Annotated in this window: 48 protein-coding genes, 1 tRNA gene and 1 other RNA gene (1 of these 50 running past the window's edge); 34 read left to right on the forward strand and 16 right to left on the reverse strand. The window is 60.7% G+C overall.

Annotated features, from left to right (window positions below; genetic code table 11):
* Positions 1-73 (forward strand): IS3 family transposase (locus ACTM86_RS05990; protein ID WP_441015707.1); only part of this gene is annotated, 73 nt, incomplete at its 5' end.
* A gap of 260 nt (positions 74-333) precedes the next feature.
* Here ACTM86_RS05990 and ACTM86_RS05995 read toward each other — a convergent pair.
* From ACTM86_RS05995 to serB, 4 genes are all read right to left on the reverse strand, one after another.
* A complete protein-coding gene (locus tag ACTM86_RS05995) occupies positions 334-873 on the reverse strand; it encodes a TetR/AcrR family transcriptional regulator (protein ID WP_441016353.1) in 540 nt (179 codons plus the stop codon).
* A gap of 2 nt (positions 874-875) precedes the next feature.
* Entirely contained in the window at positions 876-1,805 is a 930-nt protein-coding gene (locus tag ACTM86_RS06000) for a LarC family nickel insertion protein (RefSeq protein WP_441016356.1), read from the reverse strand.
* A gap of 10 nt (positions 1,806-1,815) precedes the next feature.
* Entirely contained in the window at positions 1,816-2,598 is a 783-nt protein-coding gene (gene larB, locus ACTM86_RS06005) for a nickel pincer cofactor biosynthesis protein LarB (protein WP_441016359.1), read from the reverse strand.
* A gap of 117 nt (positions 2,599-2,715) precedes the next feature.
* Complete coding sequence (gene serB, locus ACTM86_RS06010; protein ID WP_427747576.1) at positions 2,716-3,351, reverse strand: phosphoserine phosphatase SerB; 636 nt, start codon at positions 3,349-3,351, stop codon at positions 2,716-2,718.
* 257 nt (positions 3,352-3,608) lie between these two features.
* On the opposite strand from serB, the gene aspS reads away from it, so the two are divergent.
* From aspS to ligA, 14 genes are all read left to right on the forward strand, one after another.
* Positions 3,609-5,396: an aspartate--tRNA ligase gene (aspS, locus tag ACTM86_RS06015; protein ID WP_427729277.1), complete on the forward strand. Its 1,788-nt coding sequence runs from the start codon at positions 3,609-3,611 to the stop codon at positions 5,394-5,396.
* A 357-nt stretch (positions 5,397-5,753) separates the two neighbouring features.
* Positions 5,754-6,002 carry an HPr family phosphocarrier protein gene (locus ACTM86_RS06020; RefSeq protein WP_427719814.1) on the forward strand — a complete coding sequence of 83 codons (249 nt, stop codon included), beginning with the start codon at positions 5,754-5,756 and terminating at the stop codon, positions 6,000-6,002.
* A gap of 230 nt (positions 6,003-6,232) precedes the next feature.
* A complete protein-coding gene (locus tag ACTM86_RS06025; protein WP_441016362.1) occupies positions 6,233-6,475 on the forward strand; it encodes a FeoA family protein in 243 nt (80 codons plus the stop codon).
* Between the two features lie 39 nt (positions 6,476-6,514).
* Positions 6,515-6,736 carry a FeoA family protein gene (locus ACTM86_RS06030; protein WP_006234774.1) on the forward strand — a complete coding sequence of 74 codons (222 nt, stop codon included), beginning with the start codon at positions 6,515-6,517 and terminating at the stop codon, positions 6,734-6,736.
* Between the two features lie 123 nt (positions 6,737-6,859).
* Positions 6,860-9,187, forward strand: coding sequence for a ferrous iron transporter B (feoB, locus tag ACTM86_RS06035; protein WP_441016365.1), 2,328 nt, complete (start codon positions 6,860-6,862; stop codon positions 9,185-9,187).
* Between the two features lie 204 nt (positions 9,188-9,391).
* Positions 9,392-9,592 (forward strand): hypothetical protein, encoded by a 201-nt coding sequence (locus tag ACTM86_RS06040; RefSeq protein WP_441016368.1) that lies wholly within the window; start codon positions 9,392-9,394, stop codon positions 9,590-9,592.
* A 102-nt stretch (positions 9,593-9,694) separates the two neighbouring features.
* Entirely contained in the window at positions 9,695-11,644 is a 1,950-nt protein-coding gene (locus ACTM86_RS06045) for an FAD-dependent oxidoreductase (protein ID WP_441016371.1), read from the forward strand.
* Between the two features lie 377 nt (positions 11,645-12,021).
* Positions 12,022-12,549 (forward strand): hypothetical protein, encoded by a 528-nt coding sequence (locus tag ACTM86_RS06050; RefSeq protein WP_441036922.1) that lies wholly within the window; start codon positions 12,022-12,024, stop codon positions 12,547-12,549.
* 330 nt (positions 12,550-12,879) lie between these two features.
* Positions 12,880-13,572 (forward strand): GntR family transcriptional regulator, encoded by a 693-nt coding sequence (locus ACTM86_RS06055; RefSeq protein ID WP_441036923.1) that lies wholly within the window; start codon positions 12,880-12,882, stop codon positions 13,570-13,572.
* Positions 13,573-13,696: 124 nt separating this feature from the next.
* Positions 13,697-14,719: a LacI family DNA-binding transcriptional regulator gene (locus ACTM86_RS06060; protein WP_441016380.1), complete on the forward strand. Its 1,023-nt coding sequence runs from the start codon at positions 13,697-13,699 to the stop codon at positions 14,717-14,719.
* Between the two features lie 134 nt (positions 14,720-14,853).
* The gene (locus ACTM86_RS06065; RefSeq protein ID WP_427747568.1) at positions 14,854-16,191 is read left to right on the forward strand and encodes a glutamine synthetase family protein; all 1,338 of its coding nucleotides are present in this window, start codon (positions 14,854-14,856) and stop codon (positions 16,189-16,191) included.
* A gap of 50 nt (positions 16,192-16,241) precedes the next feature.
* Positions 16,242-16,904 (forward strand): response regulator transcription factor, encoded by a 663-nt coding sequence (locus tag ACTM86_RS06070; RefSeq protein WP_427728642.1) that lies wholly within the window; start codon positions 16,242-16,244, stop codon positions 16,902-16,904.
* A gap of 208 nt (positions 16,905-17,112) precedes the next feature.
* Entirely contained in the window at positions 17,113-18,573 is a 1,461-nt protein-coding gene (locus tag ACTM86_RS06075) for a S1C family serine protease (protein WP_441016383.1), read from the forward strand.
* A gap of 448 nt (positions 18,574-19,021) precedes the next feature.
* A complete protein-coding gene (ligA, locus tag ACTM86_RS06080; protein ID WP_441016386.1) occupies positions 19,022-21,250 on the forward strand; it encodes an NAD-dependent DNA ligase LigA in 2,229 nt (742 codons plus the stop codon).
* A gap of 155 nt (positions 21,251-21,405) precedes the next feature.
* Here ligA and ACTM86_RS06085 read toward each other — a convergent pair whose 3' ends face one another.
* Positions 21,406-22,752 (reverse strand): MATE family efflux transporter, encoded by a 1,347-nt coding sequence (locus ACTM86_RS06085; protein ID WP_441016389.1) that lies wholly within the window; start codon positions 22,750-22,752, stop codon positions 21,406-21,408.
* A 208-nt stretch (positions 22,753-22,960) separates the two neighbouring features.
* Between ACTM86_RS06085 and moaA the strand changes: the two genes are divergently transcribed.
* The 10 genes from moaA (at position 22,961) to ACTM86_RS06135 (ending at position 32,923) form a co-directional block, all read left to right on the forward strand.
* Positions 22,961-24,016: a GTP 3',8-cyclase MoaA gene (gene moaA / locus ACTM86_RS06090; RefSeq protein ID WP_441016392.1), complete on the forward strand. Its 1,056-nt coding sequence runs from the start codon at positions 22,961-22,963 to the stop codon at positions 24,014-24,016.
* 4 nt (positions 24,017-24,020) lie between these two features.
* Complete coding sequence (gene mobB, locus ACTM86_RS06095) at positions 24,021-25,325, forward strand: molybdopterin-guanine dinucleotide biosynthesis protein B (protein WP_441016395.1); 1,305 nt, start codon at positions 24,021-24,023, stop codon at positions 25,323-25,325.
* 265 nt (positions 25,326-25,590) lie between these two features.
* Positions 25,591-26,877, forward strand: a complete 1,287-nt coding sequence (locus tag ACTM86_RS06100; RefSeq protein WP_441016398.1) for an MFS transporter — start codon at positions 25,591-25,593, stop codon at positions 26,875-26,877.
* A gap of 293 nt (positions 26,878-27,170) precedes the next feature.
* Positions 27,171-27,482, forward strand: coding sequence for an Asp-tRNA(Asn)/Glu-tRNA(Gln) amidotransferase subunit GatC (gatC, locus tag ACTM86_RS06105; protein ID WP_035136890.1), 312 nt, complete (start codon positions 27,171-27,173; stop codon positions 27,480-27,482).
* Positions 27,482-28,996, forward strand: a complete 1,515-nt coding sequence (gene gatA / locus ACTM86_RS06110) for an Asp-tRNA(Asn)/Glu-tRNA(Gln) amidotransferase subunit GatA (RefSeq protein WP_441016401.1) — start codon at positions 27,482-27,484, stop codon at positions 28,994-28,996. The genes gatC and gatA overlap by 1 nt, the downstream gene beginning before the upstream one ends.
* Positions 28,996-30,672 (forward strand): Asp-tRNA(Asn)/Glu-tRNA(Gln) amidotransferase subunit GatB, encoded by a 1,677-nt coding sequence (gene gatB / locus ACTM86_RS06115; RefSeq protein WP_427795986.1) that lies wholly within the window; start codon positions 28,996-28,998, stop codon positions 30,670-30,672. Before gatA ends, gatB begins: the two co-directional genes overlap by 1 nt.
* 817 nt (positions 30,673-31,489) lie before the next feature.
* Entirely contained in the window at positions 31,490-31,657 is a 168-nt protein-coding gene (locus ACTM86_RS06120) for a hypothetical protein (protein WP_441016404.1), read from the forward strand.
* A gap of 36 nt (positions 31,658-31,693) precedes the next feature.
* Positions 31,694-31,912, forward strand: a complete 219-nt coding sequence (locus ACTM86_RS06125; protein ID WP_441016407.1) for a hypothetical protein — start codon at positions 31,694-31,696, stop codon at positions 31,910-31,912.
* Between the two features lie 145 nt (positions 31,913-32,057).
* Positions 32,058-32,240, forward strand: a complete 183-nt coding sequence (locus ACTM86_RS06130; protein WP_441016410.1) for a hypothetical protein — start codon at positions 32,058-32,060, stop codon at positions 32,238-32,240.
* Positions 32,241-32,407: 167 nt separating this feature from the next.
* Entirely contained in the window at positions 32,408-32,923 is a 516-nt protein-coding gene (locus ACTM86_RS06135) for a type II toxin-antitoxin system VapC family toxin (RefSeq protein ID WP_441016413.1), read from the forward strand.
* 59 nt (positions 32,924-32,982) lie between these two features.
* Here ACTM86_RS06135 and ACTM86_RS06140 read toward each other — a convergent pair whose 3' ends face one another.
* Complete coding sequence (locus ACTM86_RS06140) at positions 32,983-33,417, reverse strand: hypothetical protein (protein WP_441016416.1); 435 nt, start codon at positions 33,415-33,417, stop codon at positions 32,983-32,985.
* A gap of 239 nt (positions 33,418-33,656) precedes the next feature.
* Here ACTM86_RS06140 and ssrA point away from each other — a divergent pair.
* The 8 genes from ssrA (at position 33,657) to ACTM86_RS06180 (ending at position 43,228) form a co-directional block, all read left to right on the forward strand.
* Positions 33,657-34,020: a transfer-messenger RNA gene (ssrA, locus tag ACTM86_RS06145) on the forward strand.
* A 764-nt stretch (positions 34,021-34,784) separates the two neighbouring features.
* Positions 34,785-35,663, forward strand: a complete 879-nt coding sequence (locus tag ACTM86_RS06150; RefSeq protein WP_441016419.1) for a patatin-like phospholipase family protein — start codon at positions 34,785-34,787, stop codon at positions 35,661-35,663.
* Between the two features lie 157 nt (positions 35,664-35,820).
* The gene (gene rplM / locus ACTM86_RS06155; RefSeq protein ID WP_370450665.1) at positions 35,821-36,264 is read left to right on the forward strand and encodes a 50S ribosomal protein L13; all 444 of its coding nucleotides are present in this window, start codon (positions 35,821-35,823) and stop codon (positions 36,262-36,264) included.
* A gap of 2 nt (positions 36,265-36,266) precedes the next feature.
* A complete protein-coding gene (rpsI, locus tag ACTM86_RS06160; protein WP_022094634.1) occupies positions 36,267-36,662 on the forward strand; it encodes a 30S ribosomal protein S9 in 396 nt (131 codons plus the stop codon).
* Between the two features lie 122 nt (positions 36,663-36,784).
* Complete coding sequence (gene glmM, locus ACTM86_RS06165; RefSeq protein WP_154517985.1) at positions 36,785-38,122, forward strand: phosphoglucosamine mutase; 1,338 nt, start codon at positions 36,785-36,787, stop codon at positions 38,120-38,122.
* Positions 38,123-38,223: 101 nt separating this feature from the next.
* The gene (locus ACTM86_RS06170) at positions 38,224-38,691 is read left to right on the forward strand and encodes a PTS sugar transporter subunit IIA (RefSeq protein WP_427719420.1); all 468 of its coding nucleotides are present in this window, start codon (positions 38,224-38,226) and stop codon (positions 38,689-38,691) included.
* Between the two features lie 272 nt (positions 38,692-38,963).
* A complete protein-coding gene (gene nagB, locus ACTM86_RS06175; RefSeq protein ID WP_441016422.1) occupies positions 38,964-39,692 on the forward strand; it encodes a glucosamine-6-phosphate deaminase in 729 nt (242 codons plus the stop codon).
* Between the two features lie 539 nt (positions 39,693-40,231).
* Entirely contained in the window at positions 40,232-43,228 is a 2,997-nt protein-coding gene (locus tag ACTM86_RS06180) for an AfsR/SARP family transcriptional regulator (RefSeq protein WP_441036924.1), read from the forward strand.
* Between the two features lie 61 nt (positions 43,229-43,289).
* Here the strand turns inward: ACTM86_RS06180 and ACTM86_RS06185 are convergent, their stop codons facing one another.
* From ACTM86_RS06185 to ACTM86_RS06210, 6 genes are all read right to left on the reverse strand, one after another.
* Positions 43,290-43,589: a YhbY family RNA-binding protein gene (locus ACTM86_RS06185; RefSeq protein ID WP_427795027.1), complete on the reverse strand. Its 300-nt coding sequence runs from the start codon at positions 43,587-43,589 to the stop codon at positions 43,290-43,292.
* A gap of 157 nt (positions 43,590-43,746) precedes the next feature.
* The gene (locus tag ACTM86_RS06190; RefSeq protein ID WP_154517973.1) at positions 43,747-44,472 is read right to left on the reverse strand and encodes a methyltransferase domain-containing protein; all 726 of its coding nucleotides are present in this window, start codon (positions 44,470-44,472) and stop codon (positions 43,747-43,749) included.
* A gap of 479 nt (positions 44,473-44,951) precedes the next feature.
* Positions 44,952-46,316 carry a PFL family protein gene (locus ACTM86_RS06195; RefSeq protein WP_427719427.1) on the reverse strand — a complete coding sequence of 455 codons (1,365 nt, stop codon included), beginning with the start codon at positions 46,314-46,316 and terminating at the stop codon, positions 44,952-44,954.
* 108 nt (positions 46,317-46,424) lie between these two features.
* Complete coding sequence (locus ACTM86_RS06200; RefSeq protein WP_441016428.1) at positions 46,425-48,974, reverse strand: homocysteine S-methyltransferase family protein; 2,550 nt, start codon at positions 48,972-48,974, stop codon at positions 46,425-46,427.
* A gap of 9 nt (positions 48,975-48,983) precedes the next feature.
* Complete coding sequence (locus ACTM86_RS06205) at positions 48,984-49,772, reverse strand: hypothetical protein (RefSeq protein WP_441016431.1); 789 nt, start codon at positions 49,770-49,772, stop codon at positions 48,984-48,986.
* Positions 49,772-50,644 (reverse strand): methylenetetrahydrofolate reductase, encoded by an 873-nt coding sequence (locus ACTM86_RS06210; RefSeq protein ID WP_441016434.1) that lies wholly within the window; start codon positions 50,642-50,644, stop codon positions 49,772-49,774. The genes ACTM86_RS06205 and ACTM86_RS06210 overlap by 1 nt, the downstream gene beginning before the upstream one ends.
* 495 nt (positions 50,645-51,139) lie before the next feature.
* Here ACTM86_RS06210 and ACTM86_RS06215 point away from each other — a divergent pair, with 495 nt between their 5' ends.
* Positions 51,140-53,227 carry a glutamine synthetase III family protein gene (locus ACTM86_RS06215; protein ID WP_441016437.1) on the forward strand — a complete coding sequence of 696 codons (2,088 nt, stop codon included), beginning with the start codon at positions 51,140-51,142 and terminating at the stop codon, positions 53,225-53,227.
* Between the two features lie 571 nt (positions 53,228-53,798).
* Here the strand turns inward: ACTM86_RS06215 and ACTM86_RS06220 are convergent.
* The 4 genes from ACTM86_RS06220 to ACTM86_RS06235 form a co-directional block, all read right to left on the reverse strand.
* Positions 53,799-53,875, reverse strand: a tRNA-Glu gene (locus ACTM86_RS06220).
* Between the two features lie 299 nt (positions 53,876-54,174).
* The gene (locus ACTM86_RS06225) at positions 54,175-56,352 is read right to left on the reverse strand and encodes a MurT ligase domain-containing protein (protein WP_441016440.1); all 2,178 of its coding nucleotides are present in this window, start codon (positions 56,350-56,352) and stop codon (positions 54,175-54,177) included.
* Positions 56,353-56,397: 45 nt separating this feature from the next.
* Positions 56,398-57,441 carry a hypothetical protein gene (locus tag ACTM86_RS06230; RefSeq protein WP_441016443.1) on the reverse strand — a complete coding sequence of 348 codons (1,044 nt, stop codon included), beginning with the start codon at positions 57,439-57,441 and terminating at the stop codon, positions 56,398-56,400.
* On the reverse strand, positions 57,441-57,671 hold the final stretch of the coding sequence (locus ACTM86_RS06235) for a hypothetical protein (RefSeq protein WP_154517956.1). The gene runs 846 nt beyond the window's last position; the window shows 231 of its 1,077 coding nt (coding positions 847-1,077); its start codon lies beyond the right edge, outside the window — the gene reads right to left on this strand; its stop codon occupies positions 57,441-57,443. Before ACTM86_RS06235 ends, ACTM86_RS06230 begins: the two co-directional genes overlap by 1 nt.

Raw genomic sequence — 57,671 nt, forward strand, 5'->3', positions numbered from 1 at the left:
CACGAGGAGGCGCCAGGTTAAACTGAAGGGACTGACCCCGGAGGAGTTCCGGAGACAGTCCCTTGCGGCGTAGTTCTTATTTAAGCCGTCCAGGTTTTGGGGTGCAGTTCACACTTCGTGCGGCGGGGGTTCTTTCGTCCTGTGGAATGCGCTGGGAAGTTACCCCATGCGGCCAGCTGCGGGGTCTTTGTTGCGCTCGTACAAGCAACCCAACATATTTCTGAATTTGGATGGGAGGGGCTTGTTGCTGTTGGGGGGCGTTGAAGTGCGAGTGACACGTTGGGATGCGCGGGCGCCTTGGGTTGGGGCAATGCTCTGGGATGAGCCTCTTACTTAGGTGAAGAGGGGTTTTATGGCTGAGAGGTAGTCTTTGGCTACGTCGGCCTTGTCGGCTTGGAAGCTGTGCCAGGCCCACCATTGGACGGTGGCTACGAAGCTTGAGGCTATGTGGTGGAGGAGGAAGTTGCGATCCATGGTGCTGGCGGGGCCTGCGGGGTCGACAGGGACGGTTTCGGCTGCGCGCGACATGATGGTCTTGCGGAGACAGTCGGCGAAGACGCGCGAGCCGGCGCCGGCTACGAGGGCGCGTACGCCCTGACGACGATCCCAGAGGTTGTTGAGGATATGCTCGACCTGTACGAGCGGGTCATTGAGGGGTGCACCGTCATCGTCGAGGGCATGGGTGCAGATATCGCACACGAACTCAGCGAGCAGGTCATCTTTGCTCTTAAAGAGGCCGTAGAACGTTGCCCGACCCACATGGGCGCGAGCGATGATGTCGCCGACGGTAATCTTGCCGTAGTCCTCTTCGCGCAGGAGCTCGGAGAACGCCGCAACGATGGCAGCGCGGCTTTTTGCCTTGCGGGCATCCATGGCTATGCGTCCGCGTGAACGAGCAGACAGCGGAGCGTGCCGGAGCAACCCTCGTAGGGGCGTTTGCCGGCGCCGTAGCCGACGGCTTCGATGTGGTAGCGTGAGGGCAGTTGGTCGGACGTGCGCAGCGCGGTGACGATGGCGGCGCCCGTTGGTGTCACGAGCTCGCCGGCGACCGGTGCAGGCGTGAGGGCGATATTGCCTGCCTGGCACAGGTTGACGACAGCGGGGACGGGAATGGGCATGAGGCCGTGGGCGCAGCGGATGGTGCCGTGACCCTCGGAGAGCGACTCGACCACAACATCCTCAATGCCCAGGTCATCGAGGCAGATGGCGACAGAGCAGACGTCGACGATGGAGTCGATGGCGCCCACCTCGTGAAACAGGACGGTGTCGGGCGTTTTGCCGTGAGCTTTGGCCTCGGCAGCAGCGAGTGCGGTAAAGATGGCGAGGGCACGACGCTTGGCGCCATCGCTTAGCTGTGAGCCGTCGATGATGGCGGTGACGTCCGCCAAAGAACGGTGGTGATGGTGGTGGGCGTGATGGTGATCCTCGTGGCAATGACCGTGGCCCTCATGGTCATGCTCGTGCGTATGCTCGTGGCAGTGTTCGTGTTCATGCCCGCCATGGTCATGATGGTGGTGCTCATGCTCGTGCGTGTGCTCGGCAGCTGTTTCGTTGCCGTAGAGCCAGGCCATATCGTGATCATGGTTCTCGAGCTCCTCTGCCAAATGAACGTCAAAGTCGCAGGCGTCGATGCCATGCTTGTTTGCACGCGTGACGGCGATCGTAAAGCCGCCGACCGGCAGCGTGGCGAGCTGTTCGCGCAGGTGCTCCTCGCTGGCACCCAGGTCGAGCAGGGCCGCGACGGTCATATCGCCGCTGATGCCCGAGGTGCCGTCGATGATAAGCGTATGCTGATGGTTGGACATGGAATGCTCCTTAACGGGCACAGGGTGTTCCGGTGCACAGATGATTGATAAGACTTGCCTGGTAGGCGGCACCAAAGCCATTGTCGATATTGACGACCGAAACGCCGCTGGCGCAGGAGTTGAGCATGGCGAGCAGCGCGGCTACGCCACCAAAGCTCGCGCCGTAGCCCACGCTGGTGGGAACGGCAATGACCGGACAGCTTACCAGACCGCCGATAACGCTCGCCAGCGCGCCCTCCATGCCGGCGATGGCGATGACCACCTGTGCCTGGGCAAGTTCCTCGGCATGCGCGAGCAGACGGTGCAGGCCGGCGACACCTACGTCGTAGAGGCGGTCGACCTCGTTGCCGTAGAACTCGGCCGTCAACGCGGCTTCTTCGGCGACGGGCAAGTCGCTCGTGCCGGCGCAGGCGACAACGATGCGTCCGTTACCGGTAGGGGAGGGCTTACCGCCCACGAGGGCGAGCTGGGCGTTCGGGACATATCCCAGGTCGATACCGTTGTCGAGGAGCTCCGAGGTACGGGTTGCCTTCTCGGCGTCCAGGCGCGTGACTAGGATGCGCTCCTGACCGGCATCGCGCAGCGCTTTGATAATGGCGGCAATCTGCTCGGCGGTTTTACCGGCGCCGTAGACAACCTCACCGGCCCCCTGGCGCACCCCGCGCGAAAGATCGAGCTGCGCAAAACCCAGATCGGCGGTTGGCGCCGTTTGGATGCGCGTAAGGGCGACTGCCGGGGTGACTGCTCCGTCGGCAACATCGCTCAGTAACTGCTCAAGATCTCGCTTATCCATATATCTTCCCTTCGACGGCGCAAAGTCTAGCACTCAAAGGGTATGTTTCCGAACACTAAGACAAAATTGTTCGGAAACTAGATATAGGGGATTTGATTCTGTTGTTAGATGGATCGGCTAGTCACGCAGGATGATATCCATGGCGAGCATCAGGTTGCGCTCGTCGATGGCAAACGGAGCGGCCTCGCGCGTCTTGGGCTTGGCGCAAAATGCGATGCCCGTGCCCGCGGCCTGAATCATGGGGATGTCGTTGGCGCCGTCGCCGATCGCCACGGTATGGGCCATATCGACACCGCACTCAACCGCCCAATCCAGCAGCTGGATGAGCTTGGATTCCTTGGTCACAATGTCTGCCGCCAGCTTGCCCGTGAGCTTGCCGTCTACGACCTCCAGGCGGTTGGCCAGGCAAAAATCGATGCCCGCGGCAGCTACGATCTTGTCGGCGACCTCGTGGAAGCCGCCGCTTACCACGCCGACCTTCCAGCCTTTGCTGTGCGCCGAGCGCACAAGCTCCAGTGCGCCGGGGGTAAACGTCACGCGCTCAAAGGTGCGCTCGAAAACGCTCTCGTCCAGGCCGGCAAGCAGCCCCACGCGCTCCTCGAGCGCCTGCTTAAAGTCGAGCTCGCCGCGCATGGCGCGTTCGGTGATCCGCGCAACTTGCCCGCCCACGCCTGCTTCCTCGCCCAACAGGTCGATGACCTCCTGGTTGATGAGCGTGGAATCGATATCCATAACGATGAGGCGTGCAGTCATGGTGGGCCTTTCCGAGTGCGGTTGTATTGTAGGCACATTGTCGCACGTGACAAGCGCGGGCGGGCAGTGCGGTGCGTCAATTGTTTCGTCTCCGTCAAGTCTTTGAGCGGGAGCCACTTTTTCGCGGTACATCGGCGCGGGTGCGATAAGATAGAACGCCATGTCCGGCTGCGCGGTTTACGCAGGCTGGGCAAATCTGTACGACGCCGCCCGGAACGACACGGGGCGGCACAGATCCATAAAGGAGGATCACTGGTATGAGCCAGACCCGTCCCATCGACGAGCATTCCATGCACACCCGTACCTGCGGCGAGCTTCGCCGCGAGAACGTGGGCGAAGAGGTTACCCTCACCGGTTGGGTGAGCCGTCGCCGCGACCACGGCGGCCTTATTTTCTGCGACCTTCGCGACCGCGAGGGCATCACGCAGCTTACCTTCGACCCCGAGCACTCCGACGGCGATGCCTTTAAGATCGCCGAGACCATGCGTCCCGAGTGGCCCATCAAGATTCACGGCGTCGTGCGTGCCCGTGGCGAGGAAACCACCAACGCCAAGCTCGCGACCGGCGAGATCGAGGTCCTGACCGACCACGCCGAGGTGCTCAACACCTCCGTCACCCCGCCGTTCCAGATCGAGGACGGCATCGAGACCAGCGAGGACACCCGTCTGCGCTATCGCTATCTGGACCTCCGTCGTCCCGAGATGATGGCCAACCTCAAGCTGCGCTCCGACTTCACCTTTGCCATTCGCGAGGCGCTTCACAACCGTGAGTTCATGGAGGTCGAGACGCCCTCCCTGTTCAAGTCTACGCCCGAGGGCGCTCGAGACTTCATCGTTCCCAGCCGTATTCAGCCGGGTAACTTCTACGCCCTGCCGCAGTCCCCGCAGCTCCTAAAGCAGCTGCTCATGGTCGGTGGCGTCGAGCGCTACTACCAGGTTGCCAAGTGCTTCCGCGACGAGGACTTGCGTGCCGACCGTCAGCCCGAGTTCACCCAGGTCGATATCGAGATGTCCTTCGTGGACCAGAACGACGTCATGAGCGCACTCGAAGAGGTCCTGGCCGACGCCTTCGGTCGCATGGGTGTCGAGATGCCCACGCCGCTGCGTCGCATGGACTACTGGGAGGCCATGGACACCTATGGCTCCGACAAGCCCGATACCCGCTATGGCATGCATCTGGTCGATCTGACCGACATCTTTGCCAACTCCAAGTTCAAGGTCTTTGCGACTGCCGCAAACGAGGAGGGCTCTGTCGTCAAGGCCATCAACGCCAAGGGCGCCGGTGCCTGGGCACGTGCCAAGATCGATAAGCTCGCCGGCGTGGCCTCCACGTTTGGCGCCAAGGGTCTGGCCTGGATCGCTTTCCGCGAGGACGGCTCCATCAACAGCCCCATCGTCAAGTTCTTCTCGGACGAGGAGATGGCGGCTCTGCGCGAGCGCATGAACGTCGAGCCTGGCGACCTCGTGATGTTCGCCGCCGGCCCGCGCCTGCTTTCTGACGAGATCCTGGGCGGCATGCGCTCTCACATGGCCAACGCACTCGAGATCAAACGCGAGGGGCACGACTTCCTGTGGGTCGTCAACTTCCCGCTGTTCCACTGGGATGAGGACCGCAAGGCCTATGCAGCCGAGCACCAGCCGTTCACTCTGCCGACCGAGACCGACATCGCCAAGATCGAGGCCGACCCGTTGGCTGCCGGTTCCTGCACCTACGACTTTGTCATGGACGGTTTTGAGGCTGGCGGCGGTGGCATGCGCATCCATAACGCCGAGATGCAGATGTCCATGCTCAAGCTCCTGGGCTTTACCGAGGAGCGCGCCGAGTCGCAGTTTGGCTTCCTCATGGAGGCGCTCAAGTTTGGTGCGCCCCCGATGGGCGGTTTTGCCCTGGGTCTGGACCGCGTGTGCATGCTGCTTACCGGCTCCGATTCTATCCGCGACGTCATGGCGTTCCCCAAGACGGCCAGCGGCTCCGACCTCATGTCGGGCGCCCCGAGTGCCGTTTCCGGCGCCCAGCTCAAGGACGTCAGCCTGCGCTTGATGTAGGCGAGCGGCTACATATTGTCTCTAACGGGGGAAGGACGCGTGCCTTCCCTCGTTTTTTATGCGCGGGCGTTGCGAGGGCATAGGGTGACCGGACGTCGCGGAAAGTGCGTCCCGGAATCTGCGTCCAGAATGGGCCGCGCTTTCCCAAAGGGGGCCCTCTGGGAAAGCGCGGCCCAGAATTCGGCAAAATAATGGGGCACAGTTTCCGGTTGAGCCTTCTGGCGGAAACTGTGTCCCATCGTTGACACTCGAAGTGGGATGTGGTTTCCGTCCCGCTCTCGACAAGCATCTAACGCTACAATAACTACCACGTGGCTGGGTTTGGCCGGCCAAATGTGCGATGCTGCGGGAGGGGACATGGTCGAGTTTACAAAGACGATTAAAGATCCGTTGGGACTACATGCCCGCCCGGTTGCGCTTCTCTATGACATTATCGCCAAGCATCGTAGTGACGTGTCGGTCAGCATCGGCGATCGCCACACGGATGGCCGCGATATCATGGGACTCATGGCTCTCTATGGTGAGTGCGGCGAGAGCGTTGTCTTTCGTGTTTCGGGCGTGGATGAGGCCTCCTGCGTCACATCGATCAGAAATCTCTCACTCTAAGCGGAACAATGTAAAAAGGGAGTCCCCTCTGTTTCATACATTGGTATGACAAGGCACCGCAAAGAGACCGTCTTTGCGGTGCCTTTGTTTAATATGGGAAACTTTTTCGAAAACTGAATAGAGATCCTTTCCAAAAAGTTAACCGAGTGTTAGTTTACTATATCGAACATAGACGTGGTTAACTTTTATCGCGTCGATGTTGAGGACGAACCGATGTTAGGAGCTCACTCATGTCTTGCGGACCGCAGATGCCGGCCATGCCGCTTTCGATGGTTAAAGCGGGCGAAACCGTGCACGTGTCTCGTGTAAAGGGCAATGAGGACATAAAGCACCACCTCAAGGACCTCGGCTTTGTCGAGGGCAGCGAGATCCACGTGGTGAGCTCGAGTGGCGCCAATATCATTGTCACGGTGCTGGGCGCACGCTTTGGCATCGATTCCAAGGTTGCCATGCACATCATGACCGTCGGTTAATCCGCAGCATTTCATAAAAACCGAAAGGGGGACAAGAGGATGAAGACGTTGGGTGACGTTAAGGTGGGCGAGAGCTCTACCATCGTCAAGCTTCACGGTGAGGGCGCACTTCGCCGCCACCTTATGGACCTGGGGCTCATCAAGGGCACTTCGTTCAAGGTCGTGAAGGTTGCACCGCTCGGTGATCCGGTCGAGATCAACGTGCGCGGCTACGAGCTTTCCATCCGCAAGGAGGAGGCGGCCGTCGTCGAGGTCCAGTAAGGGCCCACGGCGTATATTTCTGCAGATTAAGTTAGGCTTTTCTAACTTAATGCAGCAACTTTGAAGCACATTATCCAGCCCGCGCGGAGAAAGCAGCGCGGGCGCACAAGGAAGAAGGATTGAATGGCGGATTCTCAGATCCATGTCGCGCTGGCGGGTAACCCCAACTGCGGCAAGACCACGCTTTTCAACCTGATCACCGGCGCCAACGGCTACGTTGGCAACTGGCCCGGCGTCACGGTTGAGAAAAAGGAGGCCAAGCTCCTAAGCGACAAGAACGTTACCATCACGGACCTCCCCGGCATCTACTCGCTTTCCCCCTACAGCCCCGAGGAGCAATGCTCACGCGATTACCTCATGAGCGGCGAGCCCGATGTCGTCGTTCAGGTGGTCGACGCCACCAACCTCGAGCGCAACCTGTACCTGGCGCTTCAGGTTATCGAGACCGGCCTACCCGTGGTCGTTGCCCTTAACATGGCCGACTTGGTCGAGAAGAACGGCGACAAGATCGACACGGACAAGCTCTCCAAGAAGCTCGGCTGTCCGGTCATGATGATTTCGGCCCTTAAGAACAAGGGTATTAAGGAGCTGTTCGAGCAGGTTAAGAAGTCCGCTGCTTCCAAGGGCCAGGTGCCGGAGCACAAGTTCGATTCCTCCATCGAGGACGTTCTGGACCACATCGAAAACAACCTGCCGGCGAGCGTTCCCGCCAACAAGCGTCGCTACTACGCGGTCAAGCTGTTCGAGCGTGATGCGGACGCCTGCAAGCTCATCAACCTCACCAAGGAGAAGGCCGCTCGCGTGGAAGAGCTGGTCGCCCAGTGCGAGCAGGACTGCGATGACGACGCCGAGTCCATCATCACCGGTGAGCGATATGGCGTCATCGCGCACATCATCGACGAGTGCCTCACCAAGGCTCCGGCCAAGATGAGCACCTCCGAGAAGATCGACCGTGTGGTTACCAACCGTATCCTGGGCCTGCCGATCTTTGTGGTCATCATGTTCTGCGTGTACTACATCGCCGTTTCCACCTTAGGCGGCACGGTGACCGACTTCACCAACGACCAGCTCTTCGGTACCGACGGTTGGTATGTGCTCGGTCAGGGCCGCGACGCCTACGATGCAGCCGTCGAGGCTGCGGGCGACGACGCCGACTCGGTTGACCCGGCGCAGTACGGCCCCTTTGTCCCGGGTATCACCACCGTGGTGCACGATGCCCTTGTGGCGGGTGGCACCGAAGACGGCGGCCTGGTCGATTCGCTGGTTTGTGACGGCATCGTCGGCGGTTTGGGCGCTATCTTCGGCTTCGTCCCGCAGATGTTCCTGCTCTTTGTGATGCTGTCCTTCCTGGAGGACTGCGGCTATATGGCCCGCGTTGCCTTTATCATGGACCGCGTGTTCCGCCGCTTTGGCCTGTCCGGTAAGTCGTTCATCCCCATGCTCGTGTCCTCGGGCTGTGGCGTCCCCGGCGTCATGGCCACCAAGACCATCGAGAACGAGAAGGACCGCCGCATGACGGTCATGACCACCACGTTTATTCCCTGTGGCGCCAAGCTGCCGATCATCGCCCTGCTCATGGGTTCCATCATCGGCGATTCTTCCACCACCGCCGCGTGGATCAGCCCGCTCTTCTACTTCCTGGGCGTCTTCGCCGTCATCGCCTCGGGCCTTATGCTCAAGAAGACCAAGCTCTTCGCCGGTCGCCCGACGCCGTTCGTTATGGAGCTTCCCGCCTACCACTTCCCGGCGATCCGCTCTTGGGCACTGCACGTGTGGGAGCGCTGCTGGGCCTTTATCAAGAAGGCCGGCACGGTCATCTTCGCATCCACCGTCGTGGTTTGGTTCCTCTCCAACTTTGGAAGCTACAACGGTTCCTTTGGCTTCCTGCCTGCAATGGACGGCATCCCCGAGGAGTTCATGGACTACTCCGTGCTTGCCATGCTCGGTAACCTGGTCGCTTGGATCTTCGCTCCGCTCGGCTTTAGCACCTGGCAGGCAACTGCGCTGACCGTCTCGGGCCTTGTGGCTAAGGAGAACGTCGTCGCCACCGCCGGCTCGCTGCTGTCCGTGGCTGACGCCGCCGAGACCGACCCGAGCCTGTGGACTGCGTTTGCCGGTATGTTCCCCACCATGGGCGCTTGCGTTGCCTTTGGCGCGTTCAACCTGCTGTGCGCTCCGTGTTTTGCCGCCATGGGCACTATCCGCAACCAGATGGATTCCGGCAAGTGGACCGCGATCGCCATCGGTTACGAGTGCGCCTTCGCTTGGGTGATCGGCCTGTTCATCAACCAGTTCTACAACCTGTTTGTGTTGGGACAGTTTGGTATCTGGACGATTGTGGCCATCGTTCTGCTGGTTGCGATGCTCTTCCAGATCTTTCGCCCTATCCCTGCGCATGCATGGACCGACGAGGACGAGACCAACACTGCTTCCGCCGCAGTTTCCGCTTAAGTCCGAATAAGGATTGGCCCCTTTCCACGAGCCCGGGTGTCCCAGCGACACTCGGGCTTTTTGGCGTAATGGGGGACAGATTGCTTTGCTCCAGAAGTAAGATGTGGCGTTTCCGCAGATAAAACCGACCAAAATAAACCTGTCCCTTTTTGGCAGGTGGAAAATGGGGTAAAGTAAGTGATGGTTAACTAGAGGAGGCTTGCTATGGCACCTATCGATTTTGTTGTGCTGGCTGTTATCGGTATTGCGTTTGTCGCGGTATGCGTGCGCATCTACCGCAAGGGCACCTGCGCCGACTGTGCTCAGGGTGGCGTTTGCACGGGGCATTGCTCCAACAAAAAGACGTGTGCCGCACTTAAGGGCGTGGACAAAATCGCCGAAGACCTGGGCCGCGGTATTCATTAGTCGAACGGCGCTTGGGCATGTATGACTGCAGATACGGCAGCTGCTGATACGATAGGTGTGTTAGCAACTGCCGCCGAGCGGCTCAAACGAAAGGAACCCTGTATGGAGTCCTGTGCCTACCCGATGCTCTTTAGCCCGATCAAGGTCGGTACGACCGAGGTCAAGAACCGCGTCTTTATGCCGCCGGTATCTACCAACCTAGCCGATCACGGCTATGTGACCGACGACTTGGTCGATCATTACCGTGCCCGCGCCAAGGGCGGCGTGGGCCTCATCATTACCGAGGTCGTGACGGTTGAGCCTACCTATACCTATCTGCCGGGTGACATGTGCTGCTACGACGACACGTTTATCCCCGGCTGGGAAAAGCTCGCCGCGGCCGTCCACGAGTATGGCTGCAAGATCATGCCGCAGCTCTTCCACCCCGCCTACATGGCCTTTAACGTTCCGGGCACGCCGCGCCTGATCGCTCCGTCCTTTGTGGGCCCGTCCTATGCCCGCGAGGCACCGCGTCCTATCACGGTCGATGAGATTCACGAGCTCACGCATCAGTTTGGCGACGCTGCCGTACGTATGCAGAAGGCCGGTGTCGATGGCGTCGAGGTCCATGCGGCACACGCCCACGGCATGCTCGGCGGCTTTTTGACTCCGCTCTACAACAAGCGTACCGACGAGTACGGCGGCTCGCTCGACGCCCGTATGCGTTTCTTGCTCGAGGTCATCGCCGAGATTCGCGAGCGCTGCGGCAAGGACTTTATCATCGACGTCCGCATTTCGGGCGATGAGTACACCGATGGCGGCCTGACCCTCAACGACATGATCTACGTCTCGCGTCGCCTGGAAAAGGCCGGCGTCGACATGATTCACGTGTCGGGCGGTACCACCATCAAGCGCGGCTCCGCGATTCCCGCCGCCGGTACCCAGCAGGCCTCGCACGCCGCCTGCTCGCGCGAGATCAAAAAGCACGTCAACATTCCCGTCGCCACCGTCGGACGCATTAACGAGGCCTGGATCGCCGAGGAGCTGATCGAGGACGGCGCGGCCGACATCTGTATGATGGGCCGCGCCAATCTGTGCGATGCCGAGTTCTGCAACAAGGCAGCCGCTGGCAACGCCGACGAGATCCGTCCCTGCATCGGTTGCCTGCGTTGCCTGAACGGCATTATGTTTGGCAAGCGCATCTCCTGCACCGTCAACCCGGACGTGGAGCGCGACGAGGCTGGCTACGAGCCTGCCGCCGAGGCCAAGAACGTACTGGTTGTGGGCGCCGGTCCCGCGGGTATGGAGGCAGCCTACATTGCCGCCAAACGCGGTCATAACGTGGTGCTCGTGGATAAGCAGGACGAGCCGGGCGGCGAGATGCGCATCGCAGCCGTTCCGCCGGCAAAGCAGGAACTCACCCGCGTGATCAAGTATCAGTACCGTCGCCTGGCCGAGGCCGGCGTAAAGTGCGTCTTTGGCACCGAGCTTACTGCCGAGGACATTCAGCGTGACTACGCCGACTACGAGGTCGTCCTGGCCTATGGCGCCGATCCTATCGCCCCGGCCTTCATGCAGGGCTTTAAGCAGGTTATGACGGCTGACGACCTGTTGGGCGGCAAGGCTTTCCCGGGCAAGAAGATCGTCATCGTGGGTGGCGGCACCGTTGGCTGCGAGACGGCCGATTACCTGGCCCCGTTGGTCAACGACCTGTCGCCGGCCAACCGCGACGTCACCGTCATCGAGATGACCAAGACGCTCGCCGCCAACGAGGGTGGTGCCGGTCGCGCGGTGCTCATCACGCGCATGCTCTCAAAGGGCGTTCACGTGCTGACCGAGGCCAAGGTGACCGAGATTACCGAGGATACTATCAGCTACGAGAAGGACGGCGAGGTCCACACCATCGCCGGTGCCGATACGCTGGTGCTTGCTATGGGCTATCGTCCCAATACCAAGCTGGCCGACGACCTGGCGGCAGCCGGCGTTACCACTCACGTGCTGGGCGATGCCAACAAGTGCGGCAACATTCGCGACGCCATCGGCGATGGCTACAAGGTCGCCTGCGAGCTCTAGTCAACCCCCTGTTGCATGGGGACAGGTTGCTTTGCACCAACTTGGTGCATGTGAACCTGACCCCATTGCACCATTTGATAAAACGCAAGCGGCGGCCGTCCCGTGTTTGGGCGGCCGCCGCTTGCGTTTTATCAAAGAAAGATCATTGCCGAGCCTTAAGTGCCTTTTGTCTGTGTGCCTTCCACAATCATGTTGCGGTTGTAGGCCAGGTGCAGATACATCGCATCGTGATCGATTGAGCCATACGAGAGCGAAATTATGCGTCTTAATTCCGTACGCAAATCAAGACGAAAACCGTTTGCGTCTCGGATAAATCAGTACGCAAACGATTTTCGTCTTATATCTTGAAGGCCTACAGGCGAAACGATTCGGCAACGGTGGAGGTCGACCGGTTTGAGTATGGCAGGCTGACGCTCGAAGGCGGCAACGTAACGTTCGACGCGCTCACGTCGGCTCGCCAGGACTTGAGTTTTCACACGCTCGGGCATAAGTGTGTTGAACATCTCGGCATTTCTGAGCTAACGCCGGATATTATGCGCACGCTTCGCTTGCTCGGCAAAGATGGCTATACCAACGCTGCGGCGATTTTGGCGGATAAGAATGATTTTCCGGGCATCGACTGCGTCCGTTTTGGTGATACCGAGGATGTGATCTTGGATTGCGAGGCGGCGACAAATATATCCGCAATTGAGCAGGTGGACAGGGCGGTTGCTATGTTTGCACGCTACTACCGTTATGAGCGTATCGAAGGGATGGAGCGCGTCCAAACCGATCGAATTCCTCTCGAGGCGTTTCGCGAAGCTGTCGCAAACGCTTTGGTGCATCGGACGTGGGACGTTCGAGCTATAGCAACCCGCATAGCGCGCCTTGATTATCAACCGTCCGTATTTCACAGCAACTTATAACAGGCTCGGGGTGCCAATTTGGGGTGCAGTAGTGCTGCGCCACGAAAAGGGCCTATCTACTACGTTTAAGCCGAAGGGGTCAACCATAGTCGGCTTTTTCGAAAATCGACGAGCTGCCTACCTGCGGTTTTGTTTTCACGGTTTTTGGTATGGCCGAGGCTATCCGTGTTAACGTAGTAGATGGGCCACTTTTGTGGCAAGGGGCCGATCTGCGGGCTAGGGTAGCTAAAAGAGCCCCGTCCCAAAAAGACTGATTGGGAGCTGGGGCGTGTCGATGCGATAGTATTGCATGGTGGTATTCGACTAACCGAGGGTTTATCCGAGGGCTTTATGGAACAGCACCAGCATAATCAAAGCTTGCAAGATCAGGCATACAATGCACTGCGCTCCAAGATCATCTATGCCGAGCTCAAGCCCGGCACGCGCCTTTCGGCGATTGGTCTGGAAAAGGAGACGGGAATCGGGCGTACGCCCATTCGCGAGTCCTTTGTGCGCCTGCGTGAGCAGGAGCTGGTGGAAACGCGTCCCAAAAGCGGCACCTACGTCTCTAAGATCAGCATGGAGCGCGCCGAGAACGCCTGTTTCTTGCGCGAGAAACTCGAGCGAAGCGTACTCATTAAATGCTGCTCGGCCGCCTCGCCCGAGCAAAAGCATCGGCTCGATCAGATTCTTGCCGAGTCCGAGTCGCTCGACCATGGCGAAACGCGTCGTTTCTTTGACCTGGACAACCTGTTCCATGAGACGTGTTTTGAGATTGCCGGCCGTCACATGTTGTGGGATTGGATGAAGAGCGTCAATACGCATTTTGAGCGATACAACTGGTTGCGTATGGTGTCGCAGGATCTAGATTGGGAGCCGATTCGTCGGCAGCATCGCCGGATTCTCGAGGCCATTAAGAGGGGCGATACCGACGCGGCGAGCTACCTGGCAGAGACACACCTGCACCTGATGCCCGAAGAGCAAGGTCCGGTTATCGCCTTACATCCCGATTATTTTGAGCTGTCCAAAGACTCGGCTATCTAGCCCATTATCGCATCTGCTCGAGACGCAAAAACGATGCTGTTCACCTACAGCGTTTTGCAACCGAGATTTTTAAAAAATGCCTAAAATGGCTCAGACTGCCGACAATGGGGAAACGGGGTGCGCTATGGCGCAGATGAGAATCAAGGACATTGCCGTCGAGGCGGGTGTGAGCCCGGCCACGGTCTCGCGCTATCTCAATAACCGCCCCGGGCAAATGACCGAGGAAACCCGTGCTCGCATTGCGGAGGTTATCGAGCGTACCGGCTATCGCCCACGTGCCGCCGCGCGCAATCTGCGCAGCTCGCGTACCAACCTCATCGGCGTGATCTTGGCCGACATCGCCAACCCGTTCTCCAGCGCCATGCTCGAGGGCCTTTCCGTCAGCGCCGCCGCGCGCGGCTGCTCGCTCATGACAGCCATTAGCGGCAACGATCCCGCCAAGGAGGCCGAGTCGCTCACCAGGCTTATCGACGCTGGCGTGGACGGCCTGGTCGTCAATACCTGCGGTGGTAACGACGAGGCGATCGTCGCGGCAGCGGGACGCCTGCCCGTTGTGCTGCTCGACCGCGACGTTGCCGACGGCGGTGTCGATCTGGTGACATCTAACAACCGTGAGCTGGTCGCCGGCTTGGTAGACGCCTTAATCGCCGCTGGCAGCGAGCACCTGTGCCTGCTCACCGAGGCAAGCGACGACAGCCCCGTCCGTCGCGAGCGCGCCGAGGCCTTTACCGACGAGCTTTCGCGCCGCGGCCTTGCCGGCGAGGTTATCACCTTGGCCGATGGCGGCGCCACGGGCGTCGGCCGCCTGGACGAGACCATCCGCGGCTATGCAGGAAAAGAGCTCGGCCTCATTGCCGTCAACGGCCTGGTTTTCCTGAGCCTGACCGAGGCGCTGGCGCAGCTTGGTCCCTCGCTGCCGGCGGGGCTCAAGATCGCGACGTTTGACGACTGTCCCTGGAACCATGTGCTCTTTGGCGGAGTCACCACGGCCGCGCAGGACACCCTCACCATCGCCGAGCGCGTGGTCGATCGCCTCTCCGAGCGTATCGACGTTGTTACCACCACCGTGGGCGATGCCGCAAAGCTGGCGCCCGAACGCATCGAGGTTCCCGGCCACATCGAACACCGCGCTTCGACCTCGCGCTAGCCGCTCGTTCGTAACTGCCTGTTCGCGCGCGTTTTTTGGGCGCTTGATACGCTTTAACCCTGAGGAAACATTTTTCTGCGATAGTATCTGCGATATAGACCAGTCGAAACCCGCCCGAAAGAAAGGGGAGCGACATGAACCAGCAGAACATCGATTACGTACTCCGTTCCGTAGAGCAGCGTGACATCCGCTTTGTGCGTCTGTGGTTTGTCGACATTCTCGGCCGCCTCAAGAACTTTGCCATTAGCCCCGAAGACCTCGAGGTCGCTTTTGAGGAGGGTATTGGCTTTGACGGCTCCGCCATCGAGGGCTTTGCCACGCCCGAGGAAGCCGACATGCTCGCGTTCCCTGACGCCTCGACCTTCCAGATCCTGCCGTGGCGCCCGAGCCATAACGGCGTCGCCCGCGTGTTCTGCGATGTGTGCACTCCCGATCGCAAGCCGTTTGCCGGCGACCCGCGCGACGCCCTGCGCCGCATGTTTTATAAGGCCGAGAAGGCCGGCTACCTGCTCAACGTGGGTGCCGCGCTGGAGTATTACTACTTCCCCGACGAGCACACCCCCGAGCCGCTCGACAACGTGGGCTACTTCGACCTTTCGGTGAGCGATGCCGCTCGCGACCTGCGCCGCAATACGGTGCTCACGCTCGAGAAGATGTCCGTGCCCGTGGAGTACACTTTCCACGCCGCCGGCCGCTCGCAGCACGGCATGAGCTTGCGTCACGCCGAGGCCCTGAGCATGTCCGACGCCATCACCACGGCCAAACTCATCATTAAGCAGCAGGCCTACGAGAGCGGTTGCCACGCCTCCTTTATGCCCAAGCCGCTGGCGGGCGAGGACGGCAGCGCCATGTTTTTGCATCAGTCGCTGTTCGACCACGACGGCAACAACGTCTTTTGGGGCGAGGACGACGAGAAGTACCACCTCTCCGATATCGCCAAGCACTATATGGCCGGCATTCTGGCACACGCGCGCGAGATCAGCGCCATCACCAACCCCACGGTCAACTCGTACAAGCGCATCACCACGGGCGGCGACTCCGTGCCACAGTACGCTACGTGGGGCCTGCGCAACCGCGCGAGCATGGTCCGCATCCCGGTCTACAAGCCCGGCAAGCAGCTGTCCACGCGCATCGAGCTTCGCAGCCCCGATCCCATGGCCAATCCGTACCTGGTCAACGCCGTCACGCTGGCGGCTGGTCTGGACGGCATCGAGCGCAAGCTGGAACTCCCGCCCGAGGCAACGGCCGAGACGCTCAAGCTTACCGACCGTCAGATGGTCGAGGCCGGCTATACGCCGCTGCCGCGCTCGCTCAAAGAGGCGCTCGACGTGTTTGAGGACTCGCAGTTTATGAAGGATGCCCTCGGCGAGCACATCCACAGCTTCTTCCTCAAAAAGAAGCGCGACGAGTGGCATAAGTTTGAGTCCACGATTACCGAGTGGGAGATCAAGCATTATCTGGCGAACTCCTAATCGCGCTGGTTCGTTCCAGTACGATTGAGCTCATTTCCTTGGAGGTCGATATGTCCGAAAAGAGTGCCCTGTTCATGGCGCGCACGACGCGCTTCCACGAGTTTGCCCGCAGCTTGACGACCACCCTGGGTGTCGAGGTGAGCCTGGCAACCCCCGATTCGCCGACTGCGGCGCACGACTTTGACCTGCTGATCCTCGATTCCGATGGCATCCGCAGCGACCGCATCGATCAGATTGCCAAATGGCTCGACGACCGCGGCGGCGTTCCCATGTTGGTAATCGTCGACGACGAGGCGCTCGGCACCCTGCGCCTGCCCAATCACGCGCATGCCGACTTTGTATGCCCCACGGCGACACCCAACGAGCTTAAGGCTCGTGCGCAGCGCCTGATGGGCGAGGAGGAGACCATCACCGCCGACGATGTGCTCAACATCGATAACCTCGAGATTAACCTGGCTACCTACCAGGTGACACTCGACGACGAGCCCATCGACCTGACGCTGATGGAGTACTCGCTGCTGAGCTTTTTGGCGACGCACCCCAACCGCGCCTACAGCCGCGAGGTGCTGCTGCACCGCGTGTGGGGTTTTGAGTACTGCGGCGGCACGCGCACCGTCGACGTGCACATTCGACGCATCCGCTCTAAGGTGGGCCCGCAGATCGCGGCGCACATTACCACCGTCCGCGGCGTGGGCTATCTGTTTAAGGACTAGCTTTTCACCGCAAAGGGGGCAGGCGCCTTCGTGGTGGTTTTGCCGCATGCGTGGATCCCTTTCGAGTTTGCAGCAGAACTTAAGCATTCCTTAAAGATTGCGTTCTCATACACGTTCGCCCGCATATTGGGGTACAACTCAACGTGAACAATGATGGCCCGCCACATGTTTGGCGGGCCTTTGGTTATTAGACGAAAGGATCGCAGCTATGAGCGAGAACGATTCCCAGCGACCCCAGGATGCGGGCAACGCTGGCGAGACCCAGCAGCAGCCGCGCGTGCAGGTGGAGTCGACGCCTGCCGACGGCAACATTCCCTACGTACAGGCCTACGACACACAGACCGGCCAGCCGCTGGGCGGTCAGCAGGTTGTAAACAAGCACACGGTGGTCAAGACCAGGACCAAAAAGCTGCCGATCTTTATTACGGCGCTCGCCGGCTGCGCCTGCGGCGCCCTGCTGGTCATCGCGCTCATTATGAGTGGCACGCTCAACATTGGCGGCGGAAAGAATGTCGTGACGGCGGGTGCTTCGGGTTCATCGACGCAAAAGATTACGATCGACTCCGAGGACACCACGCTTGCCGAGGCCGTTTCTGCCAAGGCCCTGCCCTCCGTCGTTTCCATCACCGCCACTTCGAGCGGTAGCCAGAATGGCTCGCTTTCGCAGTCTGCCGACGAGTCGGATGGTTCGGGCAGCGTCGGTTCGGGCGTGGTGCTCGATACCGAGGGCCACATCCTCACCAACAACCACGTGGTCGATGGTTACGATCAGTACGTTGTAACCATGGACGACGGTACCACCTACGAGGCCGAGTTCGTGGGCAACGACGCCTCGAGCGACCTGGCCGTCATCAAGCTCAAGGATGCTGACGCCTCCAAGCTCACGCCGATCGAGATCGGTGATTCCTCCAAGCTTAACGTGGGCGAGTGGGTCATGGCGATCGGCTCGCCGTTCGGCAACGAGCAATCTGTCTCCACGGGCATTGTGTCGGCGCTGTATCGCTCCACGGCCATGAGTTCTACCAGCGGCAACACCATCTACGCCAACATGATCCAGACCGATGCCGCCATCAACCCGGGCAACTCCGGCGGCGCGCTCGTTAACGACAATGGCGAACTCGTGGGTATTAACTCTCTTATCGAGAGCTACTCGGGCTCCAGCTCGGGCGTGGGCTTTGCCATTCCGGTCAACTATGCCAAGAACATCGCCGACCAGATTATCGACGGCAAGACGCCGGTTCACCCGTACCTGGGCGCCACGCTTTCGAGCGTCAACGCGCTCAACGCCCGCACTAACAATCTCGGCACCGATAGCGGCGCGTATGTGGCAAGTGTCGTCGAGGACGGTCCTGCCGCCAAGGCTGGCATCCAAGAGGGCGATGTCATCACCAAGCTGGGTGACGATGAGATTACGAGCGCCGATGGCCTGATTATCGCGCTGCGCAGCCACGAGGTGGGCGAGAAGGTCGAGATCACGCTCGTGCGCGGCAAGGAAGAGAAGAAGGTCACGGTCGAGCTGGGCTCCGACGAGGAGCTGCAGAACCAGCAGCAGAACGACAGCGCGACCGACACCGGCAACGGCGGCATTACCGACGAGCAACTGCGCCAGTACCTGGAAGAACTGCTGGGCCAACAGGGTCAGGGGCAAGGCTACGGTCAGGGTTTCTAACGAGCTGTATCGCACATATCGAAGCCAGAGGGGCTGTTCCGCCAGCGCGGGACAGCCCCTCTTCTCTTATTGATCCGTTGGGGACGGAGGAAAACGGATCATTTAGAAATGGCAAGGGCATGGTTCGGAAGGGCTTGGACAGTTAGTTCAGATTTGTATAAAACGGGTGCGGTCTGAGGCGCGTTTTGAGCGGTTTTGAAATGAAAGACGGGCCGAGATGGGTGTCTCGAAGACGGAAGCAAACCTAATTTGCCGTTCAGAACGATTGATTGGGGCGAAAAGCCGATATTTCAGCTCGATTCGGCGCGCGTAATTATACAAATCTGAACTAACTGTCCAACCCTGGTCCGGTCGCTGCCAATTCGGTGCGGTTTGAGACTGCTATTCGGCCCCATCGCGACCGGTGGTACTCTTGTATCCGTTTGAAATCGAGCGAAGGAGTGCCGCTATGGAGCAATCGAGCCTGTTTGGTGACGGCGTGGACATCGATACCGAAACGCCAGCGAGCACGGATACCGCTGCGCCGGCCGATACCCGTGCCCAGGCGGCAGCGCGCGCGGCTGAGTTGCGCCACGAGCTCGACTACCACGCCTACCGCTACTACATGCTCGATGCGCCCGAGATCACGGACGTCGCCTTCGACAAAATGCTCGTTGAGCTGCAGGAAATCGAGGCTACCTACCCTGACCTGGTGACGCCCGACAGCTATACCCAGCGCGTGGGCGGCTACGTGAGCGAGCAGTTTACGCCGGTCAAGCACATGGCGCGCATGTATTCCATGGACGATGCCATGGATCTGGACGAGCTCGACGCTTGGCTCCAGCGCACCGAGGATGCGCTCGGCGCCGGTAGCGTCACCTATACCTGTGAGCTCAAGATCGACGGTCTGGGCGTCGCGCTTACCTACCAAAACGGCACCTTTGTGCGCGCCGCCACGCGCGGCGACGGCACCACGGGCGAGGACGTGTCGCTCAATGTCCGTACCATCAAGGATGTGCCCATGCACCTGTCCGAGCCGGCGCTCGCTCACATGGGCGCCGACCGCGAGCGCACCATCGAGGTACGCGGCGAGGTCTATATGCCCAAGGGCAGCTTTGTTCGCCTGAATGAAGAGGCCGATGCCGAGGGCCGCGACCCCTTCGCCAACCCGCGCAACGCCGCTGCCGGATCCTTGCGTCAGAAGGATCCCAAGGTCACGGCGCGCCGCGACCTGGCCACCTTTATCTATGCCATCGCCGATACCGATCCGCTGCACGTCCACAGCCAGCGCGAGTTTCTGGACTGGTTGCGTAGCGCCGGCTTTAGCGTCAACCCTAACGTGGCTCGTTGTGCCACGCCGTCCGAGGTCCACGAGTTCTGTGCCCAGGCGCTCGAGCACCGCGGCGACCTGGATTACGACATCGACGGCGTGGTCGTAAAGGTTGACAGTTTCCAGCAGCAGCTCGACCTAGGCTTTACCGCCCGCGCGCCGCGCTGGGCCATTGCCTTTAAGTTTCCGCCCGAGGAAAAGCAGACCATCCTGCGCGAAATACGCATCCAGGTGGGCCGCACCGGTGTGCTCACGCCGGTCGCCGAGTTCGACCCGGTGACGGTTGCCGGCTCCACCATCGCGCGCGCCACGCTGCACAATATCGACGAGATCCGCCGCAAAAACGTGCGCGAGGGCGATACCATCATCGTGCACAAGGCGGGTGACGTGATCCCGGAGATCGTGGGCCCGGTGCTCGACAAGCGTCCGGCCGATTCGGTCGACTGGCATATGCCCGAGGTCTGCCCCGTGTGCGGTAGCCCCGTGGTCCACGAGGATGGCGAGGTGGCTTACCGCTGCGTGTCCATCGACTGCCCCGCACAGCTCAAGGAGCGCCTGCTCCACTGGGTGAGCCGCGGTTGCATGGACGTCGATGGCCTAGGCGACGAGATCGTCGACAAGATGATCGCCGCCGGGCTGATTCACGACGTCGCAGACTTCTACCAGCTCACGGTCGACGACATCGCAGGTCTGGACACGGGGCGCACCTATGCCAGCTCCAACAGCAAAAAGGGCGTTAAGAAGGGCGACCCCATTCCGGTAGGCCTCAAGACGGCCGAGAAAATCATCGCCGAGCTCAACAAGTCCAAGAGTCAGCCGCTCGGTCGCGTGCTGTTTGCCCTGGGCATCCGTCACGTGGGCAAGAGCGTGGGCGAGGTCATCGCCGAGCGATTTCTGTCGATTGACAAGCTTATCTTGGCGAGCGAAGAGGATATTGCCGAGTGCGAGGGCATCGGCCCCAAGATTGCGGCGAGCGTCAAGCAGTTCCTGGCCGTGCCCGAGAACCTTGCCGTCCTGGAACGTCTGCGCCAGGCGGGCCTGTCGCTCGAGGTCGATTTGGGCGCCGCGCACGCGCAAGCCGCAGCCGACGCTGGCGTGGCAGGCGAGCTCGCCGACGCACAGCCGCTCGCGGGTCTGACCTTCGTGCTGACAGGCACGCTCGTCAACCGCACGCGCGACGAGGCGGGCGCGGCGCTCAAGGTGCTCGGCGCCAAGGTTTCGGGCAGCGTATCAAAGAAGACGAGCTATCTGGTTGCCGGTCCCAAAGCGGGTTCCAAGCTTACCAAGGCCGAGCAGCTGGGCGTACCCGTGCTGGACGAGGACGCACTCGAGCAGATCTTGGCTACCGGTGAGGTGCCCCAGGCTTAAGGCATCAATAGTCAAATTGAAGAACCGCCCGAAAGCGCGATGCCTTCCGGGCGGATCTTACTTTGTTGGGGCAACCGGCACCGTGATCTGCGTCACGTAGGTCGCGGGGTCGTCGCTGATGATGTCGTCAATGAGGGCGATTTCGCGTGGCCCCGCTACGCTGCTAACTTGTCAAAAGCCCCGCGCCGGTTGAGCACGGTAAACGCGACAACACAGATGACTGCCGACAGAATCGACCCGCACGGCGAGGCGATGCCCATGGGAAACAGCGTGTCGGAATAGGCGTTCGACAGCAGCCACGCGCCCGGCACGCGAATGAGTGCCACGGCCAGCACGTTGTGCGCAAAGCCGATGTAGCTCTTGCCGTATGCAGCGAAAAAGCCGCTAAAGCAAATGTGGATGCCGGCAAAAATCGCGTCGAAAATATAGCTGCGCATATAGCCGGTGCCGGCAGTGACTACTGCAGCGTCCTTGGCAAAAAAGCCAATAAACGCCGGCGCCACCAGCCACATCAGCACCGTGATCAGGCAGCCGTACACCACCGAGATGGTCATGGCGTCTTTGAGCACCTGACGCGCACGGTCGCCCTTGCCCGCGCCGGCGTTTTGCGCCGTGAGTGCGCTGACGGTGGCGCCCATGGAACTCGGTACAATGAACAAAAAGCTGATCATCTTTTCGACCAGGCCCACGGCGGCGGCGTCGACCAGGCCGCGATGGTTGGCGATGACGGTGATAAACATAAACGCCACCTGGATGCAGCCGTCCTGCACGGCCACGGGCACGCCGATCTTAAGGATGCTGCCGAGCACCTCGGGCTGGGGACGCAGGTCGCTACGCTTAACGTGGATGTTCGTACGGCGGCTCTTAAGCCACACGAGCGCGAGGGCAACGCTTGCCGTCTGGGCGGTTACCGTGCCGAGTGCCGCACCCACGGGGCCGAGCCCCAAGTGGCCGATAAACAGAAAATCGAGCGCGATGTTGATGATGCACGCCACGCCGATCACGTACATGGGCGAGCGCGAATCGCCTAGGCCGCGAAAGATGGCCGAGAGGATGTTGTATGCGGCGATAAACGGAATGCCGACAAAGCAGATGCGCAGGTAGGCGGCGGTTCCTTCGACTGCCTCGGCCGGCGTCCCAATAAGTGCCACGATCTGCGGGCACAGTGCGAGCAGGATGGCTGCCAGCACTACCGAGACACCCATAAACAGCGTGATAGTGTTGCCGATGACGGTCTCGGCGCGATCGAAGCGGCGCGAGCCCACGGCGTGGCCGACGATAACCGTCGTTCCCATGGCCAGACCCACGAGCGTCACGGTAATGATATAGAGCGTCTGTGCGCCATTGCCCACGGCGGTGATGCCGGCGGCACCGCTAAACTGCCCCATCATGTACAGGTCGGCCATGCCGTAGAGCATCTGCAAAAAGTACGAGAGCATATAGGGCAGGGCAAAGACCGCGATGGTCTTAAGGACATTGCCGCGTGTGAGGTCGTGTTCCATAGGTGGGGCTTTCTGGCTGGGTCTGTTTCCGTACCAGTGTAGTGAAAACCCTACAACGATTGTAGAGTCAAGGTTTGTGTGTTGAGGATGGGCTTGGAAAGCCGGTCTTGTTCGAAGCGACCTGTCCTGTCGTACGGGTGTCGGCATGATTCTCTCGTGGGGTATTATGTTTTTCGAAGAATAAAACGCCGCGTGAGGGGAGGGCTGCGTGGACGGGCACGTGCAGCATGACGGTTTTGGCCGCGATATCAACTACCTGCGCATTGCCGTTACCGACAAGTGCAATTTCCGCTGCATTTACTGCATGCCGGCCGATGGCGTGGCGCCCCGTGCACACGACGAGTTACTCAGCGCCGAGGAAATCGCCCGCTTTGTGCGCTTGGTGGCGGGGGAGGGCATTCGCCGCGTGCGCCTGACGGGCGGCGAGCCGCTGGTCAGCCGCCGTATTATTCCGCTTATTCGCGACATCCGCGCGATCCCTCAGATCGAGGACATCTCGCTCACCACCAACGGCGCCCTGCTGCCCAAGCTGGCGCCGCAGCTCAAAGATGCCGGGCTTAACCGCGTCAACATCTCGCTCGACACGCTCGACCCTACGCTCTTTGGAAAGATCACGCGCCTGGGTCGGCTCGAGCAGACCATGGCCGGCATCGACGCGGCGCTGGCTTGGGGCTTTGAGCCTGTTAAGGTCAACTGCGTTGTTGTGCGCCGGCTCAACCAGGATGTGGCGGCCCTCGCGCGGCTCACGCTCGACCGTCCCATCCACCTGCGCTTTATCGAATATATGCCCATCGGCGACGAGCACACGAGCTCGCATTGCGCTGTGGACCCGCATGCGCCTGCGCTCAATCCCGAGCTGTGGGACGCGAGCGATACCGTGCCGAGTGACGAGCTGCGGGCGCGCATCAATGCCGGGGCCACCGCGACGGGACTGGGCGAGCTCGAGCCGCTCGACATCAACGATGCTCCTGCCGGCGCGGGCCCTGCGCGCTATTGGCGCTTTCCGGGCGCGGCGGGAACGGTTGGCTTCATTAGCGCCATGTCCAACCATTTTTGTGAGAATTGCAACCGTCTGCGCCTGACGGCCGATGGCAACGTGCGTCCGTGCCTGTTTAGCGATGCCGAGTATTCGGTGCGCGACGCCCTGCGCCGTGGTGATGATATGCAGGTACTTTCGATTTGGCGCGATGCCGTGGCCCACAAACCGCAGGAACACGCGATAATTGAGGGCACGCAACGATTTATGTCCCAAATCGGAGGATGATCATATGGCCAAGAGCAGGTACGCCGACGCCACCAAGGCCGCTCGCAGGGCCGCGATGTCTGCCCACAAAGTCACGGCCGCGGCGAATGCCGGCAACGCCGACGCGTCCGCGCAGCCGACTTCCAGCGCGGCCACCGAACCCGCCCGTGACGCACGTCGCAACGAGCTGACGCACGTGGATGCCAAGGGCGAGGTGCGCATGGTCGATGTGTCCGACAAGGCCGAGACCCATCGCATCGCCAACGCCGAGGGCACCATCCTCATGCATCCCGAGACACAGGCCATGGTGCTGAAGGACCGCGCCAAAAAGGGCGACGTGCTTGCCTGCGCGCGCGTGGCGGGCATCATGGCCATCAAACGCACGAGCGACATCATTCCCATGTGCCATCCGTTGCTCATTACCAAGAGCAAGTGCGACATTGCGCCCATCGCTCCGGCGGGGACGCCGGCCGAGGACGTGCCCGAGGGCTGGGCACCGGCGCGCGCGGACGGGCAGGTTGGCTTTCACGTACTGGTCACGGCCGGCGTGACGGGCAAGACGGGTATCGAGATGGAGGCCCTGACCGGCGCGAGTGCCGCGTGCCTAACGATCTATGACATGTGCAAGGCGGTTGATCGCGGTATGGAGATCGTCGACGTGCGCCTGCTGCACAAGGAGGGCGGCCGCTCGGGCGTGTGGGACCGCGCAGAGCGTCAGGCTGCTGCTGTTGAGGCCGTGGCCACTGACGGTGCCGCACCCGCGAGCGTACCCGTCGCCGTCGCGCCCGCAGCTCCGACACCGGCCGTCCCCGCGATCGCGTTTATCGGCTACCAAAACTCGGGCAAGACCACGCTCGTCGAGAAGGTTATCGCCGAGCTCACCCGCCGTGGTCTGCGCGTGGGTTCGCTCAAGCATCACGGGCACCACGGCTTTGATATCGACGTGCCCGCTAAGGATACCTGGCGCCATCACCAGGCCGGATCCAAGCACGTGGGCCTCATCTGCGCCACGCGCTGGGCGGAGTACGCCGACACGCGCGAGGGGGACGAGATGCCCGCGCGCGAGCTGCTGTCGCGCTACAACGATGTCGACGTGGTGATCATCGAGGGCTACAAGACCGAGGGCTTCGACAACATCGTGGTCGCGCGCTCCGGTGTCGACCGTCTGCGTGGCAAGAGCTCGCTCGACCTGGTCGACGGCCGCACGCTGGCCCTTGCCTGCAACGAAGCCCTGGCACGCCAGGCCTTCGACGCAGGCTTTGCGACCCGAGCCATCAACATCAACGACGCCCGCGCCATCTGCGACCTTATCCAAGACCATCTGGCCTAAAACCTGCCAAAAAGGGACAGGTTTATTTTGGCAGGTTCTATCTGGGCAAACGTCATTTCCACCACAAAGGGGCCAGGCACCTTTGTGGTGGTTTTTGCTTTGGTAGATTTTTGTGACTTGCCTTACAATCTACCAAGTAGTTCATGACGGGCGAAAAACGGAGAGAAGGGTCCTGATGCGTCCTTAATGTTTCATGCGGATAGATTGATTTGACAGACGGCGACGAATGTCCACCGCCCGTATTCGTATGAAACGAGGAGTCTCCGTGCTCGTATCTCTTCTCTCAAAACCTCACCCTTCGTTGTCCGCGCAGGCTAAGCACCTGGTGGCAATGCGCTTCCTCATATATACCGGCTTTCAGACCAGCTACTTCATCGGCGTCATCGGAACACTCACCTATGCAGACGATGCCTCGGTCGTGGCGACATCGCTGGCCGTCCTGTTTATGAACGTCTTCGTGATCCTGGGATCCTTTGCGGGTGGAGCGGCGCTTGACGCTTGGGGTCCGTGCCGGCATTTCCGGGCGAGTATCTTCGGCACGTTGGCAACCGGCGCGGCAATCCTCGCCTTTGGCAGCGCGACCGGAACAGTCCTTGCCGGCGCGGTGCTCCTGGGCTTTGTGATAGGATTCGCCCAGCCCGTCGCCACGTCCTATCCGGCGTATCTCACCGACGACCCCGTCGAGCTCAAAGGCATCAACTCCGCCATCGCCATGCTCTCCAACGTGAGCATTATCGTCGGCCCCACGCTGGGCGGCTTTGTCGCGGCGGCCGCATCGTCACGCGCGGTGTTTTTGCTCATGATGATCTTTACCGTACTGGCGCTCGTCGCCGGTTGGGGCTTTAGGCCGCAAGCAGGTCGCGTCGCCGCGCGCGAAAGTGCTCCCGCGGATAGCAGCACAACGGCAAGTACTGCCATTCAAAGCTCCGACTCCAATAAATCCACCCGCGTCACCTTCGTGACCAGCATCAAGACAGTCTTTACCAACAGCGTCCTCGCCCTGCTGTTCTGCATTATTTTCCTTTCGAACTTTGGCTATGGCGCCTTCGATCCGCTGGAGTCATTCTTCTACCGTGATGTTCTGCATGTCGGTGTCGAGTGGATGGGCTGGCTCTCGTCTGCCTGCGGCGTGGGCGCGGTGCTGGGCGCCGTGGTCGCGCTCCGCTTGCCGCCGCACCTGGTCAACCTTAAGACGCTGCTTGTGGCGCTTCTGTCCGTGGGCCTGGGAAGTTTGCTCTATGTGGGGACACCGTACGTGGGCGTAGCCCTCGTCGGCCAGATTGCCCTGGGCGTGGCCTGGGGCATCGTCAACCCGCTCCACAACACGATCGTGCAAACGACGGCCCCGCTCGAGCAGCTCGGTCGCGTCAACTCGGTCATGGGCTTTGGCAACATGTTCGCCGGCGTGGCGCCGCTGGCGATTGCCCCGTGGCTGGCGGCGACGTTTGGCGTGCAGCAGACGCTCATCGGGGCGGGTATGGTCGTGACGGCGGTTCCCGCGGCACTGCTGCTGTTTGGACGCCGGCATTTGGATCGTGCCGCAAAGCAGTAAATACCATCACAACATTCGATGAAAATCGCGATTTTGCCGAATAACGTCGAATGTTGTGATGGTTTGCGCCCCGGGTCACGCCATCCTGCGGATCCGGCCGCCACAAAGGGGCCAGGCACCTTTGTGGTGGTTTTCGCTATGGACGGTGCGGTTTCGCTGCAGAACCGCCGGCCCGCCGCCTGCCAACCGCCACCCTCGTTACGTTTTCGCTGCATTTGGGTAAAGCGCCTGCTCCAAGCCGGCGTTGCCTTGTATACTAGAGCGGTTTAACTGTTATGCGGAAGGGAGCGCCTATGGCACTCAGCGAGAAAGACGTGCGCGGTATCGCCGAGTACGCAAAGATCGCACTGACCGATGACGAGCTCGCCCAGATGACGTCCTACATGAACGATGCCGTCCAGATGCTCGAGCCCGTCTTGCAATATGACTTGCCCGACGTGGAGCCCACGTTCCATCCCATCGGAAGCCTGTCCAACGTGATGGGTGATGACCTGCGCGAGCCCGAGCGCGACCTGCCGCTCGACGTCGCGCTCGAAAACGCCGGCAGCGCGCGCGACCGCTACTTCCGCGTGCCGTCCATTTTGGGAGAGGGGGAGAGCGAGTAATGGCGCAGAGCTTCGATTCCCTTACCGCTGTCCAGATTGCCACGGGCGTTGCCGCTGGCGACTTTACCGCTACCGAGGTGGCCCAGGCCTCCCTTGCCGCCATCGAGGCGCGCGAGGGCGGGGTCCAGGCATTCCTGCAGGTGGCGCCCGAGCTTGCGCTCGAGGCCGCCGCGCGCGTGGATGCCGATCGTGCCGCAGGCAAGCCGCTGCCCCCGCTCGCGGGCGTGCCGCTGGCCATCAAGGACAACATGAACCTTGTGGGCACGCGCACCACCTGCGCTTCCCGCATGCTCGAGAACTACGAGAGCGTCTACACCGCCACCTGCGTCCAGCGCATGCTCGATGCCGGCTGCCTGCCCATGGGCAAGGCCAACATGGACGAGTTTGCCTTTGGCAGCTCCACCGAGAGCTCGGCGTTCCACCGCACCAACAACCCCTGGGATACCGAGCGCGTGCCCGGCGGCTCCTCGGGCGGCTCCGCTGCCGCCGTCGCCGCGGGCGAGGTCGCGCTCTCGCTGGGCTCGGATACCGGCGGCTCCATTCGCCAGCCGGCGTCGCTGTGCGGCGTGGTGGGCTTTAAGCCCACATATGGCGCCGTGAGCCGTTACGGCGTGGTCGCCTTTGGCTCGTCGCTCGACCAGGTGGGCCCCTTCGGCCGCACGGTCGAGGATGTCGCGCTGGCCATGAACGCGCTTACCGGCGCGGGCCACGATCCCTACGACTGCACCAGCCAGGATTGCGCCGTCGATTTTACCGAGCATCTCAACGATAGCATCGAGGGTAAGCGCGTGGGCATCATCCCCGCGTTTATGGAGGCCGAGGGCCTGACGTCCGAGGTCAAGGCCGCTGTTCAGCGCGCCGCCCAGGAGCTGCAGAACCAGGGCGCCGAGCTGGTCGAGGTCGACCTGCCGCACCTGGATGCCGCCATCGCCGCCTACTACGTCATCGGCCCGGCCGAGGCGTTCTCCAACCTGGCCCGCTTCGACGGTATTCGCTACGGCTATCAGGAGGAGGGCTGCGCCAACCTGTCCGACCAGAGCTCGCTGTCGCGCGCCCACGGCTTTGGCGCCGAGGCCAAGCGCCGTCAGATGCTCGGCGCCTACCTGCTGAGCTCGGGCGTGTACGACAAGTATTACTACGCTGCGCAAAAGGCCCGCACGCTCATCACGCAGGACTACGACACCGCGTATGCCAAGGTGGACACCATCCTCATGCCCGCCTCGCCGCGCACGGCCTTTAAGTTTGGCGAGATCAGCGACCCCACGCAGATGTACCTCTCCGACCTGTACACCATCTCGCTCAACATTTGCGGCAACGGTGGTATCTCGGTGCCGCTGGGCTTGGGCGAGGATACTCAGCTGCCCGTTTCTGCCCAGCTGGTGGGTCCGGCGTTTAAGGACCGTCAGCTGCTCACGTTTGCCCGCGCCCTGGAGCGCGGCTTTGCCGATGCCGCCACGGGTGCGCCCGCGCTTTCCGTCGCACCCGATTTTGCCGGGAAGGGAGGCGAGCTGTAATGAAGGAGCTTTCCGAGGTCCTGCAGGATTGGGAGGCCGTGATCGGCCTGGAGATTCATACCGAGCTCACCGCACTCGATACCAAGATGTTCTGCAACTGCAAGCTCAGCCACGATGACGAGCCCAACGCCAACGTGTGTCCGGTGTGCTTGGGCCTGCCCGGCGCCCTGCCGGTGCCCAACAAGCGCGCCATCGAGAGCATCGTTAAGGCCGGCCTCGCCACCAACTGCGAGATCCAGCGCCACTCGATGTTCTACCGCAAGCACTACTTCTATCCCGATATGGCCAAGAACTTCCAGACCACGCAGGGTCCGGTCGCCTTTGCCATGTACGGTCACCTGGACCTGGACGTGACTGGTCGCGGCGCTGCAGAGCGCCCCGATTGTGCGTTTGGCGAGGCCGAGGCCCAGAGCCTGGCGAGCGCCTCGGCCAACGCCGAGGGCCTGTCCACGTCCATGACGTCGACCATGCGCGAGGGCAATCAGCGTGCCGGCCATCTGGCCAGCTATGACGCGTCCAACCTGCAGATGCCCGAGCGTCGCGAGGACGGTTCCTACACGGTGCCCATCCGCATTCTGCGCATCCACATGGAGGAGGACGCTGCCAAGATGGTGCACGTGGGCGGTGCCGAGGGCCGCATTACCGCCGCCGCCGAGTCGCTCGTCGACTACAACCGCTGCGGCACGCCTTTGATCGAGCTCGTCACCGAGCCCGACTTGCGTACGCCTGAGGAGGCTCGCCTGTTTATGGAAAAGCTCCGTCGCATCTTTGTGACGCTGGGCATTTCGGACTGCTCCATGGAGAAGGGTTCTATGCGCTGCGACGGCAACGTGTCGCTGCGCCGTCGCGGCGAGACCAAGCTGGGTACCAAAACCGAGCTTAAGAACCTCAACTCGTTTAAGAGCCTGCACGACGGCCTTGCCTACGAGATTTGCCGCCAGGCCGAGGTGCTCGAGGAGGGCGGCATTATCTATCAGGAGACCCGCCACTGGGAGCCCAGCCGCAAGCGCACCGTGGTCATGCGTGTGAAGGAGACGGCCGACGACTATCGTCTGTTCCCCGACCCCGACTTGGCGCCGTTCGATCTGGACGACGAGTTCATCGATCGCTGCCGAGGTGAGATTCCCGAGCTGCCCGATGCCAAGCGCGCCCGTTTTGAGGCCGATTTTGGCATTAAGGCGGCCGATGCCGAGCAAATCGCCGGTGACCCGGAGTTTGCCGAGTTCTTTGAGGCCTCCGCTGCCGGTATGGCTGGCAAGGAGGCCCAGACGGTTGCAAACTTGCTGGTGAACGAGATGATCGCCTACCTTAAGGGCGCGGGCGTGTCGCTCGTCGAGTCCGGCATCGCGCCGGCTCAGGTGGCAGCGCTTGCCAAGCTGCTGGCGACCGATGCCATCAGCTCCAACCAGGCTCACGAGGTCTTTGAGGCCATGGCCCAGACCGGCGACGACCCCAACAAGATCGTCGACGAGCGCGGTATGCGTCAGGTGAGCGATGCCGGCGCGCTGCAGCCGATTGTGGACGAGGTACTGGCAAACTGTGCCGAGCAGGCACAGCAGTATCGTGACGGCAACCAGAAGGTCATCGGCTTTTTGGTGGGCCAGTGCATGAAGGCGAGCCGCGGCAAGGGCAACCCGAAGCTCTTCAACGAGTTGCTGAGAACGTCGCTCTCGTAAACGGGAACCGAGAGGCCGGGCGCAGGGCCTTGCCTCTCAATTTCGGACAGTCCTGACTCACGACGGAGGCGCCACTGGCGCCTCCTGTTCGTGCGGAACTCATTGAGAGGCAAGGCCCTGCGCCCGGCCCCTCGGTTCCGTGGCGACTCGGCCGTTCTGGTCAGTCGGGCTGAATGGAAATAGAGTGAATGGGCGCGCCGTTGGCGCGCCCATTGTTTTTGAAGGTAACTCATTTTGAGCAAGCGCCCGCCCTGCCGGGCTCCCGGGTTCCGTGGCGACTCGGCCGTTCTGGTCAGTCGGGGCTAAATGGAATTTGGTGAATGAGGGTGCCGTTGGCACCCTCATTTTTTTGTGGATGTGGCGCAGGGACGGTCCCTTGGTCACATTTTTGGGCTGTGGAAAGCGAAGCTTAATACTTTTCCCGAGAAGTGAACGACCTTATTTGGACCTCTGAAGCATCGACACTATTTGGACGCTGTTTCCTGCGGTTTTGCCGAGTTTTCCCTGCGGTTTTGTTACTAAAAAATGCGGATGCTTCAGGGGTCCGATTTTGCTCGTTCACTTCTCGGGAAAAGTATTAGACCTCGATTTGCTGGGACGGGGGAGAGTCTTTCTTGGATGCCGGAGATGTACGTTGCGGCAGACGGATTGTCGAAAGTCGGCCGGTCTGCACCCTAAGATTTCCAGAAAGTTAACCATTTTTGACCTTAATAGTTAGTCACACTTAACTTTTATCCAAAAGTGTGCTCATGCAAACTTATTCACTTGGGTGCTGAGGCACCGTGCCGTGTCCAATGCGGCAAAAGGGAGAAGCAACATGAAGAAGCCGACGTTTAACACCCTGCTTGTCGGTGGCGGTTTTCTGCTTGGTACGGCTGGCATCAAGCTGCTCGCCAGCGCTCCGGTAAAGAATGCCTGCGTGCAGGGCATTGCGTGCGGCATGCTGCCGTCGAGTACATCGTGGCGCACGGCATCACTTCGTTAATCGAAGGGCGTCGCGCCATCATCGGTTCCGCGCACTTTGACCGATACGGATCTTGCTGCGATCGTGCGCCTGCGCCGTATGAGCCAGGGCCTCGTTGATCGTCTGACGAGCTCCTACTCTAAGGTGATGCTCACCAACTCGGCGCTCTTGGCACTGGGCAGTACCGGCGCGATTGCCTCGCAGGCATCGTCGCTGCTGCACAACGGCTCGACGATCGCCTACAGCCCGAGCAACGCGAAGGCTTACCTGCGTTAGCAGACGTGTTTGCCCACGTTATCTGGCCTGCGCCCAGACGGCATCGGTGTCGTCCGGGCGCAGGCCTTTTGCATCTGACCTCAATTGATAGCGTCTCTATATAGTGTTGCTATCGAGGATAGCAATTGAAGGGAGCGAGAGCGCCGTGGGTGCTGCTAGCGGCATGGCGCAGGTGAACGTTTGCGTGGATCGCCAGGTCAAGAACCGTGCCGAGGAGGCGCTGCGGCTTTCGGGCGGGTCACTGACCGAGCTCATCAAAAAGGTGGTGGCCAAGGTAGCGCAGGGTGGCGGTTCGTGCGAAGAGGTGTTGTCGGCCGTTGAAGACTAACTGCCTAGTGCTGGTGCCACCTCGCCGCTTGTCGCATCATGGGCGGCGGCGGATCAGCTTTACGCGGACCTGGGCATCGATACATCATCTGCGTCTGATGACCGCAGCTGGGACATAGTCTATCCCGAAGCCATGGATGAGCATTATCGCCAAAAGGGGATGATCCTGTGAGCGGAGGCCCTCTTAAGATCATGGTGGACGCCAACGTATGGGTCGATTCGTTTTGCGCCGACCATAGCGAGTCGCTTGCCGCGCGTGCGTTTATTGGGCAGGCGACGGAGGCGGGGGCATTGCTGTTCTTTCCGGTGCATATCGCCAAGGACGTGCTGTACGTTGTCCAACACGAGCTGAAGCGTAGCGTTCTTGCCGGCGGGGGAGCGCTCGACGAGGCATCTGTCCGTGCAATTGGCGATGCGGCGTTGGCGTTTGTTCGGAACGTGACCGAAAACGCCACGGCCGTGGGTGCAGATGCATCGGACCTTTGGCTGGCCGACAAATACTTAGCGCTCCATCGCGATTACGAGGACAACTTGGTGCTCGCCGCGTGCAAGCGCGCGCAGATCGATTACTTGGTGACCAACAATCGCAAGCTGCTCGAACATGCCGATCTTGCAGCAAAGACCCCGCGCCAAATGATGCCGATTCTAGCTTTGGCCGAACGTGGTGGCGCGGCTATCGGTTAGCGCGAACTGTTTGCGTGGCCTTCGGAACGTCGGCGCTCAGAAGGCCACGCATCCTTTAATTACAAAAGCGCTGCCTTGATGACGGGAGCTTCGACGAGCTTCTCGGCGGCCTTTTCGTCGGAATCGTTTAGTGCTGCTAGACTGCGGTAGACCCACTCGTTGACCTGGGTGTTCTTGACGCCTGCGGTCTGCATAAGGGCGCCTACCTCGCGGATTGCTGCAAGCAGATCGGCTTTGGGACCCGCGAGCTCGACCTCGATGCCGTGGTAGGCGGCCACGCCGCGGTTCTCGCTCACGTGGTCGATAAAGCCCGCGACGGTCTCAAACTGCTGGGCGAGAGCTGCATCATCGTCAGCGTCCAGCGCAACAAGGGCGTTCGATACCGTGAGGGCGGGATGTCCACAGGGGACAAAGCCTTCGATGACATCCATGGCTTCGGTAATGGTTGAGCCCAGGCCTGCGAGGGCATTGATGAGTTGCTGCTTGGTATCCATAACGGTCCTTTCGACGGGTCAATTTTGCTTGGCGAAAATATACGTGACGCGTTCAGTGGCAAAAATGCGAAGTATGGCGCACATTAGGGTCTTCACAGCTCGTGCATAGAGCAGGTGTCTGCCTTTAGAACGTGGTAAGATAGCTATCCACGAGCGGGGTTTACCCCGCGTGTTCCTTGAAAAGTCGACGGTTATCGGGTGTTTGCAGGCCCGATACCATCCAGACTTTCCCAACATTCGGGGGCGACTGGTTTCGACACGATAGCTCTGAGAGAGGAAGCAAGCCGAGGTCTCCTCGCCTCGTTAAACAGGGGTACCGTCAAATTGAATTGACAACAACTCTTCTTTTGAGCCTATGGCTCTCGCTGCTTAGTTTATAGCGGCGCGTCAACCCGGTGATTTCCCCGACACCGGCGCGACGTCATGTTAGGGGAATGCTCCCGCGCACGTAATCGGTATGGCGCGGGCTAAGACCGAACCGGTTGGGATGCCGCGAGCGTGTCGCTGCGCGCAAAGCGTCCGAGACTAAACCAGCGACTGAGCTTGGAGATGCCAATCAGGGGGCTTTCGTGGACCGGAGTTCGATTCTCCGCGCCTCCACCAATAGCTACAGGCAGGTAGGTAAACGCACCTACCTGCTTTTTTATTACTTATAGATACCGCGGAGAATCGAACTCTATGCAGGGCGCGGGCGTAAAGAAAACGCGTAAGCGTTTTTAGCCCGCGGGCGAGGACGCCGGCAGGCGGCCGAAGCCGGTGCGGATTTGCGAAGCAAATACGCGGATTCTCCGCGCAAAGCCTCGACTTCATATGGATGCGATGTTATCGAATCTCAGCCTGCCATGCGCCGCATCAACGGAACCCCAAACCCGCGGAGAATCGAACTCTATGCAGGGCGCGGGCGTAAAGAAAACGCGTAAGCGTTTTTAGCCCGCGGGCGAGGACACCGGCAGGCGGCCGAAGCCGGTGCTGATTTGCGAAGCAAATACGCGGATTCTCCGCGCAAAGCCTCTACAAGGTGGAGTAGTCAATTTGGGACGGGGCTATTTTAGCTACTCCTATAAGCCAGTCGATATTAGTTCCGGTCCCCAATAATTCGTCGACAGTCAAAGGGCAGCTAAAATAGCCCCGTCCCAAATTGACTACTCACGTTGACGCCTCAAGCGGAAGTTGCATCCCAGAATCTACGCTCAGAATGGGATGCATTTTCCGGATGGGTTGTTGGCGGAAAGTCCATCCCGGAATCGCCCCCCAGAACGGGACGCGCTTTCCGCCAGCCGCCCCGTCCTACTCAACTCCAAAACCCATGCGCTCGCCATCTCAAAACTGGGTAGAAGAAGGCCAAAACGAAACAGTAGGAGGTCAACATGACGGCAGAAGATAAGGCAAAGAACGCCGGCAAGGTCGCGCTCGTCTTGGAGGGCGGCAGTTTTCGCGGGCAGTTTACCGCGGGTGTGCTCGACGTCCTCATGGAAGCCGGCGTCGAGATTCCGGCAGTATATGGCGTATCGGCCGGCGCCCTCAACGGCGTGAACTACAAGTCGCACCAGATCGGCCGTGCCAACCGCATCAACCTGACTTTCTGCAACGACAACCGCTTCATGGGTGCCGCATCGTTTGCGTCCACGGGCTCCATCGTGGGTTACGACTTCATCTTCAACGATGTCCAGGACCGCTTGGATCCCTTTGATAACGAGGCATTCGACGCGAGCCCCATCGAGATGTACGCCGTCGCGACGGACATGCTCTTTGGAACCGCTGCATACCTGCCGGTCAAAAGCGCCGTGCTCGACCTCGATGCCGTGCGCGCCTCGACGTCGCTGCCGCTGGTGACGCCGCCGGTCGAGATCGACGGGCACAAATACGTCGACGGCGGCGTAGCCGATTCGGTCCCCATCGAGCACGTGCTGGAGGAGGCCGGCTTCGATCGCGCGGTTGTCATTGTCACGCAGGACCGCTCGTACGAGAAAAAGCCCTACGAGTTTATGCCTGCCGCACGCGCCCGCTATGCCGACTACCCCTATCTGCTCGAGGCTATTGAGACGCGCCACGACCGCTATAACATCCAGCGCATGCATCTGTGGAAGTATGAGCGCGAGGGCCGCGCGCTGGTCGTTGCCCCGCAAAAGCCTGTCGAGGTCGGTCACGTCGAGCACGATCCGACAAAGCTTCTCGACCTGTATATTCAGGGTCGTCAGGAGGCAAAGCGTCTGCTAAGTGATATCGAGGCATTTGTCGAGCGCTAGCGTCGCGACATCATTACCGATGGACGACATGTGCAGAAAGTCTGGTCAGAGCCAAAATACCTGTTGACTCGGGCGACGGGCGGGGTAATATAGACGGGTTACTTGCAGAGCCCCGTGAATCTCTGTAACAACACGTACTGTACATGGAGGAGTCTAAGTGATTTCGAAATCGACTCACTACGCCAAGCAGGGCGAGGTCCAGCGCAACTGGGTTCTCGTCGACGCCGATGGTGCTGTCCTGGGCCGTCTTGCCACCCAGATCGCAATGATCCTGCGCGGTAAGAACAAGCCCCAGTTCACGCCCAACAGCGACTGCGGCGACTTCGTTGTCGTCATCAACGCCGATAAGGTCCAGCTTACCGGTAACAAGGCCGACACGAAGACCTATTATCGCCACAGCGGCTACAACGGCGGCCTCAAGGCTGAGAGCTTCCACCAGGCTATGGAGAAGCACCCGGAGAAGGTCATCGAGCGCGCCGTTCGCGGCATGCTGCCCAAGACCACCCTCGGCCGTGCCCAGATGACCAAGCTTAAGGTCTACGCTGGTGCCGAGCATCCGCATGCTGCCCAGAACCCCACGAAGATTGAGCTGGAGGCTTAAAGATGGCTGAGAACACCGTTGTCTACCAGGGTACCGGCCGTCGTAAGAACGCCGTCGCCCGCGTCCGTCTCGTCCCCGGCACCGGCAAGGTGACCATCAACAAGCGTGACGCCGAGCAGTATTTCGGCCGTCATCAGCTCGTTGAGAACGCCCTTGCTCCCTTCAAGGTGACCGATACCGCCGGTCAGTTCGACGTTATCGCTCTGTGCGATGGCGGCGGCATCTCCGGTCAGTCCGGCGCTCTGCGCCTGGGCATCGCTCGCGCTCTTCTGAACGCTGGCGACTACCGTGCTGACCTCAAGAAGGCCGGTTTCCTTACGCGCGATGCTCGCGTGGTCGAGCGCAAGAAGTACGGCCTCAAGAAGGCCCGCCGCGCTCCCCAGTTCTCCAAGCGTTAAGGTTTTTCTCCTTACGAGATACAATGTACAAGCGGGGCCTGCCGATTGCTCGGCGGGTCCCGCTTTTCTTTTTCGACTAGGGTGGGCGAGTGCGTTTTGCCCACTTGGGAAGGAGCGATCCTATGCCCCAGAACATCTTTGGCACCGACGGCGTCCGTGGCGTCGCCAACGCCGACCTCTCGTGCGACCTCGCGTTTCGCCTTGGCCGTGCGGCGACCAAGTTCCTTGGTCCGGACATTTGCGTTGGCCGCGACACGCGACTTTCGGGCACCATGCTCGAGAGCGCTCTGACCGCTGGCATTATGGCCGAGGGCGGTCGCCCGCACTGCTGCGGCGTTATCCCTACGCCGGCCGTGGCGCTGCTCACCGTCCAAAACGACCTCGACGGCGGCATCGTCATCTCCGCTTCGCACAATCCGCCGGAGTTTAACGGCATCAAGTTCTTTAGCCGCAAGGGCATGAAGCTTCCCGATGCCGTTGAAGAAGAGATCAGCGCCTGGGTCATGTCCGAGGAGGCCATGGCTGCCGACACGCTGCCGACCGGCGCCGGTGTGGGCCACATCATCAAGATGAAGGACGCTCGCAAGGCATACGTCGACCACGCTATCAGCACCCTCGACGGCCTTAGGCTCGACGGCCTGGTCGTTGCCGTTGACTGCGGTCACGGTGCTTCCTGCCAGACCACGCCTGCCGCGCTTCAGCGTCTGGGCGCTACGGTCCACGCCATCAATACCGACTACTGTGGCACCGACATCAATGTCGAGTGCGGCTCCACTCATCTTGAGCCCCTGCGCGAGCTCGTGCTGCGCACCCACGCCGACATCGGCCTGGCCCACGACGGTGACGCCGATCGCGTGCTGTTCGTGGACAGCGAGGGCAACGAGATCGATGGTGATTACATCCTGGCCATCTGCGGCTCTGACCTCGCCGCTCGCGGCAAGCTCGCCAACTCCGAGATCGTCTCGACCGTTATGTGCAACTTGGGCTTTTCCATCGCTATGAAGGAACAGGGCTTTGAGATGGTGCAGACCGCCGTGGGCGACCGCTACGTGCTGGAGCGCATGCTCGCGGACGGCGCCGTTATCGGTGGAGAGCAGTCCGGCCACATCATCTTCCTGGAGCACAACACCACCGGCGATGGCCTGGTGACGGCGCTGCAGCTGCTGGCCGTGCTCAAGCGCACTGGCCGCACCCTCACCGACCTTGCCGGCATCATGAAGAAGTACCCGCAGGTGCTCGTCAACGTGCATTCCGACAACAAGGCCGGTCTGGACGATTGCCAGCCCATTTGGGACGCTGTCGCTGCCGCCGAGAAGGAGCTTAACGGTCGCGGCCGCATCCTGGTGCGCCCGAGCGGTACCGAGCCGCTGGTTCGCGTGATGGCCGAGGCCGAGACGCACGAGCTGACTCAGCGTGTCGTTGACGACATCGTCGAGGTTGTCAAGCGCGAACTTCCCTAATGGTCAAAAACCAATGCCAAGTGGTAAACTACTAAAACTGGTTTTGATTATTGGTATGTCCAAGGGGGAGCATGTTCACTAAAGTCCTAAGGTCTTTTGGTATGCGTGGTCGGGTCCTTACGCTGGATGCTCCCATCTCGGGCGATGTCATTCCGCTTTCCGAGGTTAACGACCAGACGTTTGCCACGGGCCTTTTGGGCCAAGGCGTTGCCATTCGGCCTACGGGCACGCGCGTGATTGCACCTGCGGATGCCAAGATCGAGGCGATTTTTCCAACGGGACACGCCGTTGCGCTCAACACGGTCGATGGCTTGGATGTTTTAATCCACGTTGGACTCGATACCGTTCAGCTCGAGGGCAAACACTTTACCGTGCATGCACAGGTGGGCGATATCGTCCATAAGGGCGATGTGCTTATCGAGTTTGAACGCGAGGCAATCGAGGCCGAGGGCTACGATGTGACGGTTCCCATTTTGGTGTGCAACTCTGTTGAGTTCTCGAGCATCAAGGGCTCCGTCGGCGAGCATGTCGAGGAGATGGATCAGCTCATCGTCGCTCGCGAGCGCTAACTCGTTCGCTTGCCCTTTGGCCTACAATTCAAACACGTTTACGGAGGGCGCCCTTGAAAGAGGGCGCCCTTCGTGGCAAGATGAAAAATGTCCGAGGCTAAAAGGCTTCGGGTCACCGTGGACGGGCAGGGGCCTCGACGCGGCTAGACACGAGATACATACATTACGCGACCTCGCCCTGGTGGCCGCACACGTTGGTTGCGGCCGACGCAGGCCGCGGGCAAGTGCTTGTAAGGGGAGCCTTGCCTCTCTTCTACGAGAAAGGATGCGTAATGAAGATCATTAAAGCTAAAGACTACGAGGATATGAGCCGCAAGGCCGCCAATATCATCTCGGCGCAGGTTATCCTTAAGCCCGATTGCGTGCTCGGTCTTGCCACCGGCTCCACTCCGATTGGCGCCTACAAGCAGCTCGCCGATTGGTACAAGAAGGGCGATATTGACTTCTCCGAGGTCAGCACCTATAACCTGGACGAGTATCGCGGCCTTTCGCACGATGATCCCCAGAGCTATCACTACTTCATGCGCGAGAACTTCTTCGATCACATCAACGTCGATCTGAATAACACGCACGTGCCCGATGGCTCCAACCCCGATGCCGCCGCTGCCTGCTCCGAGTACGATAAGCTCGTCGCTGCCGCCGGTTACCCGGATCTGCAGCTGCTCGGCATTGGTAATAACGGTCATATTGGCTTCAACGAGCCCGATGACCACTTCTCCAAGGGTACGCACTGCGTCGACCTCACCGAGAGCACCATTCAGGCCAACAGCCGCCTGTTCGATAGCATCGACGACGTTCCCCGCCAGGCTTACACCATGGGTACCCAGACCATCATGTATGCCCGCATGATCCTGGTCGTCGCCAACGGCGAGGCCAAGGCTCAGGCTGTGCACGATATGTGCTATGGCCCGGTTACGCCCGAGTGCCCGGCTTCGATCCTGCAGCTGCACACCAACTGCGTCGTCGTTGCTGACGAGGCTGCCCTTTCGCTCTGCGAGTAGTACAATCCGAGCGATTTGTTATTGCTTTGTTACAGGCTCCCGTTCTGCGGGGGCCTTTTTTATTATGCATATGCGGGACGGCGGCTAGCTTATAGACTCATGGGCCCTTATGCTGCGTCCGTCCGCAATATCTGCCAGCGGAATCAGAATGAGCGCGGGCTTTATGGTGTGCATAACATTAGCTTGCCAAAAGCTTGACGGTGGTGCCTCGTATAGTGTGATGCATTCTCTAGCATATTCTATTCAAATATGCTACTAATGAGTCGCAAACGGTAGCAGCGCGTAGGCGAGTTGCGCAACAAAATATTACAAGCCCCATTGCGTTACACTGCCAAATGAGTGGGACATGCTGGCAAGCGCATTGACCTGCGCAAAGACCGGTTGGTTGGGGGAAAAGTTTCAATCGGCGCTCGCTGAACAAAAACTTGCCAAATGCGAACCGAAAGACAACCTAAAATTCTGCGTCGTTCGATTTACGGGATGGCTTGGGCTGTCTTGCGATTACGGTGTCCATGTGGCCGAGGTAAGGAGCGAGCATGATGAACGGGCTGAACGATACGGACGATCTCGAATTGGCGCCATTGGGCACAGGTTATATGGTCCGACGTGATCGCCTGATGAGCGAGTTGATTGTCAAGGGCCGCAAGGCGGGCATTGTGTTGCTCTATGCACCAGATGGGTTTGGGAAAACATCGATATTGCTTCAGTACACTCAGGAAGTCAAAAGCGACCCGACGCGCGGTCTGGTACGAATCATCGAGGCTGACCGCGCGATTGCCCGCGAGGTGTTTATGCAGCTCGAAGTGGTCACAGATGAACTTGAGGACAAACCGCGATCGTTGATTGCGATTGATAACGTCCCCAACCTCGATCAGCAAGATACCGAGGAGCTTATCGATCGAATTCGAGGCCTGCGCACTATGGGGATCGGGGTCTTTGTCACCTGCCGCCCCTCAAATCGCCAGTTGATTCGCGGGCTGGGTGACTCGGTCAAGATCAATGCGCAGATGCTCAAGGTGCATGCCTATGAGTATTCGGCTTGGGCATCGGCGTTCTCGATTAGCACGTCGCTCGATTTTTACCAGCTCACACAGGGTGTTCCCGAGTTGGTCTCGGCTATGCAGACGGGGCTGTACGGAGAGGGCGACGTTGCCAGCTTGCTCGAAAACGAGATTGTCAACGTATACGGTGCGGCACTTGCCGATATGGCATCAATCGATAACGGCGCCCTATTTAACGTGGCGTGCGTGATGGCCCTGATGGGCGAGGGCAAGATTGCGGAACTTGAGGCATGCGGTGTCAGGCTCTCCATGATCGATCAGTCCTATCTTGTTCGTGATTATCCGATTTTTGGTGTCGATCCGGTCGACCGAAGCTTTACGTGTATGGGCACCGAGGATAACGCGCGCCTGAGATTACGAAAAATGGTTGCGGAAATTCGTCCAGAGCTCGTTATGCGCGCGGCACGCATTCTGCTCAAGGCGGGCCGATGCGATGCTGCCATGGATTTGGCAGATGCCTTTTTGGATCGTGACGCCGTCCTTGAGCTTGCTGGACAGTATGGTGTCGATTTGGCTCTGACTGGGCATGGAGGGGATGTCTGTCGCGCGGTACTGAGGACGACGGATGCCGACAAGCCCGCGTTGGAGCCGACGCCCACCGAGGCACTTGGTGTCTATTTGGCGGCGGTAAGCGTTTCGAATACTAAACTGGCCCGGTATATGGCCTCGATTGTCGAACATGCGAGCGCACAGTCGGTCCGCGAGATTGATTTGGTTTCTTGGAAAGTCGCCCAGGTGCTTACGGTCGTCTGTTATGGAGATTGCGAGCTTGGGCTTCCAGCCAATCCTGCTCTTCCAAAAAATGAGGCATCTTGTGCTGCGCTCGATATGCTGTCGGCGCATATCGAGGTTAAGAGCCGGCTGACCGAACAGGCGAAAGACGGCGCAGCACTTTCGGGACTCAAGGCGAACAAGGTATATGATTGCGAACTCGATATTGCAGAGATTCTCATACGGTCAGATCGGATGTTGATGGAGCTCTTCGATGGGTCCTTTATGGGAATCGATGAGCGTGACGACGAGATGTCTCGAACACGGGAGGCACTCGATGCTCGTGGGCTTAAGGCACCGGCTGTCTGGGTGCGTATGGTGCTGGCGGCACGGCGTCTGCTTGCAGGCCTGCCAATGACTGACGATACGGCGTTTAATGAGCTCGATCGCTTTGCCGTGCGCGTGCGTGACAATCAAATCCAGCTGTTTGGCCTGCTACTTGAAGGCTGGCAGGCGCTCGCCGAGGGGCGCCCGGTCAACGCGAAGTTCCGCGCGGTCCAGGTGCTCAAGCTTGCTGACGAGTCGATCGCATATATGCGCGACAACGCGTTGCTGTTGGAGCGTGCATCAAGCCTTCGCAATACGTCGATGGTGTCGGTACGAGAAGAGGCAGAGCTGCTCGACCTAAGTCGGACACAAGTCGGCGGCGCGGAGGCTTGGGTCGTAGCACTGCATTTGGCGTCTGCGGGCCGTGACAGCGATCTTGCCGCCTGGATGTCTATGAATCGTTCTGGGATTCTGGAGCCAGCGTATCGGCTGTTTGCACGCCTTGCGATGCATTGCTTGGGCGAGCCTGCTGCCAAGATTCGAAAGAAGCTCCCGGTGCGTGAGCTATCGCGATATTCGCTGCGCGACGATTTGGAGGGAGAGAGCGAGCGGCTGTTCCAGGTCGGCGAGGTCGAACCCGTCGACGCTATCGATCATATCGAGATTCGCATGTTTGGCGCGTTTCGTGCCGAGCGCGACGGATTTCCCATCACAGACAAGATGTGGCGTCGTAAGAAAGCGGCAACGCTTGCCGAGCGGCTTGCGTTGGGTATCGATTCGTTTGTCGATCGCGAGACCTTGGCTATGGAACTGTGGCCACATGCCGAGTACAGTAGCGCCCGTAACAACTTGTATTCGACTGTGTCACGCTTACGATCCGCTTTGGGACCCACGCCAGATGGCAAGTCGTGCGTCCTGATCCAAAACGACTGCCTTGGCCTCAACAGGGATTACGTTAAGACCGATGTGAAGCTATTTGAGCAGATAAGCCGCGAAATTCTGGGTAATCGCACAAGAGTGCGTGGGCCTCACCTGGTCGAGCTGTGTCTTAAGATCGAACAGCTCTATACCGGACCGCTGTATATCCCCAACGGTTGCAATCCGACGTACTTTTTGCGCATGCGCCGCATCATGCAGTCGAAGTTTATCGACTGCATGATAGTGGGAGCAAGCGCTGCGTTGGAAGAAAACGACCTGCAGTCGGCAATCTGGCTGGTAGAAGCGGGGCTACGTCAGGAGACCGCACGCGAGGACATGGTGCGATGCGCCATGCGCGTGTACGGAGCGGCGGGGAGACGCCGCGATATCGTCGAGCTCTATAGCGGGCATATCCATCATCTTAAGGAACAGGTCGCAGGCGTTCCCGAGCCCGAGACCAAGCGTCTCTACGAGCGTCTGGTCGAAAGCAGGGTCAACCGACCGTTCATTGAGCGATAAAAAACGGGCGCCCGCATCATTCGGGCGCCCGCAGGCTTGCTCTGTGTGAACCGATCGGCCCTTAGACGAGCTTGATCTTCTCGATATCCTTGCGCGAGGACTCTCGATACAGCGAGAACTTGCGACCGATAACCTGAACGACGTCGGCGTGGCAGCGCTCGGCGAGTTCCTCGGCGGCCTCGCGGGCAGAAAGGCTAGAGCCGTCCAGCACGGAGCACTTAACGAGCTCGTGCTTTTCCAGGTAGGCGGCCGTCTGCTCGACGGTACCCTCGTTGACATCGGACTTACCGATGATGATGGCGGGGTTGAGGTGATGGGCCATGCTGCGAAGCTGCTTGACCTGGGCTCCTGTCAGTGCCATGGGATCTCGCTTTCTATGTATGGGGCGCCCCGCGATGGGGCCTTAATCTACGTGAGCTGTCCCACGATAGCGCAGGAACGGCGCGGTGTGGAGCGCGTTTGCCAGTTCGCAAAGAATGCGGATGCCGGGCGGGTAGACGATGCATACTTTAGATGGGCTACGGTCGGGGCGCAGAGACCGGCTCCCAGGCGATGAACGCCCATCGGACCTTGCGGATGTGGTCGAGCATGTAACGTCCCTGCGGCACGCCCTTGGATCCCGGCTCGCCGGCATGGGGGTTCTCGATCATATGTTGGGCGATATAGTCGCGCAGACGATCGATCTTATCCTCGTTGCCATGCTCGAGCATACGGGAGAGGTCCGCCACGCCGGCCTCGAGGCTATCGAAGGTGTCACGACGGGGCGATTCAAAATACGTGACCTGCGGTAGTGCGCCCATCTGAATAAGGATGTTAAAGGCGTACACAAAACCATTGCTACGGGTAACCGAGGCGCCGATGGCATTCATCACGTGCAGGTCATAGCGCGGGCTGGAGTTGGCGACCATCGTGACAGCACAACGCCGCCGAGCCGTACGGTCGAGCTTGGCAAGCGCGCCTTTTAGGTCGTTCGTAGTAACCGAGCGACTCGCAAAGGCAACATCTACCGCTTTCGCGACCGGTCCAACCAAATCCCAGTCATCATCCCAAGCAAGCTCAAGCGGTGTAATGCGATCCTCGAGCCCATAGTACTCAATGCCAGCATCAAGCGTGCCCAACATAGCAGGGGAAAAATCAGCGGCAATCACGGGATGTCCAGCCTGAGCAAGCGGAATAGCAATCGACCCAGCCCCACACCCCATATCCAGCACGGATTCACCAGGCTTTAACGCCAACAGCTTCATAAAGTCCCGGGCATACGGAGCAGTCTCAAGCGGCCGAAAATGCCGAGCCCGCTTATCCCATTCAAAAGAATCATCAGCCCGCCGCCGACCAGCCTGCAAGCGCATCCATTCGCCATTCCAATCCGCAGAAAGAAGCTCAGATTGAATTACACCATCAGCCACGGGCCATCCCCCTTACAACAAAAAAGCGGCCCCTCCCAAAAGAAGAGCCGCAACAAGCATATATCAGAAAAAGAACCGTTCCAACGCCAAACCGCCGCACCAGCCAAGTGGTGCAGGAGCGAAGCAACTGCAACCGGGATAGAACCCAACTGAGGTCCCGTTGTGCGGGAGCCCCGGGGAGGGCAAATATATAAGGTCGATCGCGAGTTCTGCACGAGCCGGAGAGCACTTAATGTGCTCTCCGTGCGAGTCAGGACTGTCCGAGCAGGCGACCTTATATATTTGCCCTCCCCGGGGCTCCTCGCCAGTCCCCTCAGCTAGTTCTTGAGCGAGTTCAGCGGCGCCGGGAAGCGTCCACCGCGGTGGGCAAGCACGGTGCCGGCGTTGGGGTTCACCGGCATGATGGGCGCACGGCCAAACAGACCGCCATACTCGACGCAGTCGCCCACGCCCTTGCCGATGGCGGGAATCACGCGCACGGCCGTGGTCTTATTGTTGATGACGCCGATGGCCATCTCGTCGGCGATAATGCCGGCGATAGTCTCGACCGGGGTGTCGCCGGGAATGGCGATCATGTCCAGGCCAACGGAGCACACGCAGGTCATGGCCTCGAGCTTCTCGAGCGAAAGCGCGCCGGCCTCGACGGCGGCGATCATGCCGGCGTCCTCGGACACGGGGATAAAGGCGCCCGAGAGGCCGCCCACGCTGGAGCTGGCCATGACGCCGCCTTTCTTGACGGCATCGTTGAGCATGGCGAGAGCGCAGGTCGTGCCGGGGCCACCGCAGGTGCCCACGCCGATGATCTCGAGGATGCGCGCGACGGAGTCGCCGACGGCAGGCGTAGGCGCCAGCGACAGGTCGACAATGCCTTTCTCGACACCTAGGCGACGGGCGGCCTCGCGACTCATGAGCTCGCCGGCACGGGTGATCTTAAAGGCGGTCTGCTTAATCTTTTCGGCGACTTCCATCATCGATGCGGAATCGGGCAGCTTCTCCAGGGCTGCGGCCATAACGCCGGGGCCCGAGACGCCTACGTTGATGACGGCGTCGGCCTCGCCACCGCCGTGAACGGCGCCCGCCATAAACGGGGAGTCCTCGACCATGTTGGCAAAGCAGACAAACTTGGAAGCACCGACGGAATCCTCATCTGCCGTAAGCTTGGCGGCATCGATGATGGTCTGAGCCGCCATGAGCACGGCGTCCATGTTGATGCCGGCGCGCAGGCTGGCGACGTTGACGCTGGAGCAGACGCGGCTGGTGGTAGCGAGCGCCTGGGGGATGGACTGGATGACGCGGCGGTCGGCGTCGCCGATGCCCTTCTGGACGAGTGCGGAGAAGCCGCCCAGGTAATCGATGCCGAGCGTCTCGGCCGCGCGGTCGAGGGCATGCGCGATGGGGGTGAGGTCCTCATCCTTGCAGCACGCGGCGATCTGCGCCACCGGGGTGACGGAAACGCGCTTGTTGACAATGGGGATACCGTACTCGCGCTCGAGGTTCTCGGCGGTCTCGACCAGATGCTCAGCCGTGTGCGTCACGTGGTCGTAGATCTTCGTGCACATGCGGTCGAGGTTCTCGTCGCCGCAACCCATGAGCGAAACACCCATGGTGATGGTCCTGATGTCGAGGTTCTGCTCCTCAACCATGCCGCGGGTTTCCGCGATTTCTGCGGGCGTGATCGCCATCCTTGCACTCCTATCTGCCAAAACGAGCATAGTCTTGTCTATTCTAACGTGCCGCACGTGCCAAGTGGCGCATGCGGCACGTTTTGGTGCTCGGTTGTTTCCGTTGTGTTACTGCCCAAAGACCTCTTCGGCGATACGAGCGCTTTCGGCGGCGTCCTTGGCGTAGTAGTCCGCGCCGATCTGCTTGGCGTATTCGGGGGTGAGTACGGCGCCGCCTACGATGATCTTGACGTCCGGCACCTCGGCATGAAGCAGTTTGATGGTCTCCTCCATAGCGACGACCGTGGTGGTCATAAGCGCCGAGAGGCCGACGAGATTGATGTCGCGCTCCCGTACGGTCTTGAGCACCTCCTGCGGGTCGACGTCGCGGCCTAGGTCAAAGACGGTATAGCCGTAGTTATCGAGCAGCATCTTGACGATGTTCTTACCGATGTCGTGGATGTCGCCTTTGACGGTGGCCACGCAGATTTTGCCCTTGTCGGCAATCTCGCCGGCGGGCATCCGGCGCTTGATGGTGTCAAAACCCACGCGCGCGGCCTCGGCCGAGGCCATGAGCTGCGGCAAGAAGAACTTTCCCTGGTCAAAGAGGACGCCAACCTCGTCGAGGGCGGGGATAAAGTGGTTGTTGATGAGGTCCATGGCGTCGTGGTCTGCCAGCAGACGCTCGGTCTCGGCCGCAATCTCGCCTTTGCGGCCCGAGACGACCATGCGACGAATCGGGTCGTCGTTGCCGTCGGTGCCAGCGGCGGGCACAGTGTCGGTCGATACTGTCTGAGCCGCCGCCGGGTTCGAGGCGATCTTGTACGGATCGGTCCAGCCGGCGTAGCGCTCGATGTATCCGGTCGAGCCCTCGTCCTCAACGCTCAAGACGCGATAACTGTAGACGGTATCCATAAAGCGCTTGGAGCCCGGGTTCATGATGGGGGCGTCCAGGCCCGCGCCAAAAGCGGCAGCCAAAAAGACCGAGCCCAGCAGCGGGCGGGCGGGCAGACCAAAGCTGATGTTCGACACGCCGAGCGCGCATTTGACGCCCAGACGCTCCTTACACAGGGACATGGCGCGCAGGATCTGTTCGGCTTGGCGTTGATTGGTCGAGGCGGTCATGACCAGACAGTCGATGAGGATGCGGTCCGGTCCGATGCCGTAGCGGGCGGCCTCGGCCACGATGCGCTCGGCGATGGCGAAGCGAGCCTCGGCGGTATCGGGAATGCCGCCTTCGTCGAGCGTGAGGCCGACGACGTTGGTGCCGTAATGGGCGACCAGCGGAAAGATCTCATCCATGATCTGCTGCTTGCCATTGACCGAGTTGATGATGGGCTTGCCGGCGTAGCGGCGCACGGCGGCCTCGACGGCTGCGGGGTCGGTGGAGTCGATCTGCAACGGCAGCAGCGTGGAACCCTGGAGCTGCTCGGTGGCCTGTTGGATGATCTTGACCTCGTCGATCTCGGGCAGGCCCACGTTGACGTCCAGGATGTCGGCGCCTTGCTCCTGCTGGCTGATGCCCTGGCTTACGACGTAGTCCAGGTCGCCGTCGCGTAGGGCCTGCTGCAGGCGCTTTTTGCCGGTGGGGTTGATGCGCTCGCCGATGACGGCGATCTTGTGGCCGTCACAGGGGAGGTCCACCACGGTCTGGGCGCTTGTGACCGACATGCTGGGCTTGCGGCGGCGCGGACTGGGCGTGTGGTTATCGATAAGCGTGCGCAGCGCTGCCATGTGCGCCGGCGTGGTGCCACAGCAGCCGCCCACGACGCTTACGCCGTCGGCGATCATGCCGGCGACGGCCTTGGCGTATTCGGGGGCCTGGATGTCAAAGACGGTGTTACCGTTGTCGTCCACGTGGGGGAGTCCCGCGTTGGCCTGCACCATAACGGGCTTGTCGGTAACGGCGAGCATGCGTGCGGCGAGTCCTCGGAGCTCGGCCGGTCCCTGGCTGCAGTTGATGCCCAGGACGTCGGCGCCGATGGCGTCGAGCGTGATAGCGGCAACCTCGGGACTCGTGCCCAGGAAGGTACGGCCGTCCTCCTCAAAGGTCATGGTGGCAAAGACGGGCAGGTCGGAGTTCTCGCGGCAGGCAAGGACTGCCGCCTTGATCTCGGCAAGATCGGTCATGGTCTCGATAATAAAGAGGTCCACACCCGCGTCGACGCCAGCGCGCACTTCCTCGGCAAAGAGGTCATAGGCCTCGTCGAAGCTGAGGGTACCCAAGGGGCGAAGCAGCGCACCGATGGGGCCGATGTCGCCGGCGACGTAGTGGGCGCCGGCCGCGCGGGCGCAGGCGACGGCGGCGGCAAAGACATCTGCCACGGTGGCGGCACCGTCGAGCTTGTGGGCGTTGGCGCCAAAGGTGTTGGCGGTGATCACATCGCAGCCGGCCTCGACATACTGACGCTGAATATCGGTAATGACCTGGGGCTCCTCAAAGTTGAGCAGCTCGGGCAGGGCGCCGGCCTTCATGCCGGCCGCCTGCAGCATGGTGCCCATGCCGCCGTCGAACAGCAGGTGCCCCGTGCCCTCGATGGCGGCGCGCAGGCGATCGTCCTTAATGTAAAGGTCGTCGATCGTGCGCGTCTTGTACGTGGCGCCCTTGCGGCGGGCAGCATCAACGGGCGCCGCCAGCGCGGCGCCGTCCAGATCATGAGTGATAAGCGGAGTAAACATCGGGGGCTCCTAATGGCTGGAATAGCAGGTGGTGTGGGCGGCGCGGAAGCGGCAGTGCTCGCGCATGCGGCAGATATTGCAGGTGGGGCGACTCTGGGCGTCGTGGACCTCGCCGTCAAACAGGCCGATCACCGCGGTCACGCTCTTTGTGGGCATGAGCAGGCTGGTAGGTGTGACGGTAAGCCCGATGAGCCGCGTGGCGTTGAGTGCAGCCACGATTGAACGCTGAGCCGCAAGCGGGCAGTCGCCGTAGCCGGGACTGAAGCGCCAGTTACCGGCGAGTCCGTGTGCGGCGGCCGCAGCCTTGACCTGCTGGTCCATCTGCTCGACGGCAGCTTCCACATAGGCGGAGCACGCGGCATCGAGCACGGCTCCCTCTAGGGGCTGCTGGGCTCCCGTGGTGCGCAGGCGACGCTCGGCGTCCATGCCGAGGGTGCATGCCATGAGCGCGGCAAAGCGGGCGTCTTTGAGATGTCGATAGATATCGCGACCGCGCAGCTCAACGTTGGTTCCAACCAGACGGATGCTGGGCTCTCCCTGCTCGTCCACGCCCATGGCATCGACGGCAAATACGCGGCGCACGCCACGGGGCTCAATGTCCAGTTCCAAACGTTCAACGACAAGCTCAATACGCTGCGACAGCTCGGGCTCAATCTGCTGGCCGCCGTAACCCAGATACCGCAGCATCTCGGCACGATCGACGCGGGGATGGTGGGCATCATCGATACGGTAGAGCGCCGGCGACGCAAGGTCGGCCGGCACTTCACCAAAAGCTGTATCGATGTGCGGTTTTTCCATTACCCCAGGCGCTCCATAATGGTTGCGGCGATCGCAGGACGATTCATAGTGTACAGGTGCAGGCCGTCGGCGCTGTGCTCCTTAAGGTCGCAAAGCTGGCGGGCTGCATAATCTACACCGGCTGCCTGCAGGCTCTCGGGGTCGTTCTCGTATTTGGCGAGAATCTTGATGACGGGGGAGGGCAGCGACGCGCCGCACATAAAGACCATGCGGCTGATCTGCGACTTGCCCATAAACGGCATGATGCCTGCGGTAATGGGCACAGTGATACCGGCCTTGTCGGCAAGCTCGCGAAAACGGTAGAAGCACTCGTTATCAAAAAAGAGCTGCGTCACAAAGAAGCTCGCGCCGGCGTCCTGCTTTTGCTTGAGATATTCGACCGAGAGGTTGAGATTCTCACAGGCAATGTGGCCTTCGGGGTAGGCTGCGGCGCCCACGCAAAAGCCGGCGTCGACGAGCTCGGGGATGAGATCGCGGGCGTAGGCGTAGTCCGAGGCGGGCTTGTCATTCTCGCTCGCGCCGGCGGGAAGATCGCCACGCAGGGCCAGCACATTTTCTACGCCGGCGGAGCGGTATTCGTCGATCTTGGCGGCGATATCGGCATGCGTGCGGCCAACGCAGGTGAGGTGCGCCACCGAGGGCGTATCGAATTCGCCCGTAATCATATGCGCGATGGGGGCGGTGGTGGCGCCGTTGCCCGAGCCGCCGGCCGAGCAGGTGACCGAGACAAAGCTCGGCGAAAGCTTGCACAGATTACCAGCCACCTCGCGAGCCGTGTCGAGGGTAAGCTCGCCCTTGGGCGGGAACATCTCAAACGAAACGGGCGTGGTGCCCTGGGATGCTGCCTGCTTAAAAACCTCGTCGACGCGCATATCGTGCTCCTTTAGATACATTAGCGTGATGTGTTGTAAGGATTCTACAGCACCGCTGCGCTACGGCGGAGTTTTACTCGCTATTTGGAAATATCAATCGAAGATGTTTCGCTATCGGCATTCCCTATAACAGCGTAGCTAATTTGGAGCTTTTTTATCCCATGAACCAGGTACGCAGGGTAGTCTTTTTGGGACGGGGCTTTTTTAGCTACCCAATCCGGCGCCTCCAAAGCTTGAGACCATATTTAAATAGGGCAGCTAAAAAAGCCCCGTCCCAAAAAGACTACCCTTAAACCATGCGGAGAGATCTGCAATTTATACAGTTGATTGACTGTTGAGGGTGGCAACATTGCCGCGATGCGGTAACCTCATTGATTAGTTTCGCGACGGCAACATAACGGTAATGTCGCGGAAACACGGCGAGTCTAAGCTATGACTCGTTCGTTAGTAATCAACACCGCTTCTCACGCGGTGCCGATACGAAGGGAGTTCCGTATGGCCGAACTTACTGACCGCTTCGGGACCATGGTGTTCTCTGAGGAAGTCATGAAGGACTACCTCCCCAAGGACATTTGGAAGCGCCTTGCTGCAACCCTCGAGGACGGTGAGCCGCTCGATCTGGATGTGGCCAACGCCGTTGCCCATGCCATGAAGGTTTGGGCCATCTCCAAGGGCGCGACGCACTACGCGCACTGGTTCCAGCCGCTTTCGGGCATTACTTCCGAGAAGCACGACAGCTTCCTCGAACCCAACCACGACGGCACCGCTATTACCAAGTTTACGGGAAAGAACCTCATCCAGGGCGAGCCGGACGCCTCCAGCTTCCCCAACGGCGGCCTGCGTGCCACCTTCGAGGCCCGCGGCTATACCGCTTGGGATCCCACCAGCCCCGCCTTTATCAAGGACGATGTCCTGTGCATCCCCACGGCTTTCTGCTCCTACACGGGCGAGGCCCTGGACAAGAAGACCCCGCTGCTGCGCTCCATGACCGCGCTCTCGCGTGAGTCCAAGCGCGTATTGGCGCTGTTTGGTAAGACCCCCAAGAAGGTCGTTCCTTCCGTGGGCGATGAGCAGGAGTACTTCCTGATCAAGAAGGACGCTTACCGCAAGCGCAGGGACCTGGTCATCACCGGCCGCACCCTCTTTGGTGCTGCTCCCTGTAAGGGCCAGGAGCTCGAGGAGCACTACTTTGGCGCTATCCGCCCCACCGTCTCGGCTTATATGAAGGACCTGGACGATGAGCTGTGGGCGCTTGGCATTCCCGCCAAGACCAAACACAACGAGGTCGCTCCCTGCCAGCATGAGCTCGCCCCCGTCTATGGCGAGGTCAACGAGGCCATCGACCAGAATCTGGTCATGATGGAGAAGATGAAGCTCATCGCCTCCCGCCACGATTTGGTCTGCCTGCTGCACGAGAAGCCCTTCGAGGGCATCAACGGTTCGGGCAAGCACAATAACTGGTCGCTTGGCACCGAGTCCGAGAATCTGCTCGATCCGGGCGACACCCCGCTCGACAACCTGCAGTTCATCGTCTTCCTCACCGCGGTGATCGAGGCCGTCGATAACTATCAGGAGCTCCTGCGTGCCTCCGTTGCCTCGGCCGGCAACGATCATCGTCTGGGCGCCAACGAGGCTCCTCCGGCGATTATGTCCATCTTCCTGGGCGACCAGCTTACCGAGGTCGTCGAGAAGATTATCGATGGCAAGGCTTCCGTCCATGCCACGCGCGGCGTGCTCGACCTGGGCGCCGATACCCTGCCCAAGCTGATGCAGGACAACACCGACCGCAACCGCACCTCTCCGTTCGCCTTCACCGGCAACAAGTTCGAGTTCCGTGCCTGCGGCTCCGAGCAGAACGTCTCCGACTCCAACCTGGTACTCGATGCCGCCGTGGCCAAGTCGCTCAAGTCCTTCGCCGACGCACTCGAGGGTACGCCCAAGGATAAGTTCCAGGACGCCGCGCTCGAGTACTGTAAGAAGGTGCTGACCGATCACCAGCGCATCCTGTTCTCCGGCGACGGTTACTCCGACGAGTGGCCCATCGAGGCCGAGAAGCGCGGCCTTGCCAACAACAAGACCACGGCCGACGCTCTTCCCGCCTTTGTTTCCGATAAGGCTATCGCGCTCTTTGAGGAGACGGGCGTTCTGACCAAGGCCGAGGCTCAGTGCCGCTACGACTGCAAGCTCGAGAAGTACAACAAGCTCATGAACATCGAGGCTACCACGATGATTCGCGAGGCACGTCGTACCTATCGTCCGGTCATCACTGCCTATGCCACCAAGGTCGCTAAGGGCCTTGAGACAATTCGTGCCGCCGGTGCTGAGGCCGCCATGCAGTGCGAGCAGAACACGCTCAACAAGCTCTGCAACGGTATCACCGCCATCAACGACTCCATCAAGGCGCTCGACGCCGTGCATCAGAAGGCCGAGGCTCTCGATGGCCAGGAGCAGGCCAATGTGTATGCACACGAGGTCGTTCCCGCTATGGATACGCTGCGTGCCTCCGTGGATGCCATGGAGGAGATCGTGGCCGCCGACTACTGGCCGGTCCCGACCTACGACGACATTCTGTTCTACGTGTAGGGCATAGCCAGCATATCGTCACGGTATTAAGCCGGGGTCCGCATCGCGCGGGCCCCGGCTTTTTGATTGCGAAGGACGCTTTGGAGTCCGTTTTGCCGCCGATTTGCCGGGGTCCGCACCCTGTCGGGTTCGAATCCCGGCGTTGGGGTAGAAAAAAGCCCGCCACCGCGAGGGTAACGGGCTTCTCGTTTCAAATGGTGCCCCCAGCGGGATGTCCGCGGGCGGCTGGCGCCGCCCGCTTCCGCTGCGTTGCTTCGCTCCTTGCGTGCTGCGCTGGAAAACGCTCACGCGTTTCCTCAGCTCCGTACCCTGTCGGGTTCGAATCCCGGCGTTGGGTAGAAAAAAGCCCGTCACCGCGGGGGTAACGGGCTTCTCGTTTCAAATGGTGCCCCCAGCGGGATGTCCGCGTGCGGCTGGCGCCGCCCGCCTTCGCTGCGTCGCTTCGCTCCTTGCGTGCTGCGCTGGAAAACGCTTCGCGTTTCCTCAGCTCCGCACCCTGTCGGGTTCGAATCCCGGCATATGGGTAGAAAAAAGCCCGTCACCGCGAGGGTAACGGGCTTCTCGTTTTAAATGGTGCCCCCAGCGGGATTCGAACCCGCGATATCCACCTTGAAAGGGTGGCGTCCTTGGCCGCTAGACGATGGGGACAGCGGGAAAGAGTATAGCAGACTTTTTTATCCGTTCACATATCGTTGGCAAACTGAAAAACCACCACACAGGAGCTGGCCCTCTCCCCCCGATCTTCAAAAATCTCAATCTATAACATCTGGGCGGGTAAATCGGCCTTATCTGTTACAGATTGAGACAAAATGCAGGCGTCGGGACGAACGTCTCAATCTGTAACAGTAAGACGACCTTTGGTGGTCTAGATGTTACAGATTGAGACAAACCGCTGGGACGGGTCAAAACCACCACAAAGATGCCTGTCCCTTTGTGGTGGCGGGGCGTTAGGGGAGGAGCTTCATCGCGGCGTCGTGGGCGGCGTGCTCGTAGGTGTCGTCGAGGGGCTTGAGCGGCAGCAGGGCGGCGGCCTGTGCATCGCCACGGCGCTCAAGGGCATGGGCGATGAGCCAGTCGGCGAGCTCGGGGTTCTTGGGCAGTGCCGGTCCGTGTAGGTACGTGCCGATGACGCCCTTGTAGATGAGGCCCTCAAGGCCGTCGTCGCCGTTGTTGCCGGTGCCCGTGACGACAGATGTTCCGAGCGGCGTGGCCTCTGCATCGAGCAGGGTGCGGCCGCCGTGGTTCTCGAACCCCACAAAGGGCTCGGGTGCCAGGTCGGTCTTGACGGCGACGTTGCCTATCAGGCGGTCGGAGCCGCGCACGGTCTCGGCGGCGATGACACCTAGACCCTCGATGCGATTCTCGCCCATATAGTACGAACGACCGAGCAGCTGATAGCTGCCGCAGATAGCGAGCAACGAGCCGCCGTCCTCAACATATGTCGCAACCTTGTCCTTTTGAGCGAGCAGCTCGTGTGCTACAGCCAACTGATCGCGGTCGGCACCGCCGCCCATCATGACGATGTCGGCGTCGGTAAGATCGAGCGTCTCGCCCATGCGGACCTCGTCCACGCGCGCGGGAATGCCGCGCCAGGCGCAGCGGCGCTCGAGGGCGATGACGTTGCCGCCGTCGCCATAGAGGTTGAGGGCATCGGGATACAGATAGACGATGCGCAGCGGGCGCGGAAGCTCGACCGGCGCAATATCGGTGGGGACGGCGCTGCCATCGGTGCGTGTTACGGCGCAGGAGGCAACCGAGCTCGCATCGGCGTCTTTAAGTCCGTCGAGCTCTTTGACCAGCGGCGGGAATGCCGTGTAATTGGCGACGGCGTAGAAGGTGTCATCGGCGGCCTCATCTGCCACGGCGCCGATCGCCTGCTCGATATTCGAGATGATGGCGGCGTCGATGCCGGCGTACTTCAGGCGCACCTGCATGTCGTGCGCGCGCGTACCCCCGGCAAAGGCGATAAGCCCTGGGGTATCGGCGATGCGCTCGAAGTCGACGTCGTAGATCCACGAGACATCGTGGCCGTCGGCGTCGTTGTCATTCAGGAAGAAGGCGCAGAGTCTGCCGCCTGCCGTTTTAATGGACTGGATCTGGCGATCGAAGCCCACGGGATTTTTGGCCAGGTTTGCCTCGACGGTACGGCCGGCAATCTCCCAGCGGCCCATGCGTCCGCCGGCGGGGACGTAGGCATCGAGCGTGGGCTGCAGATGCGCTGCGTCCACGCCCAACTCGCGCGCCGCAAAGAAGGCGGCGGCAACGTTGTAGACCATGTACAGGCCGTTGTAGCGTGTGGCGATGTGCGTTGCGGGCGCTTTTGCCTCGGGTCCAAAGGCCAGGTCAAAGCCGTAGCCGTCGCAGCCGAGCTCAACGCCTGTCACGCGACGGACCAGCGCGGGGCGACCCCAACCGCACGAAGGACAATGATAGGCGCCGAGCTGGCCGTACTGAACATAGTCGTACTCTAACGGCGCGTTGCATTGCGAGCAAAAACGCGAGTCGCTAATGCGATCGGACTCGGTGCCCGTGGCGCCGTCGATGCCAAAGGCGATGCTCACATTGGGGACGCGTGCGGCGATCGAGGCGCAGAGCGGGTCGTCGGCGTTATAGATGAGCGTCGTTGCCGGCGAAAGCTCCAACGCGTGGGCTATGACGTCCTGGGTGTGGTCGATCTCGCCGTAGCGGTCCAGCTGGTCGCGGAACAGGTTGAGCAGCACAAAGTACGTTGGCTTGAGCTTGGGCAAGACGCGCACCGTGTAGAGCTCGTCGCACTCAAAGACGCCCACGCGCTTGCCGCTGCCGGCACGCTTAAGATCGCTGCGGCCCTCGAGCAGGGCACCCACCACGCCCGGCTCCATGTTGTTGCCGGCGCGGTTGCATACCACGGTGGCGCCGCTGGCGGCAACGGCGTCGGCGATGAGGTTGGAGGTGGTGGTCTTACCGTTGGTGCCGGTGACCACCACGCTGCGGTCGACAAGGCTCGCGAGGTCGCTTAGCAGCTCGGGGTCGATCTTCATGGCGATGCGGCCGGGGAGTACGCCGCCCTGGCGCTTAAGGATGGAGCGCAGCCCCCAGCGGGCGATATCGCTCGAAGTGCAGGCGAGAGATGAGCGGAAGTTCATGAAGCCGTTCCTAACGTGAATGACATGGTCGTGGCGATCGTGCCGTTAAAAGCCATAACGGCGCGCAAATTCCTGGGCAAGCTGCGATACGTCTTCGCAAGCGTTGGCCCAGGGGGCAAAGTCGGGAGTATCCGAGATGATACCGTCGGCCTCCCAAACTGCCTGGTGCGAAAGGTCCCAGGGGTCGTGCGGCTCGGGCCGGCAGGGAAGGTACGGCGTCTGATACATGGGGTTCAGCAAAAAGAACGCGCCGCCCTCGCAGCGGTTGGCAAACTCACGCAGGGCGCGTGTCGCCGGGCGCATCTTGTTCGTTTTGAACAGCAGGATCGTGCGGGCGAGTAGGTACCAGGGGGAGTTCTCAAGGGCATCGGCCCCCATCTGCTCCTCGAGCTGGTGGGCCAGGGCAAAAAAGCCGTCCTCGTCTTCCAGACGAGCGAGGGCGAGTAGCACGGTGCCGGCAGCTCGGGTGGGATAGCCTTCCGCCTTAAGAACACGGCGAGAATAGTTGACGGCAGCACGGTAGCGAGCGCTCGCCATGCACAGCTGCGAGATGGCCTCGAGCGTGTGGAGCCACCCGATAAGCGCCGGCTCGCTCACGGTGAGATCGGCCGCCGTCACGCCGTCTGCCAGCACCTTGTTGGTCCAGTAGTGCGGGGCCTCCATATCGAATCCGGGCACGCTTTGCCGCAGGTAATCGGCTGTGGTCGCCTCGAGCTTCATCAGGTCGCCCAGGCAGGCGTCGACGGGCGTGTCCGCCAAAATGATGGCAAGCAGCTGGGCATCGAAGACATACGCATCGACGCGGACGATCTTGAGCAGCTCATCGCGCATATCGTCGAACAGGCGGTTGCGCGTCTGCTCAAACTCCTCATCGCTGCCCATATCCTCGATACGATGGAGCTCGTCGAGCAGGTGGCGGTGAACGCCGGCATAGGAAAGCAGTGCCTGGGCATGCTCGGTCTGCGCATACTTATGAGGGTTGACGCTCACGTCGTTATGGACAAGATCGCGTGCTGCATCGGTGAGTTCGGGGTGCGACGCAACGTAGGCGCGCTCCAGGTAGGCGGGGATGTAGACGCTCGGATCCATTAGAGGTCTCCTCCCTTAAACGGCAAGCCCTGCTCGGCCGCCCGCAGGATGCGCTCGTCAATCTGGGAACGCACGATATCGTTGGTGGCGACCCAGGCGGCAAAGCTGGCGTTGTCGGGGGCGCCCAAGCCCTCCTGCAGTACCGGCGTCGCTTCGGACAGCGCAAGGACAAGCTCGTCGGTGGAGCCCACGCCCACGTTGACGCGGGCATAGACGCCATCGGGAAACTC

The organism is Collinsella sp. HCP3S3_E11, assembly GCF_052067375.1.
Lineage (GTDB): Bacteria > Actinomycetota > Coriobacteriia > Coriobacteriales > Coriobacteriaceae > Collinsella.

What these genes read in the sequence shown, in the direction of transcription:
- ACTM86_RS05995 (WP_441016353.1), bottom strand. Translation starts at nt 873, where the DNA reads ATGGATGCCCGCAAGGCAAAAAGCCGCGCTGCCATCGTTGCGGCGTTC.
- ACTM86_RS06215 (WP_441016437.1), top strand. Translation starts at nt 51,140, where the DNA reads ATGGCCGAACTTACTGACCGCTTCGGGACCATGGTGTTCTCTGAGGAA.
- nagB (WP_441016422.1), top strand. Translation starts at nt 38,964, where the DNA reads ATGAAGATCATTAAAGCTAAAGACTACGAGGATATGAGCCGCAAGGCC.
- gatB (WP_427795986.1), top strand. Translation starts at nt 28,996, where the DNA reads ATGAAGGAGCTTTCCGAGGTCCTGCAGGATTGGGAGGCCGTGATCGGC.
- ACTM86_RS06120 (WP_441016404.1), top strand. Translation starts at nt 31,490, where the DNA reads ATGAAGAAGCCGACGTTTAACACCCTGCTTGTCGGTGGCGGTTTTCTG.
- ACTM86_RS06170 (WP_427719420.1), top strand. Translation starts at nt 38,224, where the DNA reads ATGCGTGGTCGGGTCCTTACGCTGGATGCTCCCATCTCGGGCGATGTC.
- gatC (WP_035136890.1), top strand. Translation starts at nt 27,171, where the DNA reads ATGGCACTCAGCGAGAAAGACGTGCGCGGTATCGCCGAGTACGCAAAG.
- serB (WP_427747576.1), bottom strand. Translation starts at nt 3,351, where the DNA reads ATGACTGCACGCCTCATCGTTATGGATATCGATTCCACGCTCATCAAC.
- ACTM86_RS06065 (WP_427747568.1), top strand. Translation starts at nt 14,854, where the DNA reads ATGAACCAGCAGAACATCGATTACGTACTCCGTTCCGTAGAGCAGCGT.
- ACTM86_RS06190 (WP_154517973.1), bottom strand. Translation starts at nt 44,472, where the DNA reads ATGAAGCTGTTGGCGTTAAAGCCTGGTGAATCCGTGCTGGATATGGGG.
- ACTM86_RS06060 (WP_441016380.1), top strand. Translation starts at nt 13,697, where the DNA reads ATGGCGCAGATGAGAATCAAGGACATTGCCGTCGAGGCGGGTGTGAGC.
- larB (WP_441016359.1), bottom strand. Translation starts at nt 2,598, where the DNA reads ATGGATAAGCGAGATCTTGAGCAGTTACTGAGCGATGTTGCCGACGGA.
- mobB (WP_441016395.1), top strand. Translation starts at nt 24,021, where the DNA reads ATGGCCAAGAGCAGGTACGCCGACGCCACCAAGGCCGCTCGCAGGGCC.
- ACTM86_RS06040 (WP_441016368.1), top strand. Translation starts at nt 9,392, where the DNA reads ATGGCACCTATCGATTTTGTTGTGCTGGCTGTTATCGGTATTGCGTTT.
- ACTM86_RS06205 (WP_441016431.1), bottom strand. Translation starts at nt 49,772, where the DNA reads ATGGAAAAACCGCACATCGATACAGCTTTTGGTGAAGTGCCGGCCGAC.
- ACTM86_RS06225 (WP_441016440.1), bottom strand. Translation starts at nt 56,352, where the DNA reads ATGAACTTCCGCTCATCTCTCGCCTGCACTTCGAGCGATATCGCCCGC.
- ACTM86_RS06085 (WP_441016389.1), bottom strand. Translation starts at nt 22,752, where the DNA reads ATGGAACACGACCTCACACGCGGCAATGTCCTTAAGACCATCGCGGTC.
- ACTM86_RS06140 (WP_441016416.1), bottom strand. Translation starts at nt 33,417, where the DNA reads ATGGATACCAAGCAGCAACTCATCAATGCCCTCGCAGGCCTGGGCTCA.
- glmM (WP_154517985.1), top strand. Translation starts at nt 36,785, where the DNA reads ATGCCCCAGAACATCTTTGGCACCGACGGCGTCCGTGGCGTCGCCAAC.
- ACTM86_RS06055 (WP_441036923.1), top strand. Translation starts at nt 12,880, where the DNA reads ATGGAACAGCACCAGCATAATCAAAGCTTGCAAGATCAGGCATACAAT.
- gatA (WP_441016401.1), top strand. Translation starts at nt 27,482, where the DNA reads ATGGCGCAGAGCTTCGATTCCCTTACCGCTGTCCAGATTGCCACGGGC.
- ACTM86_RS06075 (WP_441016383.1), top strand. Translation starts at nt 17,113, where the DNA reads ATGAGCGAGAACGATTCCCAGCGACCCCAGGATGCGGGCAACGCTGGC.
- ACTM86_RS06070 (WP_427728642.1), top strand. Translation starts at nt 16,242, where the DNA reads ATGTCCGAAAAGAGTGCCCTGTTCATGGCGCGCACGACGCGCTTCCAC.
- ACTM86_RS06180 (WP_441036924.1), top strand. Translation starts at nt 40,232, where the DNA reads ATGAACGGGCTGAACGATACGGACGATCTCGAATTGGCGCCATTGGGC.
- rpsI (WP_022094634.1), top strand. Translation starts at nt 36,267, where the DNA reads ATGGCTGAGAACACCGTTGTCTACCAGGGTACCGGCCGTCGTAAGAAC.
- aspS (WP_427729277.1), top strand. Translation starts at nt 3,609, where the DNA reads ATGAGCCAGACCCGTCCCATCGACGAGCATTCCATGCACACCCGTACC.
- ACTM86_RS06195 (WP_427719427.1), bottom strand. Translation starts at nt 46,316, where the DNA reads ATGGCGATCACGCCCGCAGAAATCGCGGAAACCCGCGGCATGGTTGAG.
- ACTM86_RS06020 (WP_427719814.1), top strand. Translation starts at nt 5,754, where the DNA reads ATGGTCGAGTTTACAAAGACGATTAAAGATCCGTTGGGACTACATGCC.
- ACTM86_RS06150 (WP_441016419.1), top strand. Translation starts at nt 34,785, where the DNA reads ATGACGGCAGAAGATAAGGCAAAGAACGCCGGCAAGGTCGCGCTCGTC.
- ACTM86_RS06000 (WP_441016356.1), bottom strand. Translation starts at nt 1,805, where the DNA reads ATGTCCAACCATCAGCATACGCTTATCATCGACGGCACCTCGGGCATC.
- ACTM86_RS06185 (WP_427795027.1), bottom strand. Translation starts at nt 43,589, where the DNA reads ATGGCACTGACAGGAGCCCAGGTCAAGCAGCTTCGCAGCATGGCCCAT.
- ACTM86_RS06030 (WP_006234774.1), top strand. Translation starts at nt 6,515, where the DNA reads ATGAAGACGTTGGGTGACGTTAAGGTGGGCGAGAGCTCTACCATCGTC.
- ACTM86_RS06200 (WP_441016428.1), bottom strand. Translation starts at nt 48,974, where the DNA reads ATGTTTACTCCGCTTATCACTCATGATCTGGACGGCGCCGCGCTGGCG.
- ACTM86_RS06210 (WP_441016434.1), bottom strand. Translation starts at nt 50,644, where the DNA reads ATGCGCGTCGACGAGGTTTTTAAGCAGGCAGCATCCCAGGGCACCACG.
- ACTM86_RS06025 (WP_441016362.1), top strand. Translation starts at nt 6,233, where the DNA reads ATGTCTTGCGGACCGCAGATGCCGGCCATGCCGCTTTCGATGGTTAAA.
- ACTM86_RS06230 (WP_441016443.1), bottom strand. Translation starts at nt 57,441, where the DNA reads ATGGATCCGAGCGTCTACATCCCCGCCTACCTGGAGCGCGCCTACGTT.
- ligA (WP_441016386.1), top strand. Translation starts at nt 19,022, where the DNA reads ATGGAGCAATCGAGCCTGTTTGGTGACGGCGTGGACATCGATACCGAA.
- ACTM86_RS06045 (WP_441016371.1), top strand. Translation starts at nt 9,695, where the DNA reads ATGGAGTCCTGTGCCTACCCGATGCTCTTTAGCCCGATCAAGGTCGGT.
- feoB (WP_441016365.1), top strand. Translation starts at nt 6,860, where the DNA reads ATGGCGGATTCTCAGATCCATGTCGCGCTGGCGGGTAACCCCAACTGC.